The sequence below is a fragment of the Campylobacter concisus genome, from assembly GCF_015229965.1.
Taxonomy (GTDB): Bacteria; Campylobacterota; Campylobacteria; order Campylobacterales; family Campylobacteraceae; genus Campylobacter_A; species Campylobacter_A concisus_BD.
Window position 1 is genome coordinate 1 of sequence record NZ_JAAKZB010000002.1, and the last position, 57,671, is coordinate 57,671.

The 57,671-nt window shown below is 40.9% G+C and carries 57 protein-coding genes and 1 pseudogene (1 of these 58 running past the window's edge); 10 read left to right on the forward strand and 48 right to left on the reverse strand.

What is annotated here, in order from left to right:
- From G6W43_RS01065 to G6W43_RS01160, 20 genes and pseudogenes are all read right to left on the reverse strand, one after another.
- Positions 1–1,369: HAMP domain-containing protein (locus G6W43_RS01065; RefSeq protein WP_194168938.1), on the reverse strand; the 1,369-nt coding region annotated here is incomplete at its 3' end.
- A 148-nt stretch (positions 1,370–1,517) separates the two neighbouring features.
- Positions 1,518–2,336 (reverse strand): pyridoxamine kinase, encoded by an 819-nt coding sequence (locus G6W43_RS01070; protein ID WP_194168939.1) that lies wholly within the window; start codon positions 2,334–2,336, stop codon positions 1,518–1,520.
- A 3-nt stretch (positions 2,337–2,339) separates the two neighbouring features.
- A complete protein-coding gene (locus tag G6W43_RS01075; RefSeq protein WP_194168940.1) occupies positions 2,340–3,254 on the reverse strand; it encodes a radical SAM protein in 915 nt (304 codons plus the stop codon).
- Complete coding sequence (hemE, locus tag G6W43_RS01080; RefSeq protein ID WP_194168941.1) at positions 3,244–4,266, reverse strand: uroporphyrinogen decarboxylase; 1,023 nt, start codon at positions 4,264–4,266, stop codon at positions 3,244–3,246. Before hemE ends, G6W43_RS01075 begins: the two co-directional genes overlap by 11 nt.
- A 92-nt stretch (positions 4,267–4,358) precedes the next feature.
- The gene (locus tag G6W43_RS01085) at positions 4,359–4,865 is read right to left on the reverse strand and encodes a YqhA family protein (protein WP_194168942.1); all 507 of its coding nucleotides are present in this window, start codon (positions 4,863–4,865) and stop codon (positions 4,359–4,361) included.
- A 92-nt stretch (positions 4,866–4,957) separates the two neighbouring features.
- Entirely contained in the window at positions 4,958–5,983 is a 1,026-nt protein-coding gene (locus tag G6W43_RS01090; protein ID WP_021085479.1) for an aspartate-semialdehyde dehydrogenase, read from the reverse strand.
- 70 nt (positions 5,984–6,053) lie between these two features.
- Positions 6,054–7,208 carry a sigma-54-dependent transcriptional regulator gene (locus G6W43_RS01095; RefSeq protein ID WP_021085598.1) on the reverse strand — a complete coding sequence of 385 codons (1,155 nt, stop codon included), beginning with the start codon at positions 7,206–7,208 and terminating at the stop codon, positions 6,054–6,056.
- A gap of 12 nt (positions 7,209–7,220) precedes the next feature.
- On the reverse strand, positions 7,221–7,613 hold the full coding sequence (locus G6W43_RS01100) for a hypothetical protein (protein WP_021085589.1): 393 nt from the start codon (positions 7,611–7,613) through the stop codon (positions 7,221–7,223).
- Complete coding sequence (locus tag G6W43_RS01105) at positions 7,589–8,089, reverse strand: LPP20 family lipoprotein (RefSeq protein ID WP_002939671.1); 501 nt, start codon at positions 8,087–8,089, stop codon at positions 7,589–7,591. The genes G6W43_RS01100 and G6W43_RS01105 overlap by 25 nt, the downstream gene beginning before the upstream one ends.
- A gap of 44 nt (positions 8,090–8,133) precedes the next feature.
- Positions 8,134–10,755, reverse strand: coding sequence for a DNA gyrase subunit A (gene gyrA, locus G6W43_RS01110; RefSeq protein WP_194168943.1), 2,622 nt, complete (start codon positions 10,753–10,755; stop codon positions 8,134–8,136).
- An 88-nt stretch (positions 10,756–10,843) separates the two neighbouring features.
- Positions 10,844–11,668: a CheR family methyltransferase gene (locus G6W43_RS01115; RefSeq protein ID WP_194168944.1), complete on the reverse strand. Its 825-nt coding sequence runs from the start codon at positions 11,666–11,668 to the stop codon at positions 10,844–10,846.
- Complete coding sequence (locus G6W43_RS01120; RefSeq protein ID WP_021092891.1) at positions 11,658–12,224, reverse strand: CheB methylesterase domain-containing protein; 567 nt, start codon at positions 12,222–12,224, stop codon at positions 11,658–11,660. The genes G6W43_RS01115 and G6W43_RS01120 overlap by 11 nt, the downstream gene beginning before the upstream one ends.
- Positions 12,225–12,258: 34 nt before the next feature.
- The gene (locus G6W43_RS01125) at positions 12,259–13,959 is read right to left on the reverse strand and encodes a methyl-accepting chemotaxis protein (protein ID WP_194168945.1); all 1,701 of its coding nucleotides are present in this window, start codon (positions 13,957–13,959) and stop codon (positions 12,259–12,261) included.
- A 66-nt stretch (positions 13,960–14,025) separates the two neighbouring features.
- Complete coding sequence (locus G6W43_RS01130) at positions 14,026–14,292, reverse strand: FlhB-like flagellar biosynthesis protein (protein WP_223227339.1); 267 nt, start codon at positions 14,290–14,292, stop codon at positions 14,026–14,028.
- The gene (locus tag G6W43_RS01135) at positions 14,289–15,935 is read right to left on the reverse strand and encodes a flagellar hook-length control protein FliK (RefSeq protein ID WP_194168946.1); all 1,647 of its coding nucleotides are present in this window, start codon (positions 15,933–15,935) and stop codon (positions 14,289–14,291) included. The genes G6W43_RS01130 and G6W43_RS01135 overlap by 4 nt, the downstream gene beginning before the upstream one ends.
- A gap of 3 nt (positions 15,936–15,938) precedes the next feature.
- The gene (locus tag G6W43_RS01140) at positions 15,939–17,183 is read right to left on the reverse strand and encodes an MFS transporter (protein ID WP_194168947.1); all 1,245 of its coding nucleotides are present in this window, start codon (positions 17,181–17,183) and stop codon (positions 15,939–15,941) included.
- A complete protein-coding gene (locus G6W43_RS01145) occupies positions 17,173–17,691 on the reverse strand; it encodes a hypothetical protein (protein WP_242047599.1) in 519 nt (172 codons plus the stop codon). The genes G6W43_RS01140 and G6W43_RS01145 overlap by 11 nt, the downstream gene beginning before the upstream one ends.
- The gene (locus G6W43_RS01150; RefSeq protein ID WP_194168948.1) at positions 17,675–17,956 is read right to left on the reverse strand and encodes an AtpZ/AtpI family protein; all 282 of its coding nucleotides are present in this window, start codon (positions 17,954–17,956) and stop codon (positions 17,675–17,677) included. Before G6W43_RS01150 ends, G6W43_RS01145 begins: the two co-directional genes overlap by 17 nt.
- Positions 17,956–19,239, reverse strand: a complete 1,284-nt coding sequence (hemL, locus tag G6W43_RS01155; protein ID WP_194168949.1) for a glutamate-1-semialdehyde 2,1-aminomutase — start codon at positions 19,237–19,239, stop codon at positions 17,956–17,958. Before hemL ends, G6W43_RS01150 begins: the two co-directional genes overlap by 1 nt.
- 263 nt (positions 19,240–19,502) lie before the next feature.
- Positions 19,503–19,838, reverse strand: a pseudogene (locus tag G6W43_RS01160) (c-type cytochrome); the annotation flags it as partial.
- 83 nt (positions 19,839–19,921) lie between these two features.
- On the opposite strand from G6W43_RS01160, the gene folD reads away from it, so the two are divergent.
- Genes folD through G6W43_RS01175 form a run of 3 tightly spaced genes read left to right on the forward strand, consistent with a single transcriptional unit; the run spans position 19,922 to position 22,333 of the window.
- Positions 19,922–20,773: a bifunctional methylenetetrahydrofolate dehydrogenase/methenyltetrahydrofolate cyclohydrolase FolD gene (folD, locus tag G6W43_RS01165; protein ID WP_149700904.1), complete on the forward strand. Its 852-nt coding sequence runs from the start codon at positions 19,922–19,924 to the stop codon at positions 20,771–20,773.
- 11 nt (positions 20,774–20,784) lie between these two features.
- On the forward strand, positions 20,785–21,690 hold the full coding sequence (gene lepB / locus G6W43_RS01170) for a signal peptidase I (RefSeq protein ID WP_194168950.1): 906 nt from the start codon (positions 20,785–20,787) through the stop codon (positions 21,688–21,690).
- The gene (locus tag G6W43_RS01175) at positions 21,677–22,333 is read left to right on the forward strand and encodes a site-2 protease family protein (RefSeq protein ID WP_194168951.1); all 657 of its coding nucleotides are present in this window, start codon (positions 21,677–21,679) and stop codon (positions 22,331–22,333) included. Before lepB ends, G6W43_RS01175 begins: the two co-directional genes overlap by 14 nt.
- 18 nt (positions 22,334–22,351) lie before the next feature.
- Here G6W43_RS01175 and G6W43_RS01180 read toward each other — a convergent pair whose 3' ends face one another.
- Positions 22,352–23,731: a DUF4139 domain-containing protein gene (locus G6W43_RS01180; RefSeq protein WP_242047602.1), complete on the reverse strand. Its 1,380-nt coding sequence runs from the start codon at positions 23,729–23,731 to the stop codon at positions 22,352–22,354.
- A gap of 118 nt (positions 23,732–23,849) precedes the next feature.
- Here G6W43_RS01180 and rpiB point away from each other — a divergent pair, with 118 nt between their 5' ends.
- From rpiB to ychF, 6 genes are read left to right on the forward strand one after another with little or no spacing between them, the layout of a single operon-like run.
- Entirely contained in the window at positions 23,850–24,293 is a 444-nt protein-coding gene (gene rpiB, locus G6W43_RS01185; protein WP_103646586.1) for a ribose 5-phosphate isomerase B, read from the forward strand.
- The gene (locus tag G6W43_RS01190; RefSeq protein WP_002939538.1) at positions 24,290–24,622 is read left to right on the forward strand and encodes a hypothetical protein; all 333 of its coding nucleotides are present in this window, start codon (positions 24,290–24,292) and stop codon (positions 24,620–24,622) included. The genes rpiB and G6W43_RS01190 overlap by 4 nt, the downstream gene beginning before the upstream one ends.
- Before the next feature lie 20 nt (positions 24,623–24,642).
- Positions 24,643–25,191, forward strand: a complete 549-nt coding sequence (locus tag G6W43_RS01195; protein ID WP_103616969.1) for an adenine phosphoribosyltransferase — start codon at positions 24,643–24,645, stop codon at positions 25,189–25,191.
- A gap of 1 nt (position 25,192) precedes the next feature.
- Positions 25,193–25,798, forward strand: coding sequence for a DedA family protein (locus G6W43_RS01200; protein WP_012001446.1), 606 nt, complete (start codon positions 25,193–25,195; stop codon positions 25,796–25,798).
- Positions 25,779–27,230 carry a leucyl aminopeptidase gene (locus tag G6W43_RS01205; RefSeq protein WP_194168952.1) on the forward strand — a complete coding sequence of 484 codons (1,452 nt, stop codon included), beginning with the start codon at positions 25,779–25,781 and terminating at the stop codon, positions 27,228–27,230. Before G6W43_RS01200 ends, G6W43_RS01205 begins: the two co-directional genes overlap by 20 nt.
- Positions 27,230–28,333 carry a redox-regulated ATPase YchF gene (gene ychF, locus G6W43_RS01210; RefSeq protein ID WP_194168953.1) on the forward strand — a complete coding sequence of 368 codons (1,104 nt, stop codon included), beginning with the start codon at positions 27,230–27,232 and terminating at the stop codon, positions 28,331–28,333. Before G6W43_RS01205 ends, ychF begins: the two co-directional genes overlap by 1 nt.
- 351 nt (positions 28,334–28,684) lie before the next feature.
- Here the strand turns inward: ychF and G6W43_RS01215 are convergent, their stop codons facing one another.
- Together G6W43_RS01215 and G6W43_RS01220 are read right to left on the reverse strand one after the other, a co-directional pair.
- The gene (locus G6W43_RS01215) at positions 28,685–28,903 is read right to left on the reverse strand and encodes a phosphatidylserine decarboxylase (RefSeq protein ID WP_242040005.1); all 219 of its coding nucleotides are present in this window, start codon (positions 28,901–28,903) and stop codon (positions 28,685–28,687) included.
- Positions 28,904–29,164: 261 nt separating this feature from the next.
- Positions 29,165–30,436: an anthranilate synthase component I family protein gene (locus G6W43_RS01220; RefSeq protein ID WP_194168954.1), complete on the reverse strand. Its 1,272-nt coding sequence runs from the start codon at positions 30,434–30,436 to the stop codon at positions 29,165–29,167.
- 144 nt (positions 30,437–30,580) lie between these two features.
- Between G6W43_RS01220 and G6W43_RS01225 the strand changes: the two genes are divergently transcribed.
- On the forward strand, positions 30,581–31,321 hold the full coding sequence (locus tag G6W43_RS01225) for a sulfite exporter TauE/SafE family protein (protein ID WP_194168955.1): 741 nt from the start codon (positions 30,581–30,583) through the stop codon (positions 31,319–31,321).
- Between the two features lie 31 nt (positions 31,322–31,352).
- On the opposite strand, the gene G6W43_RS01230 is transcribed toward G6W43_RS01225, so the two are convergent.
- From G6W43_RS01230 to lpxB, 25 genes are all read right to left on the reverse strand, one after another.
- Positions 31,353–32,813, reverse strand: a complete 1,461-nt coding sequence (locus tag G6W43_RS01230) for a class I SAM-dependent methyltransferase (RefSeq protein ID WP_194168956.1) — start codon at positions 32,811–32,813, stop codon at positions 31,353–31,355.
- Positions 32,813–33,892, reverse strand: a complete 1,080-nt coding sequence (gene serC / locus G6W43_RS01235; protein ID WP_194168957.1) for a phosphoserine transaminase — start codon at positions 33,890–33,892, stop codon at positions 32,813–32,815. Before serC ends, G6W43_RS01230 begins: the two co-directional genes overlap by 1 nt.
- 2 nt (positions 33,893–33,894) lie before the next feature.
- Positions 33,895–35,061: an exodeoxyribonuclease VII large subunit gene (gene xseA, locus G6W43_RS01240; protein ID WP_194168958.1), complete on the reverse strand. Its 1,167-nt coding sequence runs from the start codon at positions 35,059–35,061 to the stop codon at positions 33,895–33,897.
- Positions 35,054–35,776, reverse strand: a complete 723-nt coding sequence (gene ubiE / locus G6W43_RS01245) for a bifunctional demethylmenaquinone methyltransferase/2-methoxy-6-polyprenyl-1,4-benzoquinol methylase UbiE (protein WP_194168959.1) — start codon at positions 35,774–35,776, stop codon at positions 35,054–35,056. Before ubiE ends, xseA begins: the two co-directional genes overlap by 8 nt.
- A gap of 13 nt (positions 35,777–35,789) precedes the next feature.
- Positions 35,790–37,196: a CHAD domain-containing protein gene (locus G6W43_RS01250; protein ID WP_342672203.1), complete on the reverse strand. Its 1,407-nt coding sequence runs from the start codon at positions 37,194–37,196 to the stop codon at positions 35,790–35,792.
- A 139-nt stretch (positions 37,197–37,335) separates the two neighbouring features.
- On the reverse strand, positions 37,336–37,746 hold the full coding sequence (locus tag G6W43_RS01255; RefSeq protein ID WP_194168960.1) for a Fur family transcriptional regulator: 411 nt from the start codon (positions 37,744–37,746) through the stop codon (positions 37,336–37,338).
- Between the two features lie 71 nt (positions 37,747–37,817).
- Positions 37,818–39,644: a 1-deoxy-D-xylulose-5-phosphate synthase gene (gene dxs, locus G6W43_RS01260; RefSeq protein WP_194168961.1), complete on the reverse strand. Its 1,827-nt coding sequence runs from the start codon at positions 39,642–39,644 to the stop codon at positions 37,818–37,820.
- Positions 39,637–40,509 carry a flagellar assembly protein FliH gene (gene fliH / locus G6W43_RS01265; protein ID WP_012001436.1) on the reverse strand — a complete coding sequence of 291 codons (873 nt, stop codon included), beginning with the start codon at positions 40,507–40,509 and terminating at the stop codon, positions 39,637–39,639. The genes dxs and fliH overlap by 8 nt, the downstream gene beginning before the upstream one ends.
- A complete protein-coding gene (gene fliG, locus G6W43_RS01270; protein WP_012001435.1) occupies positions 40,506–41,537 on the reverse strand; it encodes a flagellar motor switch protein FliG in 1,032 nt (343 codons plus the stop codon). Before fliG ends, fliH begins: the two co-directional genes overlap by 4 nt.
- On the reverse strand, positions 41,537–43,234 hold the full coding sequence (fliF, locus tag G6W43_RS01275; protein WP_103597392.1) for a flagellar basal-body MS-ring/collar protein FliF: 1,698 nt from the start codon (positions 43,232–43,234) through the stop codon (positions 41,537–41,539). The genes fliG and fliF overlap by 1 nt, the downstream gene beginning before the upstream one ends.
- A 4-nt stretch (positions 43,235–43,238) precedes the next feature.
- Positions 43,239–44,336: a histidinol-phosphate transaminase gene (gene hisC / locus G6W43_RS01280; protein WP_194168962.1), complete on the reverse strand. Its 1,098-nt coding sequence runs from the start codon at positions 44,334–44,336 to the stop codon at positions 43,239–43,241.
- A complete protein-coding gene (gene pheA, locus G6W43_RS01285) occupies positions 44,336–45,415 on the reverse strand; it encodes a prephenate dehydratase (RefSeq protein ID WP_103568285.1) in 1,080 nt (359 codons plus the stop codon). Before pheA ends, hisC begins: the two co-directional genes overlap by 1 nt.
- Positions 45,399–46,622, reverse strand: coding sequence for a diaminopimelate decarboxylase (gene lysA / locus G6W43_RS01290; RefSeq protein WP_194168963.1), 1,224 nt, complete (start codon positions 46,620–46,622; stop codon positions 45,399–45,401). The genes pheA and lysA overlap by 17 nt, the downstream gene beginning before the upstream one ends.
- Before the next feature lie 55 nt (positions 46,623–46,677).
- Positions 46,678–47,742: an LptF/LptG family permease gene (locus tag G6W43_RS01295; RefSeq protein ID WP_103634947.1), complete on the reverse strand. Its 1,065-nt coding sequence runs from the start codon at positions 47,740–47,742 to the stop codon at positions 46,678–46,680.
- Complete coding sequence (gene pth, locus G6W43_RS01300) at positions 47,739–48,287, reverse strand: aminoacyl-tRNA hydrolase (protein WP_149711886.1); 549 nt, start codon at positions 48,285–48,287, stop codon at positions 47,739–47,741. The genes G6W43_RS01295 and pth overlap by 4 nt, the downstream gene beginning before the upstream one ends.
- Positions 48,288–48,298: 11 nt before the next feature.
- The gene (locus tag G6W43_RS01305) at positions 48,299–48,835 is read right to left on the reverse strand and encodes a 50S ribosomal protein L25/general stress protein Ctc (protein WP_002939542.1); all 537 of its coding nucleotides are present in this window, start codon (positions 48,833–48,835) and stop codon (positions 48,299–48,301) included.
- Positions 48,836–48,902: 67 nt separating this feature from the next.
- Positions 48,903–50,063: a type IV pilus twitching motility protein PilT gene (locus tag G6W43_RS01310; RefSeq protein WP_103573185.1), complete on the reverse strand. Its 1,161-nt coding sequence runs from the start codon at positions 50,061–50,063 to the stop codon at positions 48,903–48,905.
- A complete protein-coding gene (locus G6W43_RS01315) occupies positions 50,063–51,055 on the reverse strand; it encodes a transaldolase (RefSeq protein ID WP_107796597.1) in 993 nt (330 codons plus the stop codon). Before G6W43_RS01315 ends, G6W43_RS01310 begins: the two co-directional genes overlap by 1 nt.
- A gap of 4 nt (positions 51,056–51,059) precedes the next feature.
- Positions 51,060–51,686: a phosphoserine phosphatase SerB gene (serB, locus tag G6W43_RS01320; protein ID WP_194168964.1), complete on the reverse strand. Its 627-nt coding sequence runs from the start codon at positions 51,684–51,686 to the stop codon at positions 51,060–51,062.
- A gap of 8 nt (positions 51,687–51,694) precedes the next feature.
- A complete protein-coding gene (locus G6W43_RS01325) occupies positions 51,695–52,192 on the reverse strand; it encodes a chemotaxis protein CheW (RefSeq protein ID WP_021087872.1) in 498 nt (165 codons plus the stop codon).
- A gap of 10 nt (positions 52,193–52,202) precedes the next feature.
- On the reverse strand, positions 52,203–54,557 hold the full coding sequence (locus G6W43_RS01330; RefSeq protein WP_194168965.1) for a hybrid sensor histidine kinase/response regulator: 2,355 nt from the start codon (positions 54,555–54,557) through the stop codon (positions 52,203–52,205).
- Between the two features lie 8 nt (positions 54,558–54,565).
- Positions 54,566–55,519, reverse strand: a complete 954-nt coding sequence (locus G6W43_RS01335; RefSeq protein WP_194168966.1) for a chemotaxis protein — start codon at positions 55,517–55,519, stop codon at positions 54,566–54,568.
- Positions 55,519–56,310, reverse strand: a complete 792-nt coding sequence (locus tag G6W43_RS01340; RefSeq protein WP_194168967.1) for a UDP-2,3-diacylglucosamine diphosphatase — start codon at positions 56,308–56,310, stop codon at positions 55,519–55,521. The genes G6W43_RS01335 and G6W43_RS01340 overlap by 1 nt, the downstream gene beginning before the upstream one ends.
- Before the next feature lie 63 nt (positions 56,311–56,373).
- Complete coding sequence (greA, locus tag G6W43_RS01345) at positions 56,374–56,859, reverse strand: transcription elongation factor GreA (RefSeq protein ID WP_012001423.1); 486 nt, start codon at positions 56,857–56,859, stop codon at positions 56,374–56,376.
- Positions 56,860–56,862: 3 nt separating this feature from the next.
- A protein-coding gene (gene lpxB, locus G6W43_RS01350) for a lipid-A-disaccharide synthase (protein WP_194168968.1) crosses the window boundary here: on the reverse strand, positions 56,863–57,671 show its 3' portion. It continues 226 nt past the right edge of the window; only the last 809 of its 1,035 coding nucleotides appear in the window; its start codon lies beyond the right edge, outside the window; its stop codon occupies positions 56,863–56,865.

Consider the following 57,671-nt stretch of genomic DNA (forward strand, 5'->3'; position numbering starts at 1 on the left):
ATATCTCAATGCCAAGAGAGTTTATACCACTTGCTATCTTACCATCATCATCAAGTCTTTTTGTAAAGTCTTGGTTTTTATATGTGTTTAGTAGATCAAGTACATCTTTACCATTACTTGAGATTGCTTCTTTAAGAGCTACTTGAAGATCTTTAAATGTATTTTTTAGTTGATTTAGAGCTGGGTTGTTTGTATCAGCTTCTAGGCTTGCTTCATAGTTGCCATCTTTTATCTCATTTACAAAGGTGTTGGCTTTTTGGATGAATATACTTTGATCTTTCATGCCATCTTCAATGGCCTTTGTGTTTTTGTTTATTAGCTCTGCCATTTGGCCAAATTCATCTTTAGATGTTATCTCTATAGGCTGTGCTTTGTTTGTCTTGTGATTTAGTAGATCAAAGAAAGATAGTAGGCCTGTTTTTAGTTTGAGGATGATTTTTAGGAGGTAAGACGACATTAGAAGTGAAACTATCACAGAGATGATGATCGCTGCTAAGATAACGCCGATAGCTGAGTAAAATAGCGTATGCAAATCTTTTAAAAGCACATCCTCGTCCATCTCACCAAATAGGTACCAATCAAGGCTTGGGATATATTTTGAGCCAATTATCAAATTTCTCGTGCCGTTAAAGTGACGGATGACGCCGCCATTTTTATTCATCAAGACATCAAATTTCTCTTTACCAAGGACATCTTTTACATTTACTTTGCCAACCCTATCGCTCTTTTCTATTTTTACGATACCATTTGAATCAACCATTAAGAATTTACTGCCCTCGCCCATGGTTTTTGAAGTGACTAAATTTACGATGTCATCAAGGTTCATGCCTATTGCGCTGACGCCATAAAATTTGCCGTCTTTTTCAACCTTGCTATTTACATAAAGCGTTAGCGAGCCAGTAGCTTCTGAGACTTGGATGTTTAGAGAATTTACCTCTTTGCCATTCTTAACGTCAAAGTACCAGCTATCGCGTGGATTGTCCTTACTAAGTTGCTTTAAAATTTTGTCGTTTGTGTAATAGTTTAGAGTTTTATCAGAGACAAACATCGCCGTTGAGAGGTTAAACGCCTTCATAAGGTCGGTGTTGTAGTTAAAAAGCGTTGCTAATCCGTCCTTTGGCTCGCCCTCGTCGATCCACTTAAGAAGATAGTCGTTTTTAGTCATCTGATAAGAGATGTTGATGATCTTATCTATGGCATAGCCGATCTCACCTGCAACGTTAGAGACGGCTAGTGGTAGCTCATCTTTCACAACTTTTTCTGTATATAGGTTGCGAGCTATGTTGTAACTAATGAGGCTAACGCCGATTAGTAACAGTACGATCACAGCTGTCAAAATAACAGAAATTTTAATCCTTAAAGATTTCATAAATCACTCCTTGATCAATATTTGCGTAATTATTCAACTTTTTATATAAAAGTAAAATTAATTTAAATAAATATGAAATTTTGTTTTAACTATGTCACTTTGTGGGGTTATAATGACACAAATTTAAATCACTCCCTGCCATAAAGTGCTAAAAATTTCTAAGCAATTTTTCAAACTGCACACCATAGCTTGTGCGATTATCATCTTTTAGCGTGATCTTGATGCTCTCAAGTACAAAATTTGCTGCCTTTTTGATAGCATTTTGCATGCTTTCGCCATTTATAAGCGAGCCAAAAAGCACTGAAGCAAAGATATCTCCGGTGCCACTTGCGTGAAAGGGCAAATACTCGTGAAAATACTCCACTTTTTCTTTCGTCTTTGCATCATAAGCTATGATACCACACTCATTTTGCTTGTATCTAATGCCCTTTAAAACGATCTTTCGCGCACCAAAACTAGCCAAGCCCTCAAGCAGCTCCAAAATGTAATCCTCGCCGTATCCATCGCTTAAAAATGACTTTTCACACATAAAACTTGCCTCAGTTATGTTTGGCGTGATGACGTGTGCCTTTGTGCAAAGCTCCCTCATCTTTGCCACAAATTTCTCATCAAAGCCGTGATAGAGTTTGCCATTATCGCCCATGCAAGGATCCACAAGCCTTAGCAAAGAGCCGCTGTCAAACTCAGCAAAGACCTTCTCTATAAGCTCAAGCTGCCTAAAACTACCTAAAAATCCAGTGTAAATTCCATCAAAGCTAATGCCCTCTTTGTGCCAAACCTGCGTTATAGCGTCAAATTCATCAGTTAGATCATGAAAAGTGAAATTTTTAAAGCCAGTGTGAGTTGAGAGCAGTGCCGTTGGCAAGATGCACGCCTCGATGCCTTGGGCGCTGATTATGGGAAGTGCAACTGTGAGCGAGCATTTGCCCACGCACGAGATGTCTTGTATAGTTAAAATTCGCTTCATCTCTTATCTTAATTTATAAAATTTAACGCCAGCAACATCAGTTTGATAAACCACGCCGTCTTGCAAGAGCTTATTTAAAATTTGCTTTGAGTGCTCTGAGAAATTTTCTTCAACATTTGCCGTAGTTTGCGGACGGCGCTCTAGCATGGCTAAAATTTCGCTCTTATTAAATTCATACTTTTGCTCTATCTTGTGAGCCCTAGCTATGGTGACTGGCACGCCTTTTATCTTGCTTGCAAGCTCTTCAAGCCTACTAGCATCAACACCTTTTACGTTGTAAGCTGGCGGGCGATCTATCGTACCCACATCCACTCGGTGCGGAGCTATCTCATTTATGGCCTCATTAAGCGCCATAAATTCCTCTTTTTTGTCGTTAAATCCAGCCACGACCAAAATTTCAAGCACAAGCTCGCCTTTAAATTCCTTGCGAAATTTAGCCATTGCTTTTATAAGTTCATTTACTTCTATGCCACTTTTGTTGCGGTCTATCTTTTTAAATGTGCTTTGCACGGCGCTATCAAGGCTAAATTTCACTATGTCAAGCCCATATAGCGCTTCACAAATTTTTTGATCTCTCGCGCCTGAGCCGTTGCTTAGGATTAGAGTTTTTGCCCTGCCCTTTATCTCATTTACTTTTACTATCAGCTCTTTTAAGTGCGGATAAAGAGTTGGCTCGCCATTTGCTGTAAGCGTGATGACATCGATATTTTGATGAACTTTTAAAGCTTCTTTTAAAGCGCTTATGATTTCATTAACGCTTGGTGGATTTTCTATCTCTTCAACCGGCTTTGCGCCCTTTAGCTCGCAATAAACACAGTCAAAATTGCATGATTTTTGCTTTGGGCTTAGATCGATGCCAAGGCTCATGCCAAAACGGCGCGAATTTATCGGCCCAAATATGATAGTGCTATCTTGCACTTTTTCTTTGAACCTCTTTTATGAAATATTTTGCGTTTTCAACTGGCACGTCTGGCAAGATCCCATGACCAAGGTTGAAGATATGCGGTGCGCCTTTCATCGTGCTTAAAATTTTATCCACGCCCTCATCGATCGCCTTCTTGCTATATAGCCTTGTTGGCTCCATGTTGCCCTGAAGGACGTATCTTGGGCTAAGTTTTTCTTTTGCTAGCTCGATCGGCGTGCTCCAATCAACGCCAAAAACATCAAATTTACCTGAAATTTTATCCAGATAGCCGCTGATGCCTTTTGGGAAAACGATGACTGGGATCTCTGGAAATTCAGCCTTGACGCTATCAACTATCTTGTTTATGTAGTTAAATCCAAACTCAAAATATGCCTGCTCTTCAAGTGCAGCCGCCCAGCTGTCAAAAATTTGCACCGCATTTACGCCAGCTTTTATCTGCTCTTTGACGTAAAGGATAAGCGCTTGCGTCACTTTTTCTAAAATTTGATGTAAAAATTCTGGATTTTGATAGAGCATTTTTTTGCAGACCGCATAGTTTTTACTGCCACCACCCTCTATCATATATGTAGCTATCGTCCAAGGTGCGCCACAAAAGCCAATGAGCGCCTTATCTTTGGCTAAATTTTCTCTTGTAAGCTTGATCGTGTCATAGACGTATGCTAAGCTTTTAACCGATCTTTCGATACTAAGCGCATCAAGTGCGGCCTCATCACGCAAAGGCTTTGTAAAAACTGGTCCCTCGCCCTTTTCAAAGCGCAGATCCATGCCCATTTCAAGAGGCACGACAAGGATATCGCTAAACAAAATCGCCGCATCAACGCCTAGGATATCAACTGGCTGAAGCGTGACCTCGCTAGCCTTTTTATAGTCTTTACAAAGTGATAAAAAGTCCCCTGCTTTAGCTCTTACAGCCATATACTCTGGCAGATACCTGCCAGCTTGGCGCATCATCCAAACAGGCGTATAAGGGGTCGGTTTTTTAAGGCAAGTGTCTATGAAAATCATCAAATTTCCTTTAAATTTTTAAGTGGATATTATCCAAAAATAGCTAAAGAAAAGATGTAGGAGAAATTTTAAGCGTAAAAACGCTTAAAATTTTAGTGTTCGCCCTTGTGAAGGAAGTAAAGTCCAAGGCAAAGTGCTAGGATAGAAGCCGCAAGATAGGCCATCTCAAGCGGTGTTGTAAAGTTTGCGTGAAGCACTCTTTGGAAGAAATTTACGATTAAAACCATGACGATCACTTTGCCAAGCTTGTCTTTTAGCTCATCAAGCGAATGCACTTCAAGCACCTTGCTCTGCTTTGACTGCTTTAGCTGTGTGATCTCTGAGATGAAAAGCTCGTAAATTCCGAAGCTAAATATATAAAGAACAAGCGCCATCAAATATAGATCGATCGCTCCAACTATCTCGCCAACGACTTCTGAATGGAAATTTTCAACGTGGAAATTCTCTACAAAGAAGTATTTGTAGACCTCTAAAAGCACCTTGCCGACATCATAACTTGCGATGATGAAAAGCACGATCGCACCTAAAAGTCCAAAGACTATTGGAAAAAGCGTGAAACTGTTGCTTGCAAGCAAAATTCTCTCGAATATTTTACGCAATAAAAACCCTTTTTGTGAAATTTAAAAAGGGGGTATTTTATAGTTTTTTCCTTAAAATTTAGGTGCAAAATCGCAATTAATTTTAGTGCAAACTACTCCTGCATCGCGATCCATTTTTGTGCGATCCTAACGGCATTTGTCGCAGCTCCCACGCGGATCTGATCGGCACTGCACCAAAGGTGAAGCACATTTGATCTAAAGTTATCAACCCTGATCCTGCCAACGTAAGTCTCGTTTGTATCGCTTGAGATAGTAGGCATCGGATACTCTTTTTTAGCTGGATTATCGACTACAACGACGCTTGGCGCTTTGCTTAATATCTCTCTTGCCGCATCTGCGCTCACGTCCTTATCAAAGTGGATAGTGATCGCTTCAGAGTGGCTTCTAAGCACCGGCACACGCACGCATGTCGCGCTCACTTCGATATCTTTGTGAAGAATTTTTTGCGTTTCATTGACCATTTTCATCTCTTCTTTTGTATAGTCATTATCCAAAAAGACGTCGATGTGTGGGATCACGTTTAGCGCTAGGCGGTGCGCAAAGACCTTTGGCTCGCACTCATCAAGCTTAAATTCAAAAAACTTTTGCATCTGAACAACAAGCTCCTCCATGCCCTCTTTGCCAGCGCCACTTGCTGCTTGATAGGTAGAAACATCAACCCTGTTGATGCCAAAAGCATCATTTAGTGGTTTTAAAATTTGAACCATTTGGATGGTTGAGCAGTTTGGATTAGCGATGATGCCGCGGTTTTTCCACATAGCAATGTCACTTGGGTTGCACTCAGGCACGACTAGCGGGATATCTTTATCCATCCTAAAATGGCTGGTATTATCGATGACTACTGCGCCGCTATCAGCTGCAAATTTGGCAAATTTCTCTGAAACTGAGCCACCTGCACTAAAAAATGCGATATCGATCTCGTGCTCGCTAAAAACTTTCTCGGTTAGCTCTTTTACTTTGTAGTGTTTGCCCTTAAATTCTATCTCCATGCCAACGCTCTTTGCACTTGCAAGTGGCAAAAGCTCACCAACTGGGAAATCAACCTCCTCCATAACTCTAAAAAGCTCTTCGCCTACCGCTCCAGTAGCACCAACGACCGCTACGTTAAATTTTCTCATCTGCTCTCCTTTACCCTCTTAAATTTCATAATCTTGCGTAATTTTACTAGCCAAAAACTTAAATTTATTATTATTTCTTACTTCTTGCTTGTAAAAATAGATCTTTTGGCAAAATTTCATCGCCCTCGCTTAGTATCGCTGCACGCTGCACGACCGAGATGAGCTCTCTTATGTTGCCTGGGTAGTCGTAGCCTAAAAGCTCCTCTTTGGCTGCTTTTGAGAAATTTTTAGCCTCAAAGCCATACTCCTTGCAGCATTTGTCCAAAGCATCCTGCGCGATAGGCAAAATTTCATCCTTTCGCTCGCGAAGTGGTGGGATGAAAAGCGGGATCGTGTTTAGGCGGTAGAAAAGGTCCTCTCTAAACCTGCCCTCTTTCATCGCAAGCTCTAAATTTGCATTTGTAGCGCAGATGATGCGAACATCTATCTTTTCGCTCTTTGTAGCGCCAAGTCTTGTTATCTCGCGCTCCTGCAAGGCGCGAAGCAACTTTGGCTGTAAATTTATAGGCATCTCGCCGATCTCATCTAAAAATAGCGTTCCGCCATTTGCCAGCTCAAACTGCCCTTTTTTGGTAGTCGCTGCGTCAGTAAAAGCGCCCTTTTCAAAGCCAAAAAGCTCACTTTCTATCAAATTTTCAGGGATAGCAGCCATATTTAAAGCGATAAATGCAGCATCTTTTCTTGGTGAGTTTGCGTGGATAAATTTAGCAAAGACCTCCTTGCCAACGCCGCTTTCGCCACTAAGCATAACTGAGGCGTCAGTTCTTGCAGCTTTTAGCGCGATATTTAGCGTCGCTTCAAGTGCCTTTGAACTGGCTAAAAAGCCGTTATTTTCACTTTTAATTTCAACTTTTTTTATGCTTTTTGGAGTTTTTTGTTTTAGCGCCTCTACCCTTTTTATCGCCTCATATAGCGTTGAGACGTCAAATGGCTTTGTTAAAAAGTCTTTCACGCCAAGCCTAACGCTCTCGATCGCCTTGTTAAGTGTGGCGTTTCCAGTCATTATGATGACGTCAAATTTGCCGTTTAACTCTTTAATGAACTCAAGTCCGTCCATCTTTGGCATGTTTATGTCGGTGATGATTAGATCAGTGTCGTCGCTTAGCTTTTTTAGAGCCTCAACTGCGCTCTTGTAGCTCTTGATGTTTAGCTCTTCATACTCGCCAAGTGCGATCTCAAGCGACTTTCGCATATTGATGTCATCTTCTACTATGACGATATTCATTTGATCTCTTTTTTATTGAAGTGTGCCGATGATAGCGGATTTTGGCTTAAATTCCACCATAAATCTAACTGGCAAAATTTTCAAATTTGAAGCATTTGTGACCTGTGAATTTTTGACATTAAGCTCATTTTTTATCATCACTTTTTTTAAAGCAAAGCAGTCAAAAATTTCATCTTTGTGTAAATTTAAAAAGCCAAGAGTTGTGGTATTTTCATCTTTAAAAGCGTCTATCTGGCAAAGAAATTTTGGTTGTGGACTTGGTGTGAGAGTCATCGCCTTTGAAAATGAAATTTCTTCAAAGGCAACTATTTGATTTTTCGTATCGACCTTTGCCCAGAAGATAAACTCCTCCAGGCAAAAGGCGAAATTTAAAAGTATCGTTAGTAAGAAAAGACTTCTCGCCACTTATCTTCGTCTATCTTAAGCTCCATATTTACCTTATAAAGCCCGTCTTTGAAATTTTCATTCACGATCCTTGCGTTTTTAACAAGGCCTTGAACCTTTGAAGTGATAGATGAGTCGTTTAACATCGCGTCTCTTACGGTGTCTTCAGCGTTGATCTTTACGCCATAAAGCTTGCCTGCAAGCTGCGAATAAGCATCAGCCATCGCCGCTCTTTTTGCAAGAGTGACTGACTGAGCGTATGAGAGCGAATTTAACGGAGCTATGCCCTCGCCTGTGGCTCTAAAAGTGGTCTCTCTTGGAGCGCTATCATATATCATCTTCTCTTTTTTCATCACCTCTCTAAGATCGTCTTTATCGACCTTTTGGATGACTACGTTGCGATTTGATGTGCTAGTTGGCTCGCCCATAAAGCCATTAAATGAGCAACCGCCAAAAATAGCGATCATTAAAGCAAAAGATAAAATTTTAACCTTCATAAACAACCTTTTTTATGCTTTTATTTAAAATTTAATAGCAAAATTTATTCCAAAAGCCCCATATCTTCGCTTGGTGCTTCTTCCTCATCTTCGCCATCATCTGCCTTAGGGCATCTTGCGATACTTACAACATCATCGCCATCTACATTTACGACGATCACGCCGCTTGTGTTACGTCCTGCTTTGCGGATGCTTTGCATATCTACTCTTATCATCTTACCGCTTGATGTTAGCGCCATTAGATCTTGCTCTTCATCAACCATCACAACGCCCACTAGATCGCCTGTTCTGCTTGTTAGTTTCATGCAGATGACGCCTTTGCCGCCGCGGTTTGTCAAGCGGTACTCATCAGCGGTTGTGCGCTTGCCGATACCTTTTTGAGATATGCTTAAAATTTCTTGATCATTGCTTTCGATGACTGCAGCACCCACGACCTCATCGCCTGGCTCTTTAAATTTAATACCAGTTACGCCGCGTGCAGTTCTACCCATTTGGCGAACCTTGCTGATCTTAAATTTAAGGCACATACCCTTTTTAGTAACGACAAATAGCATTGTCTCATCGCCTGAGTTTGCGTCCTCTTCGGCATTTGCACTATCTTCATCGATCTCGTTTTGAAGCTCTTCAACTTCAAGCACCTCTGTCTCAACGCTTAGCTCATTTTCAGGGTCAGTAACCGGCATATCATCGTATGTCTGAGCGATGAGCGCAGTTACTAGCTCGTCGTTCTCATCGAGGCTTATCGCTCTTACGCCAACTGAGCGGATGTTTTTAAACTCACTTAAATTTGTGCGTTTTACGATGCCGTTTTTAGTAAAGAATGCTAGAGATTTGCTCTCGTCAAAGTCAGTCGTTGGGATGATCGCTTTGATCTTCTCATCAGGCTGCAACTGGATCAAATTTACAACCGCCTTGCCCTTTGCCGTGCGGCTTCCCTCTGGGATCTTATATACTTTTAGCCAGTAGAGCTGTCCGCGGTCAGTCACAAACATAAGCGTATCGTGGGTATTTGAAGTAAAGAAGCTCTCTATAAAGTCATCATCGTATGTCGTGACCGCTACTTTGCCCTTACCGCCGCGTTTTTGCTTCTCGTACTGCTTACTTGGCACACGCTTGATGTAGCCGCGGTGAGTTATGGTTACGACCATATTTTCATTTGGTATGAGGTCTTCGATGTCGATATCATCGTAGTCATCAACGATCTCAGTCACTCTTGGTACTTTAAATTTATTTTTGATCTCAAGAAGCTCTTCTTTGATCAAATTTTCAAGCAATGTCTCGCTCTTTAAAATTTCATCAAGTCTTGCGATCTCAGCCATAAGCTCGGCTAGCTCGGCCTCTAGTTTTTCTCTCTCTAGGCCTGTAAGCTTGCTTAGACGCATATCAAGGATAGCGTTTGCTTGAAGTTCCGAGAGGTTAAATTTACTCATCAAGCCTTCTCTAGCAACCGCCGTATCAGCACTATTTCTAATAAGCTCGATCACCTCATCGATATTATCAAGTGCGATCTTTAGACCCTCTAAGATGTGGGCTCTTGCGCGCGCTTTTTCGAGCTCAAATATCGTCCTTCTAATGATGACGGTTTTTCTGTGATTTAAAAATAGCTTAAGTAGCTCGATAAGGTTAAATACCTTTGGCTCTTTGTTATTGATAGCAAGCATAATAACGCCAAAAGTGCTCTCCATCGTGGTTGATTTAAAGAGATTATTTAGCACGATGTCACTCATCGCGTCGCGTTTTAGCTCGATGACTACGCGGATGCCGTCTTTGTCAGACTCATCTCTAACCTCGCTGATGCCCTCTATCTGCTTATCTTTTACAAGCTCAGCGATCTGCTCGATAAGTCTTGCTTTGTTTGTTTGATAAGGTAGCTCGTCAATAACGATGACATCTTTGTTTGGCTTTTTTTCTATGTGAGTTTTGGCTCTTAGTTTGACCCTGCCACGACCTGTGCGGTAGGCCTCTATGATGCCTTTTTTACCAAAGATGATACCGCCAGTTGGGAAGTCTGGACCTTTTATAAATTCCATCACCTCTTCAAGTGTCGCCTCTTTGTTTTCAAGAAGTAGCAAAAGACCGTCTATCAGCTCATCAAGGCTGTGTGGTGGGATATTTGTCGCCATACCGACCGCAATACCGCTTGAGCCGTTTAATAATAAATTTGGCACACGGCTAGGCAAAACATCTGGCTCGACCTCTCTATCGTCGTAGTTTGGTACAAAATCAACCGTATCTTTGTCGATATCTTTCAAAAGCTCTTCAGTAAGCATGGTCATTCTAGCTTCGGTATAACGCATCGCAGCTGCGCTGTCGCCATCAATCGAGCCAAAGTTTCCTTGTCCATCAACGACTGGATAACGCATAGAAAATTTCTGAGCCATACGAACAAGTGCGTCATAAACTGCTATGTCGCCGTGTGGGTGGTACTTACCGATGACTTCACCGACGATACGAGCTGACTTCATATAGGCACTTCTGCTGCCAACGCCGAGGTTATCCATAGCGTATAAAATTCTTCTATGAACTGGCTTTAGTCCGTCTCTAGCGTCAGGCAAAGCACGTCCGACAATGACGCTCATAGAGTAGTCAAGATAGCTATTTTTTATAGAATCTTCGATATCAACTGAAGCGATATCTTGAGTTAATTCAAGTAGATTGTCTTTCATTTTTATCCTTAAATTTAGCTTGAGGGATTTTAGCTAAAAATTGATAAAAACTTTCTAAGGGCAAAGCGGCTTGGGTTAAATTTAACCCTTAAGCACGCTCATAATATGTAGCTCCGTTTGAAAAACGCTTTGTGTAAAGTGGGGTGTATGGCACAAGATCAGCATGCCCTGCGTAAAATCTCCCCTCTGGCTTAAGCATTCTATGCAGCCTCTCGACGCATTTTAGTCTAAATTCGTCGTCAAAATATATCATCATATTTCTTGAAAGGACGATGTCAAATTTACCAAGATTAAACATCGCATCGTCAAAAACATTTAAAATTTTAAACTCACACCTTGGCAAAATTTCTTTTTTGATGAAAAATTTGTCATCTTTTTTTGTAAAAAATCTCTCTTTTTGAAACTCACTTAGTCTGTGCAAGCTCCTCTCGCCGTAGCATCCGACGCTACAAGCTTGTATGGCTTCTGAGTTTATGTCGATGCCAGTTAGCTGGATATCACTTTGTTTAAGGCCAAATTCATAAGCAAGCATAGCAAGCGAATAGACCTCATCGCCGCTCGAGCAAGGCGCACATAAAATTCTAGCCTCTCCAAGCTCTTTTGCGTAGTAGATCACGTCTTTTAGCTGGGCTAGCTCTCTATAAAAATATGTCTCATTTACGGTGACTAAATTTAAAAGGTCTTGCCTAAGTAGCGTGTCAAATCTTATCATCGAAACTAGATCTTTAAAGCTTTTTATCTGGCGATTTTTAGCAAATATACTAACTCTTTGCAGAGTGATGTCTCTCTTTGGCTCCAGATCGACCCCGCAAAGCGTCTTTATAGTGCTCATAAATTCGTTAAATCCATCCATGTCGCTTGGTGCTTTTGCCTCTAAAACTTCGCTTTGTTTATCTACTTTGTTAAAAAGCATTTAAAAACTCCTCAAGCTCTTTTCTTATCATCATTAAATTTAACGATTTTAAATTTTGATTTAGCTCCTTAGCACGCTTTGGCATGCCATAAACTATGGCGCTCTCTTCGTTTTCAGCTATGCATTTTGCGCCTGCTTTGTAGAGCTTATCAAGCCCAGCTGCACCATCATCGCCGATGCCAGTTAGCAAGATCGCTAGTAAATTTACATTTTTAGCGATCTGCGTGCCTGAGTTAAAAAGCACATCAACATTTGGCGTGTATATCGTTTTTATCTCAGGTTGTGGCTTTGCGCTAACTGGCAAAGTCGCTGAAATTTCAAAATTTTGATCACAGATATAGACGATATTTTCTCTTAAATTTGTCTTTTCGCTTAGAATTTCAACATTTATGTTGCACTCCCTGCCCATTTGCGTGACAAATGAGTTTATAAACATCTTATTCATATGCTGAGCGATGACGACCATCGCACCATTTAAATTTATATCTTTTAATAGTTTTTTTATATGACCTGGGCCTCCTGTAGAAGCCCCTATTAAGACCAGTTTTTGAGCCACTAATTGCCTTTAAATTTAAAATTTATCGCACAAATCAAGTTCTAAATTCGCCAAGTTTTGCATTTAGCGTATCTGTCATCTTGTTTAGATGCTCAGCAGCTGAAGCTATCTCTTCTACGCTTCTTGTGCTTTGAGATGAAATTTGACTTATGCCCTCCATGCTTTTTACTATATCGTCAATATCCTTGCCAGTCTTTATATAGTCCTCGATAGTTTTATCAGATAGTCCTATGGCTGATCTCATGATATCGCTCATATCTCTTATGGTGTTTTGCGCGTTGTTTGCCACGCCTGTTAGCTCGCTTATTTGCTTAGAATTTATACTCATTTGCTCGCTACTTTCATTTATCGCTTGAACGATGACGTTGATAGTTGCGTTTATCTCGGTGAGGCTCTTTTGAGTGCGTTCAGCTAGCTTTCTAACCTCATCAGCAACGACTGCAAAGCCACGTCCGTGTTCTCCTGCACGTGCCGCTTCAATGGCTGCATTAAGAGCAAGTAAATTTGTCTGATCGGCAATGTCATTGATAACAACAAGGACTGATTTAACCTGCTCAGCGTCACGGCTAAGCTGCTCGATCTTGCCAGCCATTTGGTTTTCAATATCTGATGTCTGAGCGATCTCTGAAGATAAATTTGAGATGGTATTTAGCGTCTCATCAACGTAGCTTAGCGCCTTTTGAAGATCATCTTTGCCACCTTTTGCAACTTCGATTGAATCTTTCATATATGATTGTATCTCAGCGCAATCCTTCCCAGCGCTCTGAAGTATCTTGCTTGAGTTTTCTACCCCACGGCCAGTTTGGACTGAGGTTGAGCTAAGCTCGTTTGCTATTGAGCTATTTTCATTTGAAATATCTTTTGCCTCGGCTATTAAAACCCTTACTTTTTCTATAAATTTATTTATGGCTTCGCTGGCTTTGGCTATCTCATCTTTGCCGACGACTTCTAGTTTTCTTGTTAGATCGCCATCGCCACTTGAGAGGTTTGTAGCCCGCATGATTAGCTCATTTAGCGGTTTTGTGATAGAAAATTTAGAGTAGAGCATAGCAACTATTAGTGAGATGATCAAAACCACAACGGCTATGACGATGAAATTTGTAGTGTTTGCATTGGCGTCATTTTGCATGGTAGCTGAAATTTTATCTATCTCTTTATACATGCCCTCAAGATCAACAACGGACATCAAAAGTACATCTTCATGAAATAAATTTAGCTTTTGTCCACGTGCTATCTTTCTTGTGGTTGAGCCATCCTTTGACTTCGAAACAAAATTTACAAAGTCTCCATCGCTATTTTGCTTAGCCTTCTCGATAAGTTCTTTTACATATTTATAGCCATTTGCGTCGGTTGCCTCAAGCCTATTTTGTCCATTAAATTCAGGTATACCAGGGTTTGCAATAACCACGCCATCTATTGTTGAGAGACTAAAGTAACCAAGCTTACCATCACCAAATCTAGCCCTTGAGAGATAGTCGATAATATCTTCTTTTTGATCTTCAATGGTCTCGTTTGCGTCGTCATAGACCTCTTGAATTTTTAGCAAAATGCTTGAGACGATATCCATCTCTTCACTTAAAGCTGCCCTTTTGTCGGCTAAGACCGTTTCAGTCAGCTGTTTGGTAGAAAATTCTATCGCTTTGTTTTGCTCGTAAATGTTTAGAAAGACTAAGATGGCTCCAAGCACCAGTAGGGACGAGACGATCATCATCGTCACTTTTGATGAAATTTTCATAATACCTCCTTTTTAATGTTTAAATTTCCTTAATTTTGAGATTATAGCACTATTAAAGTGCAATATTTACTTTTTATTTGTGATCTTATATAAAAAGCTAAATATCTCAGCTACCGCCTTATATAAATTTGGCGGTATCTCTTGATCGACCTCGACCTTGCTTAAAATTTCAATGAGATCAGGATCCTCTTTGATCGGTATGTCATGCTCTTTTGCAAGGCTTATTATCTTATTTGCTATCTCTCCAGCACCGCTTGCAAGCACCTTTGGAGCGTTATCTTGCGATCTGTTGTAGCCAAGAGCGACGGCTTTTTTCTTATTTACTTGCATCAAATTTTCTTATCAAAGCCCACATCAAGGCCGCCAAAATTTTTAAATCTATCGTTTAACTTCACCTTTGGCAAGGTTTTGATGTTAAAATTTGAAACGATTAGTCCAAGCTTTGAGATAGCCTGCTTTAGCTCGCTTGAGCTTGACAAGATAAGCTCTTTAAACTCATTTGTCTGCGTTGCCACCGATAGATCGATATAGCGTTTATCCACAAGCCCAACCATCACGTTTATCTGTCCAAATTTCTTAAAATTTAGATCGATCTGGGCATAAAATTTATCCTTTTTGCCCTGTTTAAACGCGACATTTCCGCCCTCCACGCCGTCCCAGATATAAGGCATATAAGTTTGTATGCCTCCTTGCAAGCTTGAGACCATCTGGTGCATCTCGATTTGAGAGATCATTTTGTTTGCAGCATTGACTGTTTGGGCGTTTTGGCTCTTTTCACTTATGTTTAAAAGCGTGCTTTTTACATCTTGGTTTAACACCTTTGAAATTTCACTCTGGCTCTTTGTCGTGATGTTATTTATATCATTTGTGGCTAGTTTTAGCTGCTTTAAAAGCGCCTTACTTTCGGCTAGATCGCTTTTAGCTGTGCTTGCTTCTGGATCTGCTAGGCTAAGGCTGTGAGCTAGGCGTCTCGCTGCACTTTGGAGCTTATCTTGCAAGCTGCCCTCTTTTGAGACGTCGCTAACCTCATTAAATGCCTTTACAAGTCCAGCCTCATCGCCTATGTTATTTAGCATTTTTAGATCGTTTTTTAGGCTCTCAAGGATAGCTTTTAGCTCTTTATGATTTTGTGTAAAGCCAAAGTTTTGATTTAGCTTTTCACTCGCTAAATTTCCTACCTTTTCGCTTAAATTTGAGATGAAATTCTCCATCTTGACTATCTGGCTTTTTACAGCATCTGCACTTTGCTCTTTTGAGAAGTTTTTATCTAGAAATTTAGCCACATTATCAAGCTTATCCACATCTTTTAAAAGCGTTTTTATACTTGAGTTATCAAGGATGTTTTTAGCATCACCGCTCGCTTTTTCAAGCATAGAAGTAAGCTTCATAAATGAGTTTTGATTATCCAAGCTCTCATCATTTAGGGTTAAAATTTGACTAAGTAAATTTTGATTTGAGAGATTTTTTATATCGCTTAGTAGCTTTTGTATCGAGCTTGGCAACTTCTCTGGAGTAAGCGCATCTTTTAAATTTGCTTCAAGCATGACGCCAGAGTTTTTGATCTGATCATTTAGCGAGCCAGCTTTAAGATCGGCTATTGGTTTTAGAAATTCTTTTAGTTTTAGTGCAAGGCTCTTTATCTCAGGGCTTTCATTTTGCACAGCTTCTGCCTCTAAGCTTTTGGCAAGGTCTGAGAGCTCGCTAGCTAAATTTGGAGCGATCTTTGTATCTTTTGCCTGAGATAAAATTTGCTCTGCTTTGCTAAGGCTTGAAGCACTTTTTAGATCATCAAGCACCCTTGCAACTAGCTTGCCAACGTTATCAAGCGCGTTTGAGACACTCTGCTCACTTGGCGTCCCAACTGGCTGATTTTTAAAAAGCAAACCCTCGTTTTTACGGACAGGCGCGTTTTGGGTGGCGTTTTGCCCAGTTTGAACCGAGGTGTTTGATATGTTTAGAGAATTTGCTACGTCCATTTTCTACTTTTTATTTTCTCTATCGGCAAAATTGCCATTTTGCTGAATAGTCGCGATGCCAGCCGTCCTTGCAACAAGCCTGTCGTTGTAGTCTTTTCTCATGTGCTGTGGTATGGTCTTTTGCGTTAGTGCAAATAAAATGAGCCCAACATAAAGCACCAAATAGACATAGATAAAGCCAAATGCGCCAAAAATTTTCATCGCATAGCTCATAAGAAGCGGCGAGAAAAGCGAGGCAAAAGAGTAGCTAAAAAGCAGCGCGCGTGCCACTTGGACGCTCTTTGTCTTGTCTGTGATCTCGTCATTTGCCCTAGCGAGCGAAAGTCCGTATGTACAAAAAATGCCGCCACCAAAGAAAAATGAGAGGACGTACTGAACTATCAAATTTGAGCCATTTAGCAAAAATAAAGCCGCACTGATTAAAGATACAACGCTACAAAGCAAGAGCGCTGGGCGTCTGCCATATTTATCTGAAAAGCCTCCGATAAATGTTTGAGCCAAAAAGCCCCCAGCCATCGCTATAGTCATAAAAAATGACGCCTCTTTTGCGCTATATCCTTGAAGCAAGACAAAGAGGCTTGCCATAGAAAAAAAGCCATTTATCGCAAGTCCTGCAACAAGCGCTCCCACAAGGGCTAGTGGGACGATACCAAAAATTTTTGGGATGTTTATGGGTTGGCGCTGCGGGATTTGGGGCTGGTTGATGCGGATTAAATTTAAAGGTATGCTTGAGAGCATGATAAAGGCTGCGCTGATGATGAAAATTTCAAATGCGCTAAGATCAAGTGCTAAGATCAAAATTCCAAGTCCAAAGCTCGTGTAGAAAACGCACTCGTAAAAGGCGATGACGCGCGATCTTATCTTGTTTGGGATCTTAGCATTTAGCCAGCTTTCTATAACCATCAAAAGTGCGTAGTAGCAATATCCCAAAAAGGCTCGCAAAATCGCCCAAAAGATCAAATTTTCACTTATGGCGTGAAGCATGGCTGAGACTGCAAATATAGCTGAAAAGATAGCAAAAGCTCTGATGTGGCCGGTGGTTGAGATGATCCTGTGCGCTGTGATCGTGCTAATTAACGCTCCTATGAAAAATCCAGTGTTAATTAGTCCAATCGCAAGCTCGCCTACGCCATTTTGCTTAAGTAGCGCACTACAAGATGCGATGACTAGGCCATTGCCTATAAAAAGCAGGCTCATACCCAAAAATAGCGGTCCCATCGAGCGAATGATCCTAAAGCTACTTGCCATCTTCGTCCTTTCTCAAATTATTTTGCATTATCCCAAAGATAAAAGCTCCAATAGGCATCGGAGCAAGCCCCACCAAAAAGCCAGGCACGTTTAGTAAATTTTCATTTTTTAAAAATATAAATCCAAAAAAAAGTATCGCATACGCAACCAAGCGATAAGGCATAAAAGCTGCCACAAAGCTTCTATCTTTAAATGAAAATTTCTGCTTTTTTAGCCTTGCTTTTTCATCTTTTAGGCTAAATTCTTTTGCCTCATTTTGGGGCAAATTTTCTTCGTCCTCTTCATCCTCTTCTTCTATCTTGGCTAAAATTTCATCTCTTGCATTTTCTAGCCTCGAGTTTATGCGGTTTTTATAGGCAAAAAAGCTAGCCGTTAGGATGATAAGCGAGGCAAAAAATGAAATTTGCGAGCTTATAAAAAATTGATTTGATATAAATTTGCCAACCACGCTAAGGGCTAGCCAAAGCGCAAAGTAGCAAATAAAAAGCCTGCTAATCGTCCTCGTCATCATCGTCTTTTGTGTAGCCTTTATACCTTGTCTCATCCTTTAGCTCATCTAGGCTTTTAACCTGCGCTTTGTAGGCTTTATAGACATTTAAAATAGCAGCTGCGATGCCAATAGCAAAGCCTATCCAAAGCGCTGGCGTGAAATTTGTAGCCTTTTTTACAAGATATCCTAGCCCAGTGCCGATCACCACAGCCACGACCATCGATATGCCAAGGCTTAGCTGCTCAGCCCCTGCTACGATATCTTTTATCTTAAATTTTGCCATTAAGCTTTTATCTCCAAAAATGCCTCTTTAGCTGCATTTACCGCTAGATCGATATCCGCTTCACTCATCGCGTCGCAGATAAATCCCGTCTCAAACTGACTTGGTGCAAGATAAATTCCGCGTCTAAGCATCGCTTGGTGAAATTTAGCAAAGAGTTTTGTGTCGCTCTTTAGCGCATCGTCGTAGTTTTTTACTGCATGATTAGTAAAAAAGTAGCCAAACATAGAGCCACGAACCTCGGTTTGGATAGTGATGCCAGCGCTTTTTGCAGCCTCTTTGAAGCCGTCCATTAGTCTTAGGGCTAGTTTTTCAAGTCTAGCGTATAAATTTGCGTCGCTATTTATCTTTGAAATAGCCGCTATGCCAGCGCTCATCGCCACTGGGTTGCCACTTAGCGTACCTGCTTGATAGACAGCGCCATCTGGGCTTAGGCAGTCCATGATCTCCGCCTTGCCACCAAATGCAGCGACGTTCATGCCACCGCCTATAACCTTGCCAAATGTGACAAGATCGGCATCTACTTCGTGAAATGGATATGAGCCAAGGCGAGAAGCTCTAAAACCACTCATAACCTCATCAAGGATAAGCACTGCGCCAAATTTATCGCAAAGCACTCTAAGCTCACGTAAAAATTTCTTATCAGCTGGCACAAGTCCCATATTTCCAGCGATTGGCTCGATTATGACGACACCTATTTTGTCTTTATTATTTTCAAAAATAGCTTTTACGCTCTCTATATCGTTGTAGATAGCTAAAAATGTATTTTTCACAACATCTTGTGGCACGCCGCCGCTTGAAGCGTTGCCATATGTCGTAGCGCCACTTCCTGCTTTGATAAGAAGTGCGTCGCTGTGTCCGTGGTAGCAGCCTTCAAATTTGATAAGTCCGTCTTTTTTGGCATATCCTCTAGCCACTCTGATAGCGCTCATGGTGGCCTCTGTGCCAGAGCTAACGAAGCGAATTTTATCTATTTGTTTAAACTCATCACATATTAGCTTTGCTAGAGCGGTCTCTTTTGGAGAGGGAGCGCCGTAAGATACGCCTTGTTTTACAGCAGAGATGATCGCCTCTTCTATGTCTTTGTCGCAGTGACCAAAGATGAGCGGACCCCAGCTTTGGATGAAGTCAAGGTACTTTTTGCCCTCGACGTCGTATAGATAAGCTCCCTTAGCATGATCTATCATCACAGGCTCGCCTCCAACACTGCCAAATGCACGAACAGGTGAATTTACGCCGCCTGGGATATATTTTTTAGCTTCGCTAAATGCCTCTTTATTTGTCATTTTTTATCCTTTTGATTTTGTGTTTTTAAATTTGTCTTTTGATTATCTTTTTGATTTGTTACTGGCTTTGCTGGTGACTTTGGTGCCTGCGTGTTAGCTGGCTTTGCGGGCTCAGCTGGTTTTGCCGGGGTGCTTTTAGCTGACTCTGCTGGCTTTGCAACAGGCGCAGTTTTAGTGGGTTCAGGCTGTTTTTGCGTAGCAGCAGGTGCGGCTGGCTTGGCTAAATTTTGCGATTTTGCCGCTTTTGCAGGAGGTTTCATCTGATTTGTGATGTATTCATAAAGGATGGTCGTCTCCTCGTCTGTCAAAAAGTAGCTTGGCATGACGCCTTTTGGCTTTGTAAGAGCTGCTTTAAAGCTTTCAAAATCTATATCATTTATCTTTGGCGCTCTAAGCTCATCATCGACCGTTTTGTTAGCTTTTTTGTCAAAATGCTTGTATTTAGAGATTAGGCTGCCTTCGCCCTTTGCGCCGTGACATTTATCACAGCCTATGCCACGCGGATTTAGGTAGAGCATCTTGGCGTACTCGGTCTTTGTGATAAAATCAGCACCAAAAATCGCCACGCAAAAAAGCAAAATCAAAAAAACAGACCTCATAAACCTCTCTTTTAAAAATTTAATTTATTTTTAGGTATGATACCACCCTTGTGATTAAAAAAGCTTTTAAGTAAGGATCGAATATGAAAATTTTAGACGGAAAAGCCGTATCTTTAAAGGTCAAAGAAAGCGTAAAAGTAAGAGCTGATGAGCTAAAGAAATTTGGTATCGAGCCAACCTTGGCCGTCGTCTTGGTCGGTGAAGATAAGGCATCTCAAACATACGTTAGAGCCAAAGAGAAAGCCTGCAACGAATACGGCATAAAAAGCGTGGCTCACCGTCTAAGCGAAAATACAACCCAAAACGAGCTACTTGCCCTTATAAACGTGCTAAATTTAGACGATAGCATCCATGGCATCTTGGTTCAACTGCCACTGCCAAAGCATATCGATACAAACGTCGTGCTCGCAGCGATCGATCCACAAAAAGACGTAGACGGCTTTCACGCTGTAAATGTTGGCAAACTTGTTAGCGGACTTGATGGCTTTGTCCCTTGCACACCACTTGGCGTTATGGAAATTTTAAAAGAGTATGGCATAGATGTAGCTGGACTAAATGCGGTGGTGATCGGCAGAAGCAACATCGTTGGCAAGCCTATGGCAAATTTACTCCTAAATGCCTCTGCAACGGTTACGGTGACACACAGCAAGACTAAAAATTTAAAAGAAATTTGCAAAAATGCTGACCTCATAGTTGCAGCCATTGGCAAGCCATTTTTCTTAAAGGCTGATATGGTAAAAGATGGCGCGGTAGTCGTTGATGTGGGCATAAACAGACTTGATGATGGCAGGCTTGTGGGCGATGTGGATTTTGAAGAGGTCGCACCAAAATGCTCATACATCACGCCCGTTCCTGGCGGCGTTGGTCCGATGACCATAGCCATGCTTTTAAACAACACAATCCTTGCTGCACAAGCAAAGATAGCTAAAAATTAAAGAGTGAGATAATGAAGAGAGCTTTTACTAAATTTTATGACTTTTGCTCGAGCTGGACAGGCACGGTTATCATCGTTTTGCTTGTCATTTTCTTTGTGGCTCAAGCCTTTGTGATCCCGTCTGGTTCGATGAAGAACACGCTTTTGGTTGGGGATTTTTTATTTGCTAAAAAGTATGTTTATGGCATACCAACACCAAGAATTCCATGGCTTGAGGTAAAAATTTTACCTGAGCTAAATAACAATGGTCATCTCATCACAGGCGATGGTCCTGCAAGGGGCGATATAGTCGTATTTCGCTATCCAAACGATGAGAAAACTCACTTTGTAAAGCGCTGCTTTGCAACCAGCGAGGACGAGATCGTTTTTACTGAAAAAGCCCTCTATCTACGCCCAAAAGAGGGAGATAGCTTTATAAAGGCAAACTGCCGTGAAAATTTAAACGGTAAAGAGAGTAAATTTGGCTACTCATGCAAGGACATTGTCGAGCTTGATGGCAAGCTTTTCATAAAAGAGCCATATAGATTTAGCGGCATCCACTACGACGAAAATGTAAATTTATTTGAGCAGATGGTTTTCATGCTAAATACAAACAAATCAAACGTTTTTATGAAGCCAGCGCTCATTAGCTCACTACCGCAAAATCCAAATTTTAACTTTAACGCTTTTTACGTCAAAGTGCCAAAAGATGAGTACTTTATGATAGGCGACAACCGCGACCACTCAAACGATAGCCGTTTTTGGGGAAGCGTGGCTTACAAGGACATAGTTGGACAGCCTTGGTTTATATATTTTAGCTGGGACAATAACTACAATGTACGCTGGGAGCGTATCGGACGCTTTGTAGATACGATAGAAAACGATGAGTTTTTCACAAAACAAGCTCTAAAAGAGGGAGAAGTTGATGGACTTCACTAATTTTGACCCCATAAAAGTCGCCACTATCGTCCTCTCTTTAGTAATCGCCATCGTCGGTCACGAGATCGCTCACGGATATGTCGCTTATAAATTTGGTGACAACACCGCAAAAAATCTTGGCAGACTTAGCATAAATCCCATAAAACACATCGATATTGTTGGCACTATCATCGTGCCACTGGTGCTTTATCTAAGCACTGGTATGATGTTTGGCTGGGCAAAACCAGTGCCTGTAAATACCTACACAGTCGTGCGAAATGGCGGCTACAAGGCAGCTATCTACGTGAGTCTAGCTGGCATTTGCTACAACGTCATCTTAGGCATCTTATCGCTATTTGTGCTAAAGGCTCTATTAAATATAGAAACCTTTGAAATTTTACTTCAGTTTTTATTTACGCTTGCGCTTTTAAATTTGATGTTAGCCATCTTTAACCTCTATCCGATCCCACCACTCGATGGCTTTCACGCGACCCAGTACGCGCTTAGAAATTTTGGCTTTCACGCACTAGCTGAAAAGCTTGAGGGCATCTCGCGATATGGCTTTGTCATCCTTATCATCATCCTCGTCTCGCCTTTAAAAGATACTATCTTTTATCCGACAAGATACGTTTTAGATATCGCAAGCGCCTTTATAAATGGCTAAATTTAGAGCAAATTTGCTCTAAATTTTTGGCTTTGTGATCTTATAAGAGTACTCTTTTTTAAATTCCTCTTTTGGCGCAAGGCTAAATTTAAGCTCCACCTTGCCATCTTTGCTGATATCTTTTTTATCAAAGCCCTTTATCTCGACCTTTACCGCCTCATCAGCAGATACTGGCACACGATCAACCAAGGTGACATCGACACTTTTACTTGAGTTATTTTTGACACTTATCTCATAGCCCTCTTCGCTTATGCGGTCTTTGCCAAGAAGCGAGCTCTTTTTAAATTTATTTAATCGCTCTTTTTTAAGCTCGATTAGCTCGTTTTGTCCTAAAAATAACTGCACTGGCTCATCTTTTGCTTTCATCTCAAACTCGCTTGGACTGCCAACACTCACACCATTAACGTAAAACTGCGTTTTAGCTGGCGTTAGATCATCATTTAGCTTAAAGCTAGCTACGTTATATGCCTTTAGCGAGCCGTAAAAATCAGCAAAAACGCTAAAATTTGCATCCATTTTTTGCGTGTCGTAAGTTATATATTTGCTCTCGCCTTTTGCTAAATTTATCCCATCTATCTTCCAAATTTTGGCAAACTCATTCTCATCTCTTTGCACACGCATATCAGCGACCTCAGCGGCGACTTTCGCGGCTCTTAGCATATTTTTCGAAGCGCCGTAACCATCATCAGCCTCCGCCTCGCTCTCCTCGTACCAAGGGTAAAACTTGCTTGGAGCAAGCGCCTTTTGATATCTGGTCGGATAGATGGCGAGCTTTAAATTTTTAACATCGCTGGCAAATGGGTTGGTTAGTAAAATTTCTTGTTTTATCAAGATATTTTTGTTTTTTGTGTCTGCATAAATTTCATTTAGCGTCTTTGGCGCCTCATCATCCATATATGAAAGCGTCGCCTCTTTTGGGCTGCAAGCAAATTTCATATCAAGCTGCAAAAATCCGGCCATTTCGCTCTTTGGCTCATTTTCTTTAAGCGCTTCAAGCTCACTTTTAGCAGCTGAAATTTTCTCGATATTTTCTAGGCTAAATTTATAAAACTCATCAGCTCTTTTTGTCACATCGTTACTTTTGTTTTCTCCTATCAAAGCCTGCTCTATAAACCTACCTCTTGCATTTAGCGCCTCAAGTTTATTATTTAAATTTACAACTTCTTGCTTCCATTTTATGTAACTTTGGCTATTTTCTTCGCTGATCTTTTTTAGATAAGCATTCGCATCACAATCCCCATTTATAGTGATGCTCTCACTCTGCACACCCTCTGGCACAAAGGCGCTAAAAGAACTATTTGCGTCACTAAATTTTTGAGTGATGATCGTTTGATCTGTGTAGATCTCTATTAGATTTTCATTTGCAAAGGCTAGCGTAGAAGCCACTAAAAAGAGCATTTTTTTCACATTTTCTCCTTTAAATTTTTGGTAAATTATAGCTTCATTTTGGCTGAGAGTAAAATTTTATTTTAATGCAACTTTGACTATAATCAACAAAAAATTTAACGGACTTTTCATGAAGATAGACAAAGTTTTCTTAGCTAGCGATCACGCTGGTTTTGAGTTAAAAAACGAGCTTAAAGAGGCTATTAAAGGGCTTGGATACGAAGTAGTTGATCTTGGCACAAACGATAAAAATAGCGTTGATTACCCTGATTATGCGCATTTGCTAGCAAGCAAGCTTGAGCCTAACTGCTACGGCGTGCTAGTTTGTGGCACAGGCATAGGCATATCAATAGCCGCAAACAGGCATGAAAACGTAAGATGTGCCCTTTGCCACGACGAATTTACCGCTAGACTTGCAAGAGAGCACAACGACGCAAACGTAATCGCTTTTGGCGCAAGAGTTATCGGTGCAGGCGTGGCTATATCAGCGGCTGAAGCCTTTTTAAAGACTGAGTTTGCAGGTGGCAGACACGAAAGAAGAGTCGAAAAAATCGAGCTTGAGGCAGGCAAATGATAGGCGAGTGGATCGTTTTTACCGCTCTTGTTTGTGCTGCGATCTACCTAACCGTCATGGTTTTTTACTTCAAAACGCTTCTCAAAAAAGAGCGTGCGACAAAAGATTTTATGAAAAATAACCTCCAAGATACCGAGGTCGTCATAAGAAAATTTCAGATCCAACTCCAACGAAGTCTAGGCAACATCGACATCTTGACAGACGAGCTAAACAAAACCAAAAACGACGTAACCTCACTTCGCACAAGAAATTCACAGTACCGCCTAGAAAACGACAAGCTAAGACAACGCATCCGTGAGCTTGAAGGCAAGATCGAAGCGCTACTTTAACATCAAATTTAAGGAAATTTATGAAAATTTTAGATCAAAAAGGCAAAGAATTTTTACTAAACTCTATCCGCTGCATAAACGACTTTCCAAAGCCTGGCATAGTCTTTCGCGACATCACGACGCTGCTAAATAACAAAGAGGCGTTTAACTTTTTGATAGACCATTTGGCTGATAGATATGATGGTGCTAGCATCGACTACATCGCTGGCATCGAGTCACGTGGCTTCATCTTTGGTGCGGCGCTTGCAGCAAGACTAAGGCTGCCTTTTGTGCCTATTCGCAAGCCAAAAAAACTACCTTTTATCACGCTTTCACAAAAATATAGCCTAGAGTACGGCGTAGACGAGGTGCAAATTCACATCGATGCTTTTGGAGAAAAAGCGGGTGCTAGAGTGCTTTTGATGGACGATCTCATCGCGACTGGTGGCACTGCAAAGGCTTCAGTTGAGCTTATCAATCAAACTAACGCAACCTGCGTAGAGGCGTGCTTTATCGTAGATCTGGTTGATCTAAAAGGTAGCGAGAAGCTAAAGTCGCTTACTAAAATTTACAGCGTTTTAGAGGTTTAGAATGGAAGAGTTTTTTATAGAACTGCTTAAAGAGTACGGCTACATCATACTTTTTGTCTGGTGTATCATGGAGGGCGAGATGGCCTTAATAATGGCTGGAATTCTCGCTCACACCACACATATGCACATCGCGCTTGCTATCTTTGTGGCTGGACTTGGAGGCTTTGTGGGAGATCAAATTTACTTCTACCTTGGCCGTTACAATAAAAAATACATCGCAAAAAGGCTTCACACGCAGCGGAGAAAATTTGCAGTGGCGCATATAATGCTGAAAAAATACGGCTGGCCGATCATCTTTTTACAACGCTATATGTATGGCTTTCGTGTCATCATACCGCTTTGCATAGGGCTTACCGGCTATGACGCTAAAAAATACGCCTTTATAAATTTAATCAGCGCTTGGTGCTGGGCGGCGATCACCACCATACCTGCTTGGATACTTGGCAAGCATATATTGGTGCTGCTTCAAAAGGCAAAAGAGCACTGGTATGTCGCTATCCCAGTGGTTGCCATATTTATGGGGCTTTTGATCTATACATTTAAGCGCATCGAAAATAAAATTTTAAACGAAAGGAGAGATAGAAGACATGCAGTTTCAAATAGTTGATAAAAAATTAAAAGATATAAAAGCTGATATTGAACTAATTTTCGTAGTAGATAAGGACTTAAAACATAAATTTATAAGCGATAAAGAGGCTATTAAATTTAACAATTACAAAGGCGATAGCATTCTCATCCTAAGCGAGGCAAAGAGGGCTTACGTGCCACTTTCTAAGCTTGATCTTGACGAGCTTAGGGTTGCAGCCGCTAAAGCTTATAACGCACTAAAGTCACTAAACATTAAGAGCATAAAGCTAGCTTCTTACGTCGCAGAGTGCCAAAAACTAAGCTTTGAAGCGCTAGCTGAGGGCTTTTTACTTGGAAGCTACGAATTTAACAAATATAAAGAGAAAAAAGATAAATACACCCTAAAAGAGATCATCTTTTCAACTGAAGAATTTGCTGGCAAAAAGGTCGATCTAAAGGCTGCAAATGAGGGCTTTAAAGAGGCGGAGATAATAGCAAGTGCTACAAATTTCACAAAAGATATCGTAAATGAAATCCCAGAAATTTACACACCGCAAAAGATGGCGCAAGATGCTTTAAATTTAGCCAAAAACATCGCCAGCATAAAGTGCGAGGTCTATGACGAGAAATTTCTAGCTAAAGAGAATATGAACGCATTTTTGGCGGTAAATCGCGCAAGCGTGCATAAACCAAGGCTCATCCACCTAACCTATAAGCCTAAAAAGTCTAAAAAACGCATCATTTTTGTCGGCAAAGGCCTAACATACGATAGCGGTGGCCTTAGCTTAAAGCCTGCTGATTATATGCTCACTATGAAATCAGACAAAAGCGGCGCAGCAGCAGCTCTTGGCATCATAAAAGGTGCAGCGGAGCTAAATTTACCATTTGAAATTCACGCCATTTTAGGCGCAACCGAAAATATGATCGGTGGCAACGCCTATAAGCCAGATGATGTGCTTATTTCAAGAAGTGGAATTAGCATAGAGGTTAGAAACACCGACGCAGAGGGACGTTTGGTCTTGGCTGATTGCCTAAGCTATGCACAAGACTTTAAGCCAGACATCTTAATCGACATGGCAACCTTAACTGGCGCTTGCGTCGTGGGGCTTGGAGAATACACAACAGGCATCATGGGCAACAGCGAGAGCCTAAAAAACGAGTTTAAAAACAAGATAAAAGATAGCGGCGAGCTAGCGACTACACTTGATTTTAACCCTTATCTTAGCGAGCTTATCAAAAGCCAGATCGCAGACGTTAGCAACTGCGCCTCAAGCAGATATGGCGGCGCGATCACAGCTGGCATGTTTCTAGCCAAATTTATCAAAGATGAGTATAAAGATAAGTGGCTACACCTTGATATCGCTGGTCCAGCATACCGCGAAAAGGCTTGGGGATACAACCAAGCAGGTGCGAGCGGGGCTGGCGTTAGGATGAATTTATACTTTTTACAAGCACTTAGCAAGGAGAATTGATGGGACTTTCAGTTGGAATCGTAGGCCTACCAAATGTGGGTAAATCAACGACATTTAACGCACTTACAAAGGCGCAAAACGCCGAGAGTGCAAACTATCCGTTTTGTACGATCGAGCCAAACAAAGCCATTGTGCCAGTACCTGATAAACGCCTAAATGAGCTTGCAAAGATAGTTAGTCCTAATAAAATTCAGTATTCAACCATCGAATTCGTAGATATCGCAGGTCTTGTAAAAGGGGCGAGCTCTGGTGAGGGACTTGGCAATAAATTTTTATCAAATATCAGAGAAACCGAGCTTATCTTACACATCGTTCGCTGCTTTGAAGATGAAAACATCACCCATGTCGAGGGTAGCGTCGATCCAGTAAGAGACATCGAGATCATCCAAACTGAGCTGATACTAGCTGACATCGAGCAGTTAAATAAAAAGATAGAAAAGCTTACAAGAGAGGCAAAAGCAAACGCAAAAGGTGCTAAAGAGGCGCTTGAGATAGCAAATTTACTCCTTGCTCACCTAAATGAAGGCAAAAGTGCAAGTAGCTTTGAGCAAAGAGATAGCGAGGCATTTTTGGCACTTAACAAAGAGCTAAGACTTCTAAGTGCAAAAGAGGTAGTTTATGGCGCAAATGTTGATGAAGAAGGACTTAGCGAAGATAATAAATTCGTAAAAGCGCTAAAAGAGTACGCAAAAGCCTCAGATCACGAAGTGATTAAGCTTTGCGCCAAAGTAGAAGAGGAGCTAATTGGTCTAAGCGACGAGGAAGCTCACGAGTTTTTGGCATCTCTTGGCACGAGTGAGAGCGGCCTTGAAAAGATCATCAAAACGTCTTTTGCTAAGCTAAATTTGATAAGCTATTTCACAGCTGGCGTCGTTGAAGTAAGAGCTTGGACGATCACAAAGGGCTGGAAAGCGCCGAAAGCAGCAAGCGTCATTCACAACGACTTTGAGAGGGGCTTTATCAGAGCTGAAGTGATAAGCTACGAGGACTACATCGCACATGGCGGCGAAAACGGAGCTAAAGAGGCTGGCAAGATGAGACTTGAAGGCAAAGACTACGTCGTGCAAGATGGTGATGTTATGCACTTTAGGTTTAATGTCTAAATTTAGCCCTTTTTGGGCTAAATAGCTAAAATTTATACATAAAATATTCAAGCCTTGGGTTGCAAGGCAAATTTAAGCTTCTTTGTTGCAAGTTAATAAAATTCTTTTAAAAATACGATAAGTCATAATCTTATATCTTATTAATATATTTAAATGATGTAAAAGCTATCGACTTAGTAAAAACAAATACCAGCTTACAGATGAGCCAATCAAATCTTAATCCTAGAGAAATTTTGGTAGATAAAATAATACGCTCACTATCTTTTACAAGCCTTCATACCTATAATATTTTGAAGACTATAACTCATATTATAATGGATATATAAAAATTTACTCATATGCTTAGCGTATTTATTTTATAAGTCTGATCGCTTCAGCAAATTTAAGCTCTTTGTTTTCAAAGAGCTTAAATTTGGTCGCATCTTTTTCGCTAAGTATAACAATAGTTGAGCCAAGCTCGAAATTTCCAAGACGGTCGCCCTTTTTGATATGTAAATTTTCATACTCATAAATTTGTGTAAAATTTGCCACCACATTTGTTGGGATGCGCTCATCAAAGTCAAATTTCATCTTGCTAGCGTTTGCGCCATAAAAATAGGATCGTTACAGCTAGGATAAATTTACCTTGACATTAGTTATTCTTTTTAAAGCCAAACAATACGAATTTTTACCCTTGCAGGTCGATTTGCCGCCTTGTAAATTTAATTATTTACCTTTTTTGTAAATTCTTTCTATTGCTCTTATGCGCCATAAAGCACGCACATATAAAAACAAAAATCGTTATAGCTAGGATCAAATTTGCCCTGGCATAAAAGCTCCTACTTTGTAAATTTAAACCTCTTTTGCGCTGTTTTTAAAGACATTTACCACGCTGGCTCGTTTGTGGCAAATTTCAGCATACTCTTTCTCGCTCTTTGAGTCATAGACTATGCCAGCTCCAGCTCCGACAAAGACGTCGCTAAAGCCGTTTTTGGCTGGCACAAAGATAGCTGAGCGGATGAGGATCGCCACCTGAGCGTCGCCATTAAAATGCAAAAATCCAATGCCCCCGCCATAGATATTTCGCTCAAAAATTTCAAGCTCATTGATGATCTGCATCGCTCTGATCTTTGGCGCACCGCTTAGCGTGCCAGCTGGGAATATGCTAGCTAGCACGTCAAAAAGGTTAAGCTCCCTAGCGCACTTGCCATAGACGTCGCTAACGATGTGCATCACTTTTTCAAATTTCTGGATATGCATCGCGTTTTTCACGACCACGCTCTTTGGCTCTGAGACCCTGCCGATGTCATTTCTGGCAAGATCGATTAGCATCTTATGTTCAGCTAGCTCCTTTTGGTCGCTTAGTAGCTCATTTTCAAGCGCCACATCAGCGTTTGCGTCACCACCCCTTGGTCTTGTGCCTGCGATCGGTGCTACAAAAATTTGCTCGCTTTTCATCTCAAAAACAAGCTCAGGCGACGAGCCGACCACATCGCCATAAGGCGTAGGAAAATGAAACATATACGGGCTAGGATTTGCAGTGGCTAGCTTTTTGTAAAAGTCCAAACTGCTCATATTCGTTGAAATTTCAAGTAGCTCACCAAGCACCACCTGAAAGACATCGCCGCTTCTTATGTATTCTTTTGCCACTTCAACCATATCTTCAAAGTGTTTCTTTTCGCTACTAAGATCACTTTTTATGCTAAATTCACACTCTTTTTCGCCCTTATGCTCTGTCTTTAAATTTAGCAAAAAGTCATAATACCTATCTTTATCTCCATAAAAAGTGTAAATTTTACTCATCTTATCAAAGTGCAGATATACTTTAGCATCAGCGTAGATAAATTTTGGAAATTCATATTTTTTAGCCTTCTCTTTGCCGATATACTCAAAGTATCTCACGCCATCATAAGCAAAAACGCCAAAAAGTCCAGCAAAAGGTGCTAGCGCTCTGTTACGATTGGTATCAAAGTAGCTTCTAAGTCCGTAAAAGTCCATATCTTTTTCGTCGATATATTCGCAGTCTATGCCGATTATCGTTTGCGTCTTGTCTTCAGCAAGGTAGCTATTTTTAAATTTCTCTCTGATCGCTTTATAATAAAAAAGTGGTTGTTCTAAGAGCATATTTTTCCTTTTAAATTTTTATTGATTATAAAAAATTTTCGCTTTTACTTTTTAGAATTTTGGCTAAATTTTTAAATTTACGCCTTTTTTACTATTTTTTTAAGAGCCCCTTGGCTAAAATTTGCGCTAGTCGAGGGAGAAAAAATGCTTTTTGTAGAACTATTTATAATCGGTATCGGCGTTGGTTACATCGCTGGGTTTTTTGGCATCGGTGGCGGCACGGTCGTCGTTCCTATCATGGTCGCCTTTGGATACGACGTGAAAGCAGCCATTGGCATAAGCGTCATGCAGATGATCTTTAGTGCGACGTTTGGCTCGTATCTAAACTACAAAGCTGGGCTTTTAAAGCTAAATCGCGGCGTCTTTTTGGGGCTTGGAGGCTTGGTTGGAGCTAGCTTTAGCGGCATCATCGTGTCGCACGCACCTGCACTTTTACTTGAGTCTATGCTACTTGCGACATTTGTCTTTTCACTTATAAAACTATACTTTTCACCAAACAGCGACGGCTCAAATGCGAATAATTCACTCTTTTTGCTATTTTTAGTTGGCGTTTTTGTTGGCGTTTTTGCCATTAGCATAGGCATCGGCGGAGGCGTCTTTATCGCCCCTATCTTGGTTGGCTTTTTACGTTATGAACTTAAAAAAGCCGTTTCTATGGGTGTGTTTTTCGTTATGTTTGCAGCCATTGCTGGCTTCATCTCACTCTCACTAAATGGTCACATCTCATACGCTGAGGGCACATTTTTAGGTCTTGGCTCGCTAATAGGCGCATACTTTGGCACCAAAAAGACGCAACATACCGACAAAAAAACACTTAAAAAATGGTTTTTACTCTTTTACATAGCGATGATATGTTTGATATTAAAAGATATGTTTTTTGAGTAAGAGCATGGCTAAATTTGCCACGCTCTTTTTTTTAAATTTCTTCAAAAAAGTAAGCTTCACTTAGTTTAAAAGCAAGCTCTTTTAGCTCATCTTCGCTTAAATTTACGCCCTTTGCGATCTCTTTAAGGCTGGCTTTGCCGTCAAATTTCAATGCAGCTTTGATCTCTTCAACGCTTAAACTAAGCTTGCCATTTAGCTCATTTGCCAAAGAAATAACTGGCGAGCTAGCCTCCAGAAAATACCCAAGATAGGCCGCAGCTCTAGGCTTTAGCCTAGTTTTTTTAGGCTCATAAGCAAGCGCAACAAGCTTTGAAGATGAAATTTTAGTGTTTTGATCATTTAAAATTTCAAGTAGCCCCATAAATGCTTCGCTCTCGCTCTCACCAAGTGCAGCCTTTACTTCGCTTAAATTTAGACTTTGTGGATAGACTTTGCTTAAAATTTCTTGCGTTTTAATCCTTGGCTGCTCGCTAAAATAGGCAAAATAAATCCTATCAAGCTCGCTCTCTCCAAGCACCGCGTCAAAGTCATCAGCGCCACCAAGCCTTTCTTTATGAGCGATGAGGCTCTTTCTAAAGGATCTATTAAACAAAAAGTCGTTTAGCTGCTCTTTTTTGATGCGAGTGTTGTAGCTTTGCTCGATGTGCGCGTCAAAGCGGTATATCCCAGTTGAGCTTGCAAAGATGTCATTTAGCGAGGCGTCTATGACGTAGCAAAGCCCGTGTTTATCGATGTGCTTGGCAAATTTATAAAAGTAAGTTGGCTCGTTGCTCGCCTCCAAAAAGTCGTGCAAAATGTAATAATCACTCCCTTTGGCGATGATGCCCTGCAAGAAATTTAACTGCGTTAAAAGTAGCTTCATGCTGTCTTTATAGACGACGTCACTTTGGTTTTGCAGGCTAAATTTCAAGTAATCCTGCAAAAAATTTAGCTCCTCTTTGACGTGAGGTAGCGACTCTTTATCGCCCCTGTTTGCGCTCGCAAAGAGCATGAAGTCCCTTAAGATATCAAGGCTCTTCCAACCTGGGTAGGTGTTATAAGAGACGTAGGCGATGCCATCTTTGCTAAGTAGCGCCTTTATCGTTGCAAGTAGCGCGTCTCTCACGTTTGGGCTCACCCAGCTATAAACGCCGTGTGCGATGATGTAGTCAAACTCGCCAAGCTCCTTGATATCGTGCTCATTCATGTGCAAAAAGTCACGCTCAAGAAGGGTGAAATTTTTTAAATTCATCTTCTTTGCGATCTTGTTGCCCTCTTCTACTTGGTGGCTTGAGATGTCGATGCCAACTACCTTTGCCTCTTTGTGAGAAGCTGCAAATGGCAAGATATTGCCACCGTATGACGAGCCAAGCTCCAGCACTCTAGCGTCTTTTAAATTTGCCACCTTTAGCCCAAGAAATTTAGCAACCGCCCCTATCCTAACGGGCGAGCAGTCGCTAAATGCAGCTGAGAAATAAGGAATTTCGTCGTAAGCTTTTTTTGCCTTGTTCATCAGCCGTGCCTTCTGGCAAATTCTCTCATAAACTCGCCAAGTTTATCAACGTCGCTTTGGCTAACGGCGTTGTAGATAGAGGCTCTTATGCCACCAAGATGTCTGTGACCTTTTAGCCCTAGCATGCCCTCTTTTAGCGCTTCTTCGACGAAAACTGGCTCAAGCGCATGATCTTTTGGTATCGTAAAGCTCACGTTCATATCTGACCTGCTTGATTTTTTGGCATGTCCCACGTAAAAGCCATTTGAGCTATCTATGATGCTATAAAGCGTGCTTGCTTTTTTGGCATTTATCTTCTCAACCTCGGCAAGTCCGCCAAGATCTAGCAGGTGCTGCATGGTTAAATTTAAAAGATAAATTCCAAAAGTTGGCGGTGTGTTATAGAGCGAGTTTGCCTCTACGTGCGTTTTGTAGCGCAAAAACATAGGGACATTTTGGCTGCTCACGCGATCAACTAGGTCTTTTCTTAAAATGACGATAGTCACGCCGCTTGGGCCTGCATTTTTCTGAGCGCCACCATAAAGCAAGCCGATACTACTAAAATCAAGCGGTCTAGCGAAAAAATCGCTCGAAGCATCGACAACTAGGGGCGATTTGGTCTTTGGCATAGCCTTATACTGCGTGCCGTAAATCGTGTTGTTTGAGCAGATGTAGGCGTAGTCGGCGTCATCGCTAAATTTAAACTCAGGGATGTAAGAGAAATTCTCATCCTCGCTACTTGCGACGACATCTACATTTACGCCAAGCACTTTTGCCTCTTTGATCGCTTTGTTTGTCCAAACGCCGGTGTTTGCATATTCAGCCCTGCCACCTTGATATAAATTCATCGGTATCATGCTAAATTGCAAGTGTGCGCCGCCTTGTAAGAATAAAATTTCATACTCATCACCGATGCCGTAGAGCTTTTTTATCTTCTCCATCGCACCAAAGTGGATCTCCTCAAAGGTCTTGCTTCTGTGGCTGATCTCCATGATCGAGTAGCCCTCGCCTCTGTAGTCGGTAAATTCGGCCTTTGCGTGCTCTAAAACATCTAATGGTATCGCGCTTGGGCCTGCGCTAAAGTTGATTTTTCTACTCATTTTTACTCCTTGATAATTGCTTTTTTATGTGTATTTTGCGAGATAAGCTCGATCTCATCATTCAAATTTAAATCCCTAAGATCAGCTCTCTTGCCATCTTTTCTAACCTCGATAAGCCCCTTCGTGCTCTCAAAAAAGAGCTCCCTCATCTCATAAGCCTTCTCAAGCGAGCCAAGAGCTGAGCTAAGAAGCAAGATCTTTCTTTGCACGGCGTTAGTTAGGGCGTTTTGCTTGTTTGCAACCTCGCTAAATTTTAGCTCGATCCTAGCTTTTAGGGCATTTGATGAAAATTTAGAAAGTAGTAAATTTAGCAGATTTTGCTTCTTTGTGATCTTTAAATTTAAGGCACTATCAAGATCGTCGCTGAGCCTATCAAGATACTGGAAAAACGCCTCTTCATCAGGCAAAAGATCTAGCATGGCTGCACTTGGCGTAAGCGATCTGCGGTCTGCTACAAAGTCACTTATAACATAGTCAATCTCATGTCCGATAGCGCTTATGACTGGCGTTTTGGTGGCATAAATTTCACGCGCTAGGCCCTCGTCGTTAAAGCACCAAAGATCCTCTTTGCTGCCACCTCCTCTAGCTAAAACGATCACATCGACGCCGTATTTATCGGCTCTGCGCAAAGCTTTTATAAGCGAGTTTGGAGCACTTTCGCCCTGTGTTAGTGCGTCAAATATATAAATTTCACTTAGCCTCCAGCGACTCTTTACCACCTTTAGCATGTCTTGAAGTGCAGCTGAAGTGGCGCTTGTGACAAGGGCTATTTTCTTAGGTAAATTTGGTATCTCTTTTTTTGCACCGATGTCAAAAAGCCCCTCGTTTTCGAGCTTTTCTTTAAGCTGCCTAAACGCAAGCTCAAGCTCGCCCTCGCCATCTGGTAGCATAGCACTAGCCACTAGCTGATACGACCCACTTGGCGAATAAATGGTCACTTTGCCATAAATTTTGACCTTTAGTCCCTCTTTTGGCAAGAATTTCACCTTTTGGTTATTCATGCGGTACATCACGGCTGAGATGCTTGACTTTTCGTCCTTTAGTGTGAAGTACCAGTGCCCAGAGGCGTGCTTAGTAAGGCGCGAAATTTCGCCACTTACCTCGACGTAGTCAAGTGTCGCTTCAAGCAGCGCCTTTGCTTTTTCATTTAGCTCAGATACGCTAAGCATTGATTTCTCTTACCTTTTTAGCGATAAATAGCGTCGAAATGTCCATGCTAAAGCCCTTGCAAAGCTCTATCTCAAAGCCAGCTTCAACTAATTCGTCGCAAAAGCTCTTTGCGTCCAAGAAATTTTCTATCGAGCTTGGCAGATACTCGTATGCCTCTTTGTTTTTCGAGATAAAGCCGCCGATACTTGGCAAAATTTTACTTAGATAAAAATCTCTTAGCGCAGTTATAAAGCCCTTTTTCTGGCGCTTTGTAAATTCAAGCACGACTACGTAGCCGCCATCAGCTAGGACCCTATTAAACTCCATAAGCGCAGCCTTTCGCTCGACCACGTTTCTGATGCCGTAGCTTATGCTTAAAATTTGAGCCTCGTCGCTTGCAAGCGTTGTGTTATCAGCGTAGGCCTCTATAAATTTAAAATTTGGAAATTTCGCCCTCGCCTCTTTTAGCATGCCACTTGATGGATCGATGCCAGTTAGGCTTTTTATCTCCACGCCAAATTCTTTTGAAATTTCACTCCAAAGTCCCATCATATCGCCAGTGCCGCAAGCTACGTCCACGATATTTATGCTTTTATTTTTAAAAATTTCTAGCATATATCTGCAGGCAAATTTCCTCCAGCTCACATCCACGCCAAGGCTTAGCACCCTGTTTGCGACGTCGTAAGTCGGAGCGATCTGGTTAAACATATCAACTATTTTTTCTTGTTTTTGCATAAATTTTAGACCTTTATATGTAGTAAATTTTTAAATTTCGCGAGATCTTGCGAGTTGCTTTTATAAATTTAAGCCGTTTTTTTAGTATCTCTTCTCTGGTTTTGTAAATTTGTTTGTAAATTTTGCTCTCTAGCTTTTCTTTGCCAGCAGCCTCTGGCAAGCGCTCTAAGATGCCAAGCCAGACGTCGTAGTCTTGAAGCGCACCAAAGATCTCTTGCATATCTTTTAGCCGCTCTTCATACTTTTTAAGCCCGTCAAAATAAAAAATCTCACTCAAAAACTCGTAAGTGTATCTCACCTTTTTAAGCTCGATCCTGATCTTGTGAAAGCTCTCATTTGGGCAGTCTTGATTGAGGCTTTTTAGCCTCTTTTGAGCCAAAACTAGAAGCATTCTAAGTTTAAACGAGCCAAGGCGCGAAAGGCTCACGTCAAAGAGCTTTGATCTATAAAACTCGCCCTCGTTTAAAAATATCTCCCACTCTTTTAAAAATGCATAGTTTTCTTCATCGCTAAGGTAGCTTTTAACGTTTTCATACTCTAAATTTAGAGCCTTTTGCACAAAGTAAATTAGCTCATTTGCATGCTTTTGCTCGCTTAAAAAGCCTAAAAATATGTCTAAGTCTCGCTTTTTATTGGTTGAGTTTGCCAAAATTTTAAAATTCTCTCCAAAAAAGAGCGTCACTTTCTCATCAAAGACGCCGTTAAAAATTTTAAGTAGTGACCTAACTTTTCTTAAATTTACTCGCAGGTTGTGCAAAATTTCTTCGTCGTGATCTTGCAGATAGTCGCTCTTTAGCCTCTTTATCTCTTTAAAGATGTTTAAAAACAAAGCTCTTAAAGCCTCGCCACTTTTTAAATTTGCAGCAAAATTTGGCGAAATTTCTTTGTTTTTAAAGACATTGTAGGCTCTTTTGTAATCGATTTGTTCATTTTCGTTTGCGTGGATGGCAAGAAATTTGTTTTTATACCTTTTATCGCAGGTAACATCGGCCTTACAAAACTGCTCCAAAAATGGTGGCAGTTTAAAATATACAGCCTCGTTTTCATCACTAAATTCGATTTCGAACGTGCAAAGTCCGTTTAAGCCATCTTTAAAAACGTCGATGTTGCAAGGGTTATTATTTAGCCGAAAAATGTATCTATCTTTTGTGATTACGCGCCCGATGCGGTTTTGTAGAGCCTTTTTAAACTCCGCCTTTTCGCAAAATTCCTCATTTTCTTCTCTTATAAGATCTTTGCCAACCTTGATCGTTTTTATAAATTTGCCCTCTTCACTTCTGAAGCGGATCTCTTCATTTTGTGTGATCTTGGTGTAAAACTGAGAAATTTCAAGGTGCTTAAAAACTAGCCCAGCCTCTTTTAGAAAATCTAGAATTTGAGAATTTTTGAGTAAAAATTTACGCTCTATCTCCAAACCCACATTTTTCTCCGAAATTTTTTGTTTATTTTAGCAAGTTAGTGCTTAAAATAATGAGAAAAAAGCTAATTTCAGGCTTGTTTGAAGTGTTTTATGAAGAAAAATAAAAATTTATGTTGCGTAGTGCAACATAAATTTTGCCTTATCGGCAGTGTTTACAGCTTTTTACGCTAGCAACGATATTTAGGCGCTCTATGATGTTACCGATCTTTTTTTCAAGCGCTTCTTGGTATTTGCCAAGCTCGGCGTCATCATAGCTCACGTCCTCTACGCTACCACAGCTCTCGCAAACTATGTGGATGTGTGGATACTCGTAGATATCGTATCTTGCCTTTTGGTTTACGATATTTACCTCAACCACAAGGCCTTCGTCTTTTAGTGTGTTTAGGTTTTTGTAAACTGTTGCGAGCGAAACTGATGGATTTTCTTTCAAAATTTCATCATAAAGCTCATCGATCGTTGGATGTGTGTGACGATCAAGAATTCTCAAAACGCTAAGACGCTGCGGCGTTACTTTAAGCCCAGACTGTTTTAGCAACGATACATATTGCATAATTTTCCCCTATACAAATTTTTGCTTTATGCTAGCAAAAGTAATATTAAACGTTTCTTTATTAAATGATATTAATTATTTTCTAGTAATTTTTGGGTAATTTGCTCAGCGCTTATGCCAAGACTCTTTTCAACCTCAGCTGTCGAGCCATGCTGGATAAATTTATCATCATACTCAAAGCTGATGACGCTTATATTTGAAATTTTATTTTCTTGTAAAAAGGCGCTTATGATCTCGCCAACGCCGCCTTTTTTAGCGCTATCACTAAAGATATACCACTTTTTAGTGCGTTTTGCTAGCTCACATAAAAGCTCTCTATCAAGCGGCTTTACAAAGACTAGATCGACTAAGATCACCTCAAGCTTGCCAGCTAGTAAATTTCTAACCAAATTTGCCCTGCCAACTCCATTGCCATAGCCTAAAAATGCGGTCTCACTCTTTGCGTCAGCTAAAATTTCACCCTTGCCAAACTCTAACGGTTTAGCTTTAAACTCATCTCTTAAGATAAACGCCCCACGCGGATATCTAAACGCGCTAACGCCCTTGTAAGAGTAGGCAAATTCCATAACATTTTTCATGCTCTCTTCGCACCTTGGGGCAAAAAGAACCATGTTTGGCACAGCATTTAAAAAGCTAATGTCAAAAGCACCCTGATGCGTTTCGCCATCCTCGCCAACGATGCCAGCTCTATCCATCGCAAATGTGATGTTTAAATTTAGTATAGAAGCGTCGTGAATGACCTGGTCGTATGCCCTTTGCATAAAGGTCGAGTATATCGCGACAAATGGCTTAAAGCCCTCTTTTGCCATGGCTGACATCGAGGTAACTGCGTGCTGCTCGGCTATCGCCACGTCCCAAAAGCGGTCTGGAAACTCATGTATGAGCGCGTCCATGCCAGTGCCTGTTGGCATCGCAGCCGTAACACCAACGATGTCGCTATGCTCTCTTGCCATCTTTAAAAGCTGCTCGCTAAAGATCGCCGTGGCTGACTTGTTTGACTGTCTTTTTATAAATTCGCCACTTTTTAGATCAAACGGCCCAACTCCGTGCCAATTTTCATAGTAACCCTCGGCAAATTCATACCCTTTGCCCTTTAGCGTCTGCACGTGCACGATGACTGGTTTTTTCATGTTTTTGGCAGTTTTAAATGTGCTAAGAAGTGCCAAGAGGTCGTGTCCATCGACTGGACCTATGTACTCAAGTCCAAGCTCTTCAAAAAACATGCCAGGAGTGATGAGCCTGATACCCTCCTCCATGCGTCTAGCCATGTAAGCTGCAGAGTCTGGCATATAGCTTAAAAAGCGCTCGACCCTGCCTTTAAATTTTTGATAAAACTGCCCTGCCATCATCTGGCTTAGATACTTGCTAAGAGCGCCTATTGGCTTACTTATGCTCATCTCATTGTCGTTTAGGATGATGACGCAAGGATATTTTCTATCCCCAAGCTCATTTAGCGCCTCGTATGCCATGCCGCCACTTAGCGAGCCGTCGCCTATGACAGCTACTGGCAAGCGCTCTTCATTTTTTAGTTTGATAGCCTTTGCAGCGCCAACTGCAAGTGAAATGGACGTTGAGCTATGGCCTGCTACAAAGTAGTCAAATTTGCTCTCGCTTGGCTTTGTGTAGCCGCTGATGCCGTTAAATTTTCTAAGCGTATCAAATTTGTCCCAGCGCCCAGTTAGCAGCTTGTGCGCGTAGCTTTGGTGGCTCACGTCAAAGATAAACGGATCTTTTGTAACGTCAAAAATTTTATGCATCGCAACGATGATCTCGACTGCACCGATGTTTGAGCTAAGATGGCCGCCATTTTTACTAACGGTGGCTAAAATTTTATCTCTGATGTCGTGGCAAAGTGCGTTTAGCTCATCGACATTTAGGCTTTTAACGTCTTTATTCATTATTTACCAGCATTTTTAGCTTCTCAAGCCTTGTTTGCATCGTCGCATCGATGTTTCCGCCCTCGCTTATTATCACCACGCCACCTTTGCTTATGGCATCATCAGCGCTTACTTTTACGCGTTCGTTTTTACTAAATTGCTCTTTTAGATAGTCGCTATCTTCAGGATTTACGCGAATTTCTATATTTTTTACGTCGCTTAGCTCTTTTATAAGCGAATTTGCTAGGTGATGAGCGATCTGGCTAGATGCGCTTGAAACCTCTTTTTCTATCACCTCTTTTGCGATCTTTATCGCAGTTTGCCCAAGCTCTTCCTCGCTCTTTTTCAAAAACTCATCAAATTTAATGCACTGCTCGTCAAGCTTTGCAGCTGAAGCGCTAAATTTAGCCTCAAGCTCCTTTATCTTTGCCTCATTTGCAGCGTTTGTTTGAGCGATGCCTTCGTTTTTGCCATCCTCTTTTGCACGGGAGATCTCAACTTCAAGGCGCTTTGCAAATTCGCTCTCTTGATTTTCTATTTGCATTTGAAGTTTGATGATGTTGCTGCTTAGCTCATCTGTCTTTTTAAGTAGCTCCTCAACAAAGCTCGAGTCAAATCCAGGCTGGTGAGCTTGGCTATTTTGAGGCTGAGGTGCAAAGTGATTTTGCATATTTGGTTGCATTTGGTGAACTGGCTGGCTTTGCGGCGTAAAATTTTCACCACCTTGCTCTAAATTTTGCTCATTTAGCTCTTCACTAAGATTATTTTCTTCTATCAAAACAGGTGCGCTATCTTGGGCTCTTTCGTTGCTCCCAAGCACCTTAAATCTATAATTTTCTATAAAATGAGCCGGCGAGGTCTCACTTGTTATCACGCTACTTTTCATTCTATCATCTCATCTGCTTCGCCAACTTGGAAGACGCCTTGATCAGCTAGACCTTGAACGACCTCAACGATGCGTCTTTGCGCCTCTTCAACATCTTTTACACGAACAGCGCCAAGGTATTGCATCTCCTCTTTAAAGGCTTCGGCCGCACGCTGAGACATATTTGATAAAAATTTATCTTTAATGCCATCACTTGAGCCCTTAAATGCAACCATAAGGTCCTTTTTATCGACATTTTTAAGAATTTCTCTAATCGCAGTTGCGTTAAGGTTGATAATATCTTCAAAGGTAAACATAAGCTCTTTGATCGTTGTGGCAAGCTTATCGTCACTTTGTTCGATGCGCTCGATCGTGCTTTTGCTAGCTTTTTGACCAAGTCTGTTAAGCACTTCTGCCACAGCTCTTGGGCCACCAACCTCGACCTTGTAAGATGTGAGGCTCTCAAGTTTGCCCTCAAGCACAGTTGAGACACGCTTGATGACCGATGGGCTGATCTCGCCAAGATTTGCCATCCTGATCACAACCTCGCTTCTTAGCTCATCTGAGAAAAAGCTTAGCGTCTCGGCGGCACTTGTTGAGTCCATGTGGGCTAGGATTAGCGCGATAGTTTGAGGGTGCTCTTTTACGATGAAGTCTGCAAGCTGCTGTGGCTTTATCTTATCAAGATAGCCAAAGCTCTTTGAGTTTTCCATGCTTTTAGCAAGCTTGTCTAAAATTTTCTGCGCAGCTTCTGGACCAAATGTGCGGTATAAAATTTCTTTTGCATACTCTAAGCCACCGCTTCTCATATATTGATTTGACTGCATGAGAGCGTAAAATTCTTCTAAAATGGCGCCTGCAACTTGTTTGTCTATATTTTTTGCAGTTGCTATGTAGCCTGAAATTTCGGTGATGACATCAACATCCATATGAGAAAATATAAGAGCTGTCGCCTCTTCGCCAAGCTGGATTAGTAAAATAGCGATCTTTTCAGGCATTGAAAGATCATCATATATCATCTTTTGCTTATCGGTTAGTTTTATAGACATCAAATTTCCTTACGCATGTTAAAGTCACTATCGTTTTTAACCATATCTTGGAGTAAATTTGAAATTTCCTCACTTCGCTCGGTGACTACTATCTTCATCTTTTCAAGAAGGACGTCGTATTTTAGCTCATCTTCGTTAAATTCACCGCTAAGACCAAGCTGCTCCTCGACTTTCTTACGAGCAGCTTTAAATTTCTCAAGCGTATCTTCAGCATCCACCTCGATATCTTCAAGATCGTCCTGGGCTTGCTCCTCTTCTTCTTTCGTCTCTTCAAGCATCTTTTGCATAAATGGCACGATGACTTTTTTGTAGAAGATGTAGAGTAGCAGTGCTGCAAAGATGTATTTTAGTAGCGGCAAGAAAGGCATCACGTAGTTATTCATAAAGCCATCCATCTTCTCGCCAGTGCTGACATCTTTGCCAGTTTTAAACTCGAAGTTATCTAAGCTTACCTCATCGCCTCTATTTTGATTGTAGCCGATTGATTGTTTGATTAAATTTGTGATTGATTCTCTTTGCTCTTTGGTAAGTGGGGCAAATTCAAGTTCGCCAGTTGGCTTGCCGTCTTTATCCTTTTTGCTTTGATAAAGTCCGTCTATAACGACAGCTGCGCTCACTCTGTTTATGCTAGCAAACTGCCCTTTGACATTTGTCACTTTCTTTGAAATTTCGTAGTTTGTCTGCTGCGAGCTTTTGTTGTACTGCTCTTTTAAAGTGCTATCATCAAGACCTTGAACAGGGCCTATGTTACTAACTGCACCTGGTACGCCGCCTACTTCATTTGGAGCTGAGCCTTGACGCTTTTCTTCGATGTTGCTCTCGCTTCTTACGACGTTATTTGGGTCATAAACCTCGCTTTTTGTATCTTTTTTATCAAAGTCAAAGTCGATATTTACCTTTGCTACGACCTTATCTGCCCCGCCCACGATAGGAGCTAGGACATTTACGATCTTTTGCTCGTAGTTATTTTCAAACTCGCGCTTATAGCGGATCTGCTGAGCTATGGCATCACTATCAAACTCTCCGTCTTCATCGCCAAGTGCGACGCCATCTTGATTGACGATCTTGACATTTTCTGTGCTTAAATTTGTAACAGAGGCGGCGACTAGGTTTTTAATGCCAAAAATTTGCTTCGCATTTAGACTAACGCCTGGCTTTAGCTCGACTACGATCGAGGCCGTTGGGAGTGCTTGCCTTTCGGTAAAGACGCTCTCTTTTGGTATGGCTATTCTTACGGTTGCTTTTTGGATAGATGAGAGGCTCTCGATCGTTCTAGCTAGCTCGCCCTCAAGCGCTCTTTGAAATTTAACTCTCTGCTCGGCATCCGTTGCGCCAAATTCTTGCTTGTCAAAAATTTCAAAACCGATCTTGCTCTCTTTTGGTATGCCAAGCGTTGCAACAGCGATACGCTCTTTATATACATCGCTAGTTGGCACGAGAATAGTGCCTTCATTTGCTAGTTTATACTTTATGCCATCTTTATTTAGCTGATCGACTATTAAGGCTGAGTCGCTTGGGCTGATGTTTTCAAAAAGGACGCTATATCCTGCAAAGCTATCACTTTTACTTTTGTAAAGCGTTAAAAATACCAAAAAAGCCACTACTAAGACGATCGAGCTGCCTGCAACTATCTTTTGTTTTAGTGAAAGCTTTTGATAAATTTGACTTATTTGATGAAGTAATGCCTTAAAATCCATATCCCTACTTTAAAATTTGCTTTAACTCTTCAAAAACTCTATCGTTTTGCCATGCCTGACCGATGGTGATTCTCACCGCATTTAAGGCATAGCTTTTTAAATCTCGTAAAATTATACCTTTTTTTAGCATCTTTTCGCATATCTGGCTTGATTTTGGCTCATTAAATTTAAAAGTGATGAAATTTGTATAGCTTGGGATAAACTCGATGCCATTTTGCCTTGCAAACTCCTCATATCTCTTCATCTGCTCGAAGTTGTTTTGCATAGTTTTTTGCACAAATTCATCATCTCCAAGTGCTACTATCGCTGCTCTTAGGCTTGGAGTCGTGATGTTAAATGGAGCTCTTAGTTTTGAAAGAGCGCCTATGATCTCTTCATTTGCCACGCCGTATCCCACGCGCATGCCACCAAGTGCGTAGGCCTTTGAGAAAGTGCCAAGATAGATGGCATTTTTAAATTTCACCACCTCGCTTGGCTTTATCTCTTTTTTGCTATCTTTAAATTTAGCAAATTCGTTGTAAGCACAATCAAGCACCACAAGCGTGTTTTCACCAATGTTTTTTATAAATTTATAGACCTCATCGGCATCGATGCACTCGCCTAATGGGTTGTTTGGCAAGCAAAGAAAAATGACAGAAATTTCATCTTTGTGCGCGTTATAAATTTCTAAAAACTCACTCAAATTATGCTCCACACTCTTTGTGCGGTAAATTTTAGCCCCTGTTTGTTTTGCATAAATTTCATACATCGCAAATGTCACGCCAGCCATCAAAACACCACTTTGCTTGTTCGCCTTTGCGTGAAGTGCGTATTCTATGATCTGGTCGCTTCCAGAGCCGATGATTAAATTTTTGCTAGTTACGCCAAATTTCTTAGCCAGCCCCTCTTTTAGCTCAAAGTAACTATCGTCTGGATAGAGATGTGCGTTTTTAGCGACCTCTTTTAGCGCCTCTTCTACGCGTTTGCTCGTGCCAAAAGGATTTTCATTGCTCGCTAGTTTTATCACATCTTTTGCATCGATGCCAAACTCTCTAACCACAAGCTCGATCGGCTTTCCAGCCTCGTAATTTACTAGATCATCTAAAAAGTCGTTAAATTTCATTACTCTTCTCCGTTTAAATAGCTTCCAAGCCAAGTTATCTCCGCGCCGCTCTCTTTTGCGAGTTCAAAGGCGTTTTGCACCTTCTCATCGTCGATATGGCCTTCAAAGTCAAGGTAAAAAATTGACTTAAATTCGCGCTGTTTGATAGGGCGTGACTCAAGTTTTGTGATATTGATATTCTCATTTTTAAAGATAGAAAGCAGATCAGCAAGGCGTCCTGGACTGTGATCAGTCTTTGCTAGGATCGAAGTTTTTGAGTTTTCAACCTTGGCATTTTTAAAATCGCTTAAGATCAAAAATCTCGTTCTATTTGCCATATTATCTTCGATCGTTTCATAGACGATTGGCACGTTGTAAATTTTAGCTGCGATTTTTGAGCAAATGGCGGCTGATTCTCTATCCATAGATGCCATATATGCAGCTGCTGCGGTTGATTTAGCTGGGACAAATTCGACCTCGTTTAACATATGATCTTCTAAAAATTTACGGCACTGGTTGTAGCCTTGCGGATGTGAGTAAATTCGCTTTATCTCTTTTAAATTTTCATTTATGCTAACAAAGCTGTGATGGATATCTACGTAGAGCTCTGCCACTATCTTTATATCATCAAATTTACTCAAACAATCAAGCGTAGCCCCAACAGCGCCTTCAGTGTTGTTTTCGATAGGCACGACACCGTATTTTGCCTCTTTTTGAGCTAGCTTTGTAAAAACTGCCTCGATCGTAGCAAGTGGTAAATATGCACTCATCGCGCCAAATCTACTCTGCGCCGCTTGATGCGTATAAGTGCCCTCAGGTCCTAGATAGACGATCTTTTGAGGCATCTCTAAATTTCTACTTACAGCAAAAATTTCAAGATAAATAGCCTCGATCGCAGCCTTATTTAAGGCTTTATCTTTGCTAAGGCTAGTTAAGCGGTTTATGATAGCTCGCTCGCGCTCAGGGCGATATATAGGCGTCCCAGTCGTTTGCTTTAGCTTGCCGATTTGCTCGACAAGCTTCATCCTCTCATTTAATTTATTTAAGATGAGATCATCGATACTATCGATCTCTTTTCTAAGCTCATTTAGCTCTTGCATCAGCGCTCTCCAAAAACTCAATCTCAGGTGCCACGACGTCCTCGAAACTCTCGCGTCTTCTTATCAGCCTATCTTTGCCATCAAGCACGCAAACTTCAGCGGCTCTGTTTCTTGTATTGTAGTTTGAGCTCATACTAAATCCATAAGCTCCAGCCCCTTTAACCACGATGACGTCGCCACTTTCACACTCTGGTAGCTCTATATCTTTTGCCAAAAAGTCGCCGCTTTCACAAACTGGACCGACCACGTCACAAGTGCCTAAATTTTCATCCTTGCCATCGACAAAAATTTTGTGATGCGCGCCATAAAGGCTTGGTCTTATAAGATCATTCATCGCGCCATCAGTGATGACAAATCTCTTTTTGCCATTAAATTTCTCATATAAAACGCTTGCTACAAAGTAGCCAGCATTGCCCACGATGAAGCGTCCTGGCTCGCAAACGATGGTCACATTTTGACCCTTTAGCGCGCCTAAAATTCCTTGTGCATAGTCGTATAAATTTATCTCTTTTTCATCGTTATATATGATGCCAAGTCCGCCGCCAACGTCAAAGAATTTGATATCGATCTCAAGCGCTCTTAGCTCTCTTAAAAGCTCGCTAACGATCTTTGCAGCGTCTATTATCGGGCTTAGTGAAGTTAGCTGCGAGCCGATATGAAAATGTATGCCAGTTGGCTCAAGAAACTCTGAAGCTTTAGCGTGGATATACATCTTTTTAGCTGTTTCCGCATCGACGCCAAATTTGTTTTCATTTAGCCCTGTTGAGATATATGGGTGTGTTTTTGCATCAACGCCTGGATTTACCCTGATGCTAATCCTTGCCTTTAAATTTAACCCTTTTGCGATCTCTTCAAGCCTTAAAAGTTCGGCAAAACTCTCAACATTTATCAGTAAAATTTCATTTTCTAAAGCCTCTTTTAGCTCTTTATCGCTCTTGCCAACGCCGCTAAAGATGATCTGATATCTCTTAGCTCCAGCTAACAGCGCTCTTTTGACTTCACCGATGCTCACGCAGTCAAATCCTGCTCCAAGATCAGCTAGAAATTTTAAAACGCTTAAATTTGAGTTTGCTTTTACAGCGTAGCAAACCAGAGATTTTCTAGCGTAAAATGCGTTTTTTAGCGCCTCGTAGCGCTCTTTAATGTAGTTAAAATCATAAACGTAAAGTGGGGTTTTGTATTTGCTTGCAAGCTCTTTAAAATCCATAAAATAGCCTTTTTTAAAATGGCTTGATTTTACAAAAAAGTTGCCAAAATTTGGCTTAACGATGCGATTTTATGAGATAAATGGCGTATGCAAAAAGCAAAATAACAGGAAGCACCATGCCGATCTCTGGCAAGATGACTGAGGTTTGAGCAAATTTGGTTAAGATAAAGAGAAGCCCCCAAACTACGAGTGTTATCACAACAAAGATAAATGTTGAGAGTGCGAGGTTAAAAAACCTGCCAGTTACTGGCAAATGATAGTAGAAAATAAGCAATAAAAATGGTGCAAAAAATGGTGTGATAGCAAGGTTATAAAACGCAGTCCTTGCGCTATCAAGCCCTATGCCTTCGTTTTTAAATGTCTTTATAAAATTTATCGCATCAGGTATGTTAAATTTCGAGTTTTCAACGCTTGCAGCACTCTCGATACTCTTTGGCTTAAAGCCTCTTAATGCATCTAAATTTTCGCTTTTTACCTTGCTAAAGCCATTTTCGCCAAGCTCTAAGCTTTGAGGCAAAAAGGTCTGATTTACATCTTCTAAAACCCACTCATTGTCTTTAAATTTAGCGTGGTCGGCAAAGGTTGTCGAGAGCAAGTCAGTGCCATTAATGTCAAAAATTCTCACGTCATTTGCTCTTTGCTTGGCTGAGTTTAGCTCTTTTATATAGATAAATTTGCCTTCAAATTTCAAAAATGAGTCATTTGTACTTTTTGAAAAAGCGGTGTTTTTAGCGATACTTTTTTGATAGTCATGCGCATAAGCAAATGGCGTAAAATTTAGCCCAACGTAAAAAATCGTCACAAAAAATGCGATGAGAAATGGTGGTAAAATGAGCTTGTTTTTACTGATGCCAAGAGCATAAAAGCTGATTAGCTCGTTTGAGCGAACCATATTTACATGCAAAATTATTAGCGCAAAAATGAGCGAAAGTGGTAAAACGTAGCTAATGGCACTTAGCGCAGTAAGGCCAACATAGAGTAGCTGAAGGTTGGCAGATGGCGGCAGATCTTTTAAATTTGTGAGCAGATCAATGCCAACATAAAATAGCTCAAGCGCTAAAAATACGATAAGAAAAGATTTTATATAGACCCAGCCAACGTATCTGGCGTATAGTTTCATTTGATAAGACCTTTTTTTACCGTAAATTTTTGTGAAATTTCGTTGATGTCGCTCTTTAGTAGCTCGCAAACTGCATTTTTTGTATAGGACAAAATTTCATCTAAAGCCTTTTTCTCCTCGTCGCTAAACTCGCCAAGGACAAAATTTTTAGCATCGCCCTCATGTCCGATACCAACACGCACTCTTTCGTAGTCGTTGCCTATTAGTCCGTCGATCGATTTTATGCCGTTGTGTCCGCCGCTACTGCCGCCTTTTTTAAATTTAACCGCGCCAAAACTAAGATCAAGATCATCGTGAATGACAATTATCCTATCTGGCTTATAAAAGTCTTTTACTGCCTTTATGCTTTGACCTGAGAGGTTCATAAAGGTCGTTGGTTTTAACAAGATAATGTCATTAAATTTAAAAACTTCGCCTTGAAATTTGGCTGAGCTAACATCTTTGAAATTTGAGTCTTTTAGGAGGTCTATAAGCATAAAGCCTATGTTGTGTCTAGTGTTTTCGTATTTGGGACCAGGATTTCCCAGCCCCGCTATTAGTGTCACAAAAGCCCTTTTTATTTAGCTTTAATAACTCCAAGTACCGCAACACGGTCAGCGTCAATGATAGTAACGCCTTTAGGAGCTGTGATATCACGAACCAAAATCGTATCATCAATGTCAAGTTTGCTTACATCAACGTCAAATGAATTTGGTAAATTTTCAGCCGTGCATTTTACGCAAAGACGTCTTTTTGACTGGATCAAAACGCCCTTATTTTTAAGACCAATAGGTGTTCCAACTGGCTTAACTGGGATCATATATTTTGATAAAACGCCTGGAAGTGCTACTTTTAGATCTACGTGTTTAAGATCGCTTGTAACAACATCTCTTTGGTAATCAACAATAACGACATTATAAACTTTTCCGCCTACTTTTACATCAAAAGCAAGGCTCTCTTTTTTGCGTGCCTCTTTGATAAAGTCATTGACTTTAAAAGCAGCTGCAACATTCTCTAATCCCTTGCCATAAATGTTGGCGATTAGATAACCATCTCTTCTCAAAGCCTTCGCAGACTTCTTACCGATACTCTCTCTAACGATACCTTCTAACATCGTTTTCCTTTCATAAAAAATAGGTGCTGATTTTATCTAATGCTTTATAAATTTCACATAAAGCTTACTAAATTTCTTTAAGCGCGATCACTTCAGGTTGGTCTTGTTTGCTTTGAGGTTTGCCAAAATTTACACCATTTTCAAAGCTAAAACCTGCCACATTTGAGCTTTTTATCTTAAGCTGCAAATCGCCCCTATTGCTAGCATTATCAAGTGCTACTTCGGCACTAATTATCTTATTTTCATAAAGCTCAAGCAGGTGCTGATCAAAAGTTTGCATGCCATAAGTATTTTTTGACTCAGCTATGGCAAGATCGATCTCATCAAATTTCTCTTCAGATATGAGCTCTTTTATGCGGGTATTTTTTCTCATGATCTCAACTGCTGGGCGTCTTGTGCCAAAAAGCGTCTTAACTAGCCTTTGTGAGATGACGCAAGCAAGCACTGAAGAGAACATAAGGCTGACTTTATCTCGCTCACCTTGTGGGAAGCTATTTACTATTCTATTTACGCTCTCTTTTGCATCAAGTGTATGAAGTGTCGAAAGCACCAAGTGTCCAGTCTCAGCAGCTCTAATGGCAGTCTCAATCGTCTCAAGATCTCTCATCTCACCCACCAAGATGATGTCAGGATCTTCTCTTAATGAAGCCCTTAGCGCATCTGAGAAATTTAGCGCATCTGCCCCGATAGAGCGCTGGTTGATTATACTTTTATCGTCGTTAAATACGTATTCGATCGGATCTTCGATAGTCACGATGTGTGATCTTTTTGTCTGGTTGATGAAATTTATCATGCTTGCAAGCGTTGTCGTCTTGCCACTTCCAGTTGGGCCAGTCACTAGGATGATGCCACGAGTGGTCTCAGTGCAAATTTTTTCTATCACGCTTGGTAAATTTAAATCTTTTATGGTTGGGATTTTCGTTGGAGTGACACGAAAGACAGCAGAAATTCCATTTATCTGCAAAAACATATTTACACGAAAGCAGTACTCATCATTTAGTTTATAAGAAAAATCTATATCTTTTTTATCCATAAACTCATCAAATTTAGCCCCCAAAAGCTCTTTTGCGATAGCCACCGCATCACTAGGGCCCAAATTTTCTTCGCTAAGTGGCATGATCTCACCATTAAATCTACCATAAACAAGGCTTGCAGACTTTAGATGAAGATCGCTGCCGCCTTTATCCACTAAAGAGCACAGATATGAGTCTAGGTCTTTTTTGGTCATTAAAGTGATTTCATAATCTCATCAAATGCTGCAACAAACTGCTTTAAGCCGTCATTTAAAAGCTCTTTATAAGTAGCATTTATATCGATCTCATTATTTTTTATGATGTGAAAAAAGCTTGAGATATTCTCTTTACTAGGGGCATTTTTTGCCTCAGCTTTTTCTTTTATAAATTCTTTTATCGTATCTATCGGAGCTGTGTTTATAGAGTTTTTATACATTAGCTCCCTAACGTAATAATCCCCTCTTAAGCCACCACCTTTTACACCAGTGCTTGCAAAAAGTGTCCTTACATTTTCTAAGCCAAAATCCTCAATAATATGATAGATATTTGCAGCGTTCATTATGCCGATCTGTCCTGTTGGTAGGCTCTTTGCAGCCATCGTCTCATCAAGCTTTCTGTCAAATCTACTAACAAAAACACTGATCACACCTTTTGGCATCGTCGTATCCACAAAGCGGCTTGCATAAGCTTTGCTACCCTCTTTAAAAGCCTCTAGGCAGTTTTTAGCCTGATCAGGCGAGAAAATGAGCGTCGCATTTACGCTGATACCTCTTGCCATGAGTGCGCTCATCGCTTCATAGCCCTCTTTTGTAGCTGGAATTTTTATCATGACATTTGGCATTGAGATAAGGTTATGAAGCCTGATGCCCTCTTCTATCGTCGCAGCTGTTTCGCCACTTAAATTTGGATCGACCTCGATGCTAACAAAGCCATCATCGCCATTTGCGTAGTTTTTTAGCATTTTACATGCGGCGATCTTAATATCTTGGGTCGCTAAAATTTCATAGAGATCTTTTGGGTGACGCTTGTTGCTATTTTGTATGATCTGTTTATAAGCAGGTGATGCAAAAGCTGTTTTAAAGATAGCTGGGTTGCTTGTAGCTCCGTTTATAACGCCTTTTTCTAATAAAGAGTTGAATTCGTTTTGCAAAAAATCTCTCTCTATAAAGTCACACCAAAGAGAAAATTTAGCTTCATTGTCATACATTTTTTCACCTTATAAAATTTAAAATTTCACGCAGATCTTTGACATCCACGCAATGCGTCGCCTCTTTTTTTAAAATTTCTTTCGCACAAAAGGCAATTTTTAGATCACATTTTCTAAACATTGACATATCATTAGCTCCGTCGCCAACGCACATGATCTCACTTTTATCTAAATTTAATAGCCTCTTTAAGCGATCTATCATTTCGCCTTTTGAGCTACCAAACATCATCTCTCCGCCAACTTCACCTGTTAAAATTCCATCTTTGTGGTGCAAGATATTTGCAAAATTTGCATCAAATTTAAGTTTTTCTTGCATCTTATCAGTTGCGATGTGAAAACCACCACTAAAGACCACAACCTTTATGCCTTTTTGCTTTAGAGCAGCTATAAGCTCGCTAGCTCCTGGCATGATGGGTAAATTTTTACAAATTTCATCTGCTTTTGAAAGTGGCATTCCTTTTAAAAATTTTACTCTTGCTGTAAGACTTTCAAAAAAATCAAGTTCGCCGTTCATCGAACGCTTCGTTATGCTAGCCACCTCATTGCTGGCGTTATTAGCGGCGGCGAGGATATCAATCGTCTCGCCGTCCATTATCGTAGAGTCAAAGTCAAAAACACAAAGTTTTATCAAGCTATGCCCTAAAAATCACGCTTTAAAAGGCTCTCAACCTTTAAAATCGTAAGGATATTTTGATCGCGTTTGCCGATACCATAGATCATGCCTTTGTCTTTTACCAAAGTCTCTGGCGGCGGATCGATCCTGTTGCGGTCTATTCTGATAGCCTCCGTCAAGCGGTCTATCACGAAGCCTGCTATGTTATCCTCATCTTTCATGACGATATATCTTGTATTTGAGCTTTGCTTTGTAACATTTAGTGAAAAACGTTTTCGCAAATCAATAAGCGGGATAACGTTTCCACGTAGGTTAAAGACACCAAGAACATAGTCAGGCACGCTAGGAACACGGGTGTATTCGATAGGCTTGATTATCTCTTGGATATTTAAAATAGGTATCGCATACTCTTCTTCGCCAACAACGAAGCCTACAAGTTGGACTATATCTTCGTTGTTTTTTATCTCAGGCTCGTCAATTTGCTGTTTTTGTTTGCTTAAAACTTGGTTTAGTTTATCATTCATCGCCTAACCCCTAACCTAATTTAATATTTTTTCTAACAACGTTTTCAAGGTATTCTGACGAATATGGTTTTGTGATATATTCTGTCATACCAACCTCTACTCCGCGCAATCTATCAGTTTTAGACGTTCTTGATGTTACTGCTATTAGCGGTAAAGTGCGATACTTAGAGTATTTGCGAATTTCACCAGCTAGAGTATATCCGTCCATCCTTGGCATCTCAATATCAATGAGCACCGCATCAAATGCATGCTCGCCTGATTTAATTATATTGAGTGCTTCTACTCCGTTAGTTGCTTCTATTATTGTGACGCCGATTGGCTCAAGCGATTTTTGCATGATGGTTCTATCCATCTTAGAGTCATCAACGATTAGGACCTTATAATCGCTTGGTTTCTCTTTTGCTTTAGTGCTATCTTCCATTTCGGCTCTAATATTTACCTTAATATCCTTTGCCATCTCCATCATAGCACCAACGTCTATGATAAGAGTTACGCGACCATCGCCTCTAATAGTAGCTCCAGCGATGCCTGGGATATTTTGTAGATAATCACCCATTGACTTAATAACGATCTCTTCTTGACCAACTAAAGTATCTACAATGATACCCAGTTTTGCCTCAGCAACACCGATGATAACGACGTAAGTTTGATCTCCGCCGTCAAAGACTTTATTGACACCAAAGACATCTGAAAGTCTAACAAGAGATAAGACCTCATCTCTTAGTCTTAGAACGTTTTTACCATCGATCGTGTAGATATCATCGATCGGCACGCGAACAGTCTCAAGAACACTTGCAAGTGGTATCGCATAAAATTCCTCTTGTGTTCCAACAAGAAGTGACTGAATGATCGCAAGTGTGAGTGGAATTTTAAGCTTCATAACTGTGCCTTTTCCAACTTCACTCTCGATATCAATGATACCATTTAGTTTTTCAATGTTTGTCTTAACAACGTCCATACCAACGCCACGACCAGATACGTTTGTAACCTTGGCTGCAGTTGAAAATCCTGGCTTAAATATAAGACCAAAAGCCTCTTTCTCGCTCATCGCATCAGCTTCGCGCTCAGTGATGATGCCTTTTTCTATCGACTTAGCTTTAAGCATATCAGCGTCTAAGCCCTTACCATCATCAACTATCTCAACAACGATATGGTTGCCCTCATTGTAAGCTTTTAGCTGAACAAGGCCTTTTTCAGGTTTGCCCATTGCCTTTCTTGTCTCAGGATCTTCGATACCGTGGTCGCATGAGTTTCTGATGATGTGAACTAGCGGATCGCCGATCTCTTCAACGATTGATTTATCAAGCTCAGTCTCTTCACCTGAAATTTCAAGGTCGATCTGCTTACCAAGCTCACGGCTAAGGTCGCGTATCATACGTGGGAATTTATTAAAGACTTTTGCTATTGGAAGCATCCTTGTCTTCATAACAGCTAGCTGGATATCAGTCGTAACTAAGCTTAGGCTTGATACTACTTGATTTAGCTCTTCAAGGAATTTCTCGCCCTCATATCTCTCTTCTACATCATCATAAATTTTTAGTAGACGGTTTTTGCCAAGGACAAGCTCGCCGATTAAATTCATCAAGTGATCAAGTCTCTTTACTTCAACACGTATCGTTTGCTCTTGCGCTACTGCACTGCTGTTACTAGCTGCAGGCACTTTTTTATCTGCATCTCTTTCTCTGCTAGGAGCTGGTTTAGGTGCTGGTGCTGGTGCAGCGCTTGCAGCTGGTGCTATCTCTTCAGGAGATTTTGGAGCTATGCCTTTTGAAGCACGTCTTGCTTGATCTTCTGCTTTTCTAACTTTTAAGAGTCTCTCTATCTCAGCTTCAACCTCAGAGTCACTTAGCTTTGAAAGCTCAGCATCACTTACTTCAGGAGCTGCTTCTTCAGCTGGTGCGGCTGGCTCTGGCTCTTTTACTGGCTCAGGAGCTGGTGCTGCTGCTGGGGCTTCTGGGGCTACGCTTGGGGCTTCACCTTCAGAAATTTGTGTTAGGCTAGCACATATATTTTTAATATCAATGCCAGCGGCTGCGTCACTACCGTTATCTCTAATGCTCTCAAGTAGTCCTTTCATCATATCAACTGACTCAAGAACAACGTCCATGATATCTGGAGTGATCTTTAGCTCGCCTTTTCTAGCTTTGTTTAAAACATCCTCCATATGGTGAGTAAGCTCTGTTAAAACGTCAAAATTTAAAAAGCTTGAGCTACCTTTTACTGTGTGAGCAACGCGGAAAATTCTATTTAAAAGCTCCAAGTCTTCAGGGTTTGCCTCTAGTTCAACAAGGTCATGGTCTATCTGCTCAATAAGTTCGAAAGCCTCTATTAAAAAGTCTTCCATTATTTCTTTCATATCATCCATACTTCACCTCACTTCGCAGATTTAGAATGTGCTTCAATCACTTTTAGCACCTCTTGATAAAATACACCAGCATCAAATTTTGTAAGATACGCAGCACCACCGGCTTCTTTACTCTTAACCTCACTAAATTCATTGCTTAATGAAGAGTTAAACACAACTGGAACATCTTTAAATCTATCATCATTTTTAATAGTTGAAGCAAAGCGGTATCCATCCATTTGTGGCATTTCGATATCACTTAAGATAACTCTAAGCTCTTTTGTTAAGTTATCTCCATATCTTTGATAAAGCTCCTCCATCCTCTCTAAGCCCTCAACGCCGTTTTTAGCTTCAACTACGCTAAGGCCCATCTTCTCAAGTGCGTCTTTTACTAGCTTTCTAGCAGTTGAGCTATCATCTAGAACCAAAGCAGCACCTTTGATCTTTTGATCTTCTGTTACGTCAAATTCGATCTTTGGTGAGTAAATTCCTAGCTCTTCAACGATGCTTTCAAGATCAAGAATTAAAAGTACTTCGTCATTTTCTATTCTTGTTACGCCTGTGATCTTGCCTTTATCCAGAGTACCAGCTCCAGCAGCAAAATTTGCAGGCTCTATGTCTTTCCAGTTTATACGTCTGATCCTCTTGGCCTCATGGACGATAAAACCGATTAATATACCGCTAAATTCAGCGATAATAACACGTGGCTTTATAACTACACCCTCAGTTGGCTCGACGATATTCATCCATCTTGCCAAATTTATAACAGGGATAACCACACCTCTTAAATCAAAAATTCCCTCGATATACTCAGGAACGCCAGGAAGCTCGGTAAGATTTGGCATCTTAATGATCTCCCGCACCTTTGCGACATTGACTCCGTATATTCCTTCATATACTTTGTTTTCGGCCTTTTTAAAGATACGAAAATCAACAAGTTCCATCTCGTTTGAGCCCGTTTTTAGTACGTTGTCTCCAAACATCAATGTCCTTTCAAACTCATTTTGAGCAAATTCAACTTTTGCTGGGCGTATTCTACAACAAAATAACTTTGCTCGCATGCAAAACAAGGTAAATTTATATAAAATCTATCGTAAATATCAAATAGCTCACCTTGATGATAGTGTCCCTCTATCACTATACTTGCGTCAAAGCCCTGCAAATGCTTGCTCATTAGCTCCTTGAAGTTTGAAATTTTATAGTGCAGATTTTTCTTAGTAAGTTTGGCTAGTATCGCTTTTGAAATTTTAAAATCCAAAATTTTATCAATTGCGTTCATAAATTTCAAAAACCATCTAAGCCTTAAAAACCTAAGTGCGTACTTATCTATAAAAGGTAAAAATATATCTCCGTGCGCGATTTGGACGTGCTCGCCACTTATAGTTCTAAATTTCACTGGCTGAGCGCAAATGTCATAAACCTTTACCCCCTCAAAGCTTAGCCTCTCTCCTTTGTCCCAAAAATCTCTAGTTTTATTAAATAAATTTGAAAGCCTAAAATCGTGGTTGCCCTCGAAGTAAAAAATTTCCACCTTTTGTGAAATTTTATTTATAAACCTTAAGTGCTCAGCGTAAAATTCTCTTGTATATTCGCCCTCGCCCGTTAAAAAATCAAATATATCACCAAGCAAGAAAATCTGTGGCGGCTCTTTGATCTCTCCGCTATCGACAGCGCGTAAGAATTTCAAAAATCCATCGCGGTTTATGTTTTCATGCGCATCAGCCAAAAAGATCGCGCCTTCTTTTATAACGGGGGCATATAGATATTCGCTCAAATTTTGCCTTAATTAAAAATTAACGGAGTCAAAAAGCAGTTTTTAGCTCTTTGCCTCATCTTTTTAGTCAAATTTTATAGGCTTGTAGCAGATCTTAACGATCTCAACGTCGCTTCTGCCTTTTGGTAAATTTAGCGCGACCTCATCGCCCTCAGCCTTGCCTAAAAGCTGCTTTGCAAGAGGCGAGTTTATCGAGATATAGCCCTTGTCTAGGTCACTTTCGCTAACGCCAACTATCGTGTAAGTATGCTCAACCTCAGTCTCTTCGTCCATTATCGTCACACTTGAGCCAAATCTCACCCTATCATGCTCGTAGCTACTTGGATCGATCACTTCTGCGTTTGCCAAAAGTGCGCTAAGCTCAGCGATCCTAGCGTCTATAAAGGCTTGCTTCTCTTTTGCTGCGTGATACTCAGCATTTTCTTTAAGATCGCCGTGGCTTCTTGCGATGTCGATCTCTGTTACGATTTGAGGACGCTGCACCAGTCTTAGATCCTTTAGCTCAGCTTCTATCTTCTCGTATCCGTGCATTGTCATTGGTTCACTCATTTTTTACTCCATATTTTTTAAAATTTTTACTACGTTTTTGCTGCTGCCGTGCGCCAAATAGGCTCTTAGCTCATCGCAGCCTTTTAAGAATTTTTGCCTATCACAGCTCTCATAAGCTCTTAGCAAATTTTCAGCCGTTGCAAACTCTTGGATAAATTCCTCATGAAGCGGCTCTTTGCCCATGAAGTCAAACATTATATTTGCAAGTCCCGCGTGCTTGATCTTTACAAATTTTCTAGCGATGAAAACATCTATCGCTTTTGCCTTATATGCTAGCACAAATGGCGTGCCAATGAGCGCTGCCTCAAGCGTAGCCGTGCCAGAGCAAACAAAGGCAAAGTCGCTCTCACACAAGGCTTCAGGCGTGTTTGAGACGACCTCAAAGTCGCTTGTGTCGCCGTAAATTTCGCCCACTTTATCAAGCAAAAATGACGGCACGACAAGCAGCCTTGTAGCCTCTATCTTTTTAGCAAGCTCTCTATAAACTGGCATAAGCCTTGAAATCTCTGACCTTCTTGATCCTGGCAAAAACGCCACTTTGCCACTGCTACTTAGGCTAGTTTTCTTAAGCTTTATCTCATCCATCAAAGGATGGCCCACGTAGGTCGAGCGGCTATAAAATTTAGAGTCAAATGGCAGGATCGAAGCTAGGTTGTCACAGTACCTCTCCACAATACTCACTCTTTTTGGCTTCCACGCCCAAACTTGAGGCAAGATGTAGTATGTCACGGCTGCTTTCGCGCCGGCCTCTTTTATCGCCTTTGCAAGCGGTAGGTTAAAGGCTGGACTGTCTATTAGCAGCACTGCATCAG

Excerpts from the sequence above, each read along its gene's own strand:
- G6W43_RS01070 (WP_194168939.1), bottom strand. The coding sequence starts at position 2,336 with ATGAAGCGAATTTTAACTATACAAGACATCTCGTGCGTGGGCAAATGC.
- hemE (WP_194168941.1), bottom strand. The coding sequence starts at position 4,266 with ATGATTTTCATAGACACTTGCCTTAAAAAACCGACCCCTTATACGCCT.
- G6W43_RS01090 (WP_021085479.1), bottom strand. The coding sequence starts at position 5,983 with ATGAGAAAATTTAACGTAGCGGTCGTTGGTGCTACTGGAGCGGTAGGC.
- G6W43_RS01095 (WP_021085598.1), bottom strand. The coding sequence starts at position 7,208 with ATGAATATCGTCATAGTAGAAGATGACATCAATATGCGAAAGTCGCTT.
- G6W43_RS01105 (WP_002939671.1), bottom strand. The coding sequence starts at position 8,089 with ATGAAGGTTAAAATTTTATCTTTTGCTTTAATGATCGCTATTTTTGGC.
- gyrA (WP_194168943.1), bottom strand. The coding sequence starts at position 10,755 with ATGAAAGACAATCTACTTGAATTAACTCAAGATATCGCTTCAGTTGAT.
- G6W43_RS01115 (WP_194168944.1), bottom strand. The coding sequence starts at position 11,668 with ATGCTTTTTAACAAAGTAGATAAACAAAGCGAAGTTTTAGAGGCAAAA.
- G6W43_RS01125 (WP_194168945.1), bottom strand. The coding sequence starts at position 13,959 with ATGAAAATTTCATCAAAAGTGACGATGATGATCGTCTCGTCCCTACTG.
- G6W43_RS01135 (WP_194168946.1), bottom strand. The coding sequence starts at position 15,935 with ATGGACGTAGCAAATTCTCTAAACATATCAAACACCTCGGTTCAAACT.
- G6W43_RS01140 (WP_194168947.1), bottom strand. The coding sequence starts at position 17,183 with ATGGCAAGTAGCTTTAGGATCATTCGCTCGATGGGACCGCTATTTTTG.
- G6W43_RS01145 (WP_242047599.1), bottom strand. The coding sequence starts at position 17,691 with ATGACGAGGACGATTAGCAGGCTTTTTATTTGCTACTTTGCGCTTTGG.
- G6W43_RS01150 (WP_194168948.1), bottom strand. The coding sequence starts at position 17,956 with ATGGCAAAATTTAAGATAAAAGATATCGTAGCAGGGGCTGAGCAGCTA.
- hemL (WP_194168949.1), bottom strand. The coding sequence starts at position 19,239 with ATGACAAATAAAGAGGCATTTAGCGAAGCTAAAAAATATATCCCAGGC.
- folD (WP_149700904.1), top strand. The coding sequence starts at position 19,922 with ATGAAAATTTTAGACGGAAAAGCCGTATCTTTAAAGGTCAAAGAAAGC.
- lepB (WP_194168950.1), top strand. The coding sequence starts at position 20,785 with ATGAAGAGAGCTTTTACTAAATTTTATGACTTTTGCTCGAGCTGGACA.
- G6W43_RS01175 (WP_194168951.1), top strand. The coding sequence starts at position 21,677 with ATGGACTTCACTAATTTTGACCCCATAAAAGTCGCCACTATCGTCCTC.
- G6W43_RS01180 (WP_242047602.1), bottom strand. The coding sequence starts at position 23,731 with ATGCTCTTTTTAGTGGCTTCTACGCTAGCCTTTGCAAATGAAAATCTA.
- rpiB (WP_103646586.1), top strand. The coding sequence starts at position 23,850 with ATGAAGATAGACAAAGTTTTCTTAGCTAGCGATCACGCTGGTTTTGAG.
- G6W43_RS01190 (WP_002939538.1), top strand. The coding sequence starts at position 24,290 with ATGATAGGCGAGTGGATCGTTTTTACCGCTCTTGTTTGTGCTGCGATC.
- G6W43_RS01195 (WP_103616969.1), top strand. The coding sequence starts at position 24,643 with ATGAAAATTTTAGATCAAAAAGGCAAAGAATTTTTACTAAACTCTATC.
- G6W43_RS01200 (WP_012001446.1), top strand. The coding sequence starts at position 25,193 with ATGGAAGAGTTTTTTATAGAACTGCTTAAAGAGTACGGCTACATCATA.
- G6W43_RS01205 (WP_194168952.1), top strand. The coding sequence starts at position 25,779 with ATGCAGTTTCAAATAGTTGATAAAAAATTAAAAGATATAAAAGCTGAT.
- ychF (WP_194168953.1), top strand. The coding sequence starts at position 27,230 with ATGGGACTTTCAGTTGGAATCGTAGGCCTACCAAATGTGGGTAAATCA.
- G6W43_RS01215 (WP_242040005.1), bottom strand. The coding sequence starts at position 28,903 with ATGAAATTTGACTTTGATGAGCGCATCCCAACAAATGTGGTGGCAAAT.
- G6W43_RS01220 (WP_194168954.1), bottom strand. The coding sequence starts at position 30,436 with ATGCTCTTAGAACAACCACTTTTTTATTATAAAGCGATCAGAGAGAAA.
- G6W43_RS01225 (WP_194168955.1), top strand. The coding sequence starts at position 30,581 with ATGCTTTTTGTAGAACTATTTATAATCGGTATCGGCGTTGGTTACATC.
- G6W43_RS01230 (WP_194168956.1), bottom strand. The coding sequence starts at position 32,813 with ATGAACAAGGCAAAAAAAGCTTACGACGAAATTCCTTATTTCTCAGCT.
- serC (WP_194168957.1), bottom strand. The coding sequence starts at position 33,892 with ATGAGTAGAAAAATCAACTTTAGCGCAGGCCCAAGCGCGATACCATTA.
- xseA (WP_194168958.1), bottom strand. The coding sequence starts at position 35,061 with ATGCTTAGCGTATCTGAGCTAAATGAAAAAGCAAAGGCGCTGCTTGAA.
- ubiE (WP_194168959.1), bottom strand. The coding sequence starts at position 35,776 with ATGCAAAAACAAGAAAAAATAGTTGATATGTTTAACCAGATCGCTCCG.
- G6W43_RS01255 (WP_194168960.1), bottom strand. The coding sequence starts at position 37,746 with ATGCAATATGTATCGTTGCTAAAACAGTCTGGGCTTAAAGTAACGCCG.
- dxs (WP_194168961.1), bottom strand. The coding sequence starts at position 39,644 with ATGAATAAAGACGTTAAAAGCCTAAATGTCGATGAGCTAAACGCACTT.
- fliH (WP_012001436.1), bottom strand. The coding sequence starts at position 40,509 with ATGAAAAGTAGCGTGATAACAAGTGAGACCTCGCCGGCTCATTTTATA.
- fliG (WP_012001435.1), bottom strand. The coding sequence starts at position 41,537 with ATGTCTATAAAACTAACCGATAAGCAAAAGATGATATATGATGATCTT.
- fliF (WP_103597392.1), bottom strand. The coding sequence starts at position 43,234 with ATGGATTTTAAGGCATTACTTCATCAAATAAGTCAAATTTATCAAAAG.
- hisC (WP_194168962.1), bottom strand. The coding sequence starts at position 44,336 with ATGAAATTTAACGACTTTTTAGATGATCTAGTAAATTACGAGGCTGGA.
- pheA (WP_103568285.1), bottom strand. The coding sequence starts at position 45,415 with ATGCAAGAGCTAAATGAGCTTAGAAAAGAGATCGATAGTATCGATGAT.
- lysA (WP_194168963.1), bottom strand. The coding sequence starts at position 46,622 with ATGGATTTTAAAGAGCTTGCAAGCAAATACAAAACCCCACTTTACGTT.
- G6W43_RS01295 (WP_103634947.1), bottom strand. The coding sequence starts at position 47,742 with ATGAAACTATACGCCAGATACGTTGGCTGGGTCTATATAAAATCTTTT.
- G6W43_RS01305 (WP_002939542.1), bottom strand. The coding sequence starts at position 48,835 with ATGTTAGAAGGTATCGTTAGAGAGAGTATCGGTAAGAAGTCTGCGAAG.
- G6W43_RS01310 (WP_103573185.1), bottom strand. The coding sequence starts at position 50,063 with ATGACCAAAAAAGACCTAGACTCATATCTGTGCTCTTTAGTGGATAAA.
- G6W43_RS01315 (WP_107796597.1), bottom strand. The coding sequence starts at position 51,055 with ATGTATGACAATGAAGCTAAATTTTCTCTTTGGTGTGACTTTATAGAG.
- G6W43_RS01325 (WP_021087872.1), bottom strand. The coding sequence starts at position 52,192 with ATGAATGATAAACTAAACCAAGTTTTAAGCAAACAAAAACAGCAAATT.
- G6W43_RS01330 (WP_194168965.1), bottom strand. The coding sequence starts at position 54,557 with ATGGATGATATGAAAGAAATAATGGAAGACTTTTTAATAGAGGCTTTC.
- G6W43_RS01335 (WP_194168966.1), bottom strand. The coding sequence starts at position 55,519 with ATGTTTGGAGACAACGTACTAAAAACGGGCTCAAACGAGATGGAACTT.
- greA (WP_012001423.1), bottom strand. The coding sequence starts at position 56,859 with ATGAGTGAACCAATGACAATGCACGGATACGAGAAGATAGAAGCTGAG.